Below are 56,888 nucleotides of genomic sequence, written 5' to 3'. Positions count from 1 at the left end.
GATATCGTCAAGGCGTCCAAGGAAAGGTGAAACGTATGCCGCTCCGGCACGTGCTGCAAGCAAAGCCTGGTTCGCGCTGAAGATCAAGGTAACGTTTACTTTTTTGCCTTCTGAAGCCAAAACCGCACAAGCTTTTAAGCCGTCTGGCGTCATCGGCAATTTCACCGTGATGTTTGGAGCAAGATCAGCCAGTTCGCGGCCTTCTTTGATCATGCTTTCTGCATCAAGTGCGATGACTTCTCCGCTGATTGAACCGTCAACAAGTGCTGCGATTTCTTTCAAGCGGTCATGGAATGAAACATTTTTCTCTTTTGCCACCAATGATGGATTGGTTGTAACTCCTGACAGAATTCCCCAGGCGTGTGCTTCTTTGATTTCGTCAAAGTTTGCTGTATCGATGAAAAATTTCATAGTTTTTCTCCTCCGGTATGACGGGAAAAAGAGAAGGTGCCATTTGGACGCTTCTCTCCCATCTTTTTTTATTGCCTTATTATGCTTTTCCTGAACTTCCGAACTCACGCATTTTGCCGATTACAGTCTTTTTGATAGCATCGCGGGCTGGTCCCAAGTATTTGCGTGGATCGTAAACATCCGGATCGCTGTTCAATTTGTCGCGTACTGCTTGAGCAGATGTAATTTGGCTTTCAGTGTTGACATTGATTTTTGATGTACCAAGAGAAACAGAGCGTTGAATATCCTTTAACGGAATTCCTGTTCCACCGTGCAATACAAGCGGCACGTCACATAGCTGTGAAATTTCTTCCATTTCTGCAAAGCCCAGGTTTGGTTCGCCTTTGTAAGGACCGTGTACTGAACCCAGTGCTGGTGCCAGGCAGTCGATTCCTGTTTCATCGACCAGTTTCTTGCATTCCTGCGGATCCGCATAAATAACGCCATCTGCAATGATGTCATCTTCTTGTCCGCCAACAGTTCCTAATTCCGCTTCTACGGAAACATTATGTTTGCGTGCATATTCGACAACTTGTTTTGTAATTTCGATGTTTTCTTCAAATGGATGGTGAGATGCGTCGATCATAACTGATGTGAATCCAGCATCGATCGCTTCTTTACATTTTTCAAAGCTTGAACCGTGATCCAAATGGATTGCCACAGGAACCGTAATTTTATAGTCATGCATCAAACCTTTGACAATATTAACAACTGTCGTAAATCCACCCATGTAACGGGCTGCGCCTTCTGAAACTCCGCAAATCACTGGAGAATTCTCTTCTTGTGCAGCTTGCAGTATGCCCTGAGTGAACTCCAGGTTATTTAAATTGAATTGACCAATTGCGTATCCTTCTTGTTTTCCTTTTATCATCATTTCTTTCATTGAAACTAATGGCATTTAGTATTCCTCCTCGGCAATGTATAAAGCGAATATCTTTTATACTATATCAAAAACCCTGTACTTACGCTACTCTTCGCTGCTTACTGTTCCAATAACTCTCTAACTGCGTCACGAACTTCAAAGACATCAAACGGCTTCGTAAAATAACGTTCCGCTCCCCATTTCATCGATTCTTTAATAAGATCGAGTTCGCCGTAAGCGGTCATCATGATGACATGGACATCGGGATAGCTTTTTTTTAAGCGCTTCAAGATTTCAATACCATCCATTCCCGGAATTTTCATATCCAATAAAACCATGTCCGGATACGTTTGCTGTACTTTTTCCAGGGCTTCATTTCCGCTTCCTGCTGTAATCGCCTGATATCCTTCTTTACTGAATACTTCTTTTAATAACAGCCGAATGCCTGGTTGATCGTCTACAATCAAAATGGTTTTCAAGTAGAGCCACTCCTTTATCTGCTATACTTTTTGCGAGGTGAAGATTATGAATCCACTAACTTTTCAGTTGAACCGTTTATTCGAGCAGCTGTCACAGCAGCAACCGGCAATCGACAGCACAGCCGCCGTCTTGGCGCAGGCTGCGGTTTCGGAAGGCACCATCTTTATCGCCGCCTTCGGTGAAATGAAGGCCGTGACGGCTGCTGCCCTACTCAGTGAAGAACCATTGATGGCTGCAGCAGAATGGTCGCCTTCCAGCATCGTTATGAGCACCGACCGTGTCTGGATCCTGGCAACGAATAAAGAAGGCGATGAGCTGGCCGGAAGGTTGTCTGATGCCGGTATCCCGTTTGCATTAGTTTCATCTCAGTCAGATGAAAGTGAACTAGCTGACGCATTTCTGCCGTTGGACAGCGTCGTTTTGCAGGACGATGGCGATCCTGTTTGGGTTCCGCGTGCCATGGCTGCGCTCTATATTTATTATGCTGTTAAGCTGAGCATCGATAAACTGCTCGCTGAATAGATTCCTTTATACACAAAAGCCTTCCCTTCGAAAAAGGGAAGGCTTTTGCCATGTCTTTATTTGTTGGCAATCGATGCTTTTACAAATTCACGGAATAATGGCTGCGGACGGTTTGGTCGTGAAATAAACTCCGGGTGGAATTGGCAAGCCACGAACCATGGATGATCCACAACTTCGATAATTTCTACCAGGCGGCCATCCGGGCTCGTGCCTGTAAATTTGAATCCGGCGTTTTCGAATGCTTCGCGGTATTGATTGTTGAACTCGTAGCGGTGGCGGTGTCTTTCGTAGACCAATTCCTCGCCATAAGCTTCGTGCGCTTTTGAACCTTTTTCAAGTTTTGCCGGGTATAAACCAAGACGGAGCGTTCCGCCCAAATCTTCGATGTCTTTTTGCTCTGGCAACAAATCGATGACCGGGTAAGGCGTTTTGGCGTTCAATTCAGAAGAATGTGCGCCTTCAAGGTTCATGATGCTGCGGGCAAATTCGACAGAAGCCAATTGCATCCCGAGGCAAATGCCAAAGAACGGCACGTTGTTTTCGCGCGCAAATTGGGTGGCTGCGATTTTCCCTTCAACTCCGCGGTCGCCGAAGCCACCTGGAACAAGAATTCCGTCGCAGTCTTTCAATTTTTCTGCTACGTTATCCGCATTAATGTGTTCGGCGTTGATCCAATCCACTTCGATTTCAGAATCGAATGCGAAACCGGCATGCTTCAACGATTCTACGACAGAAATATACGCATCCTGCAATTCTACATATTTTCCGACCAGGCCAATGCGTACGCTGTTTTTGAGTGATTTCACTTTATCAACAAGCGTACTCAATTCCGTCATGTCCGCTTCTGGCGCTTCAATCCCGAAATGATCAAGGACAATCTGATCCATATGCTGTTCCTGAAGGCGAAGCGGCATTTCGTAAATTACGTCAACATCGCGTGATTCGATTACTTCTTCCGGCTTAATGTCACAGAACAGTGCAATTTTATCCTTCATGTCCTGCGGCACTGGGTGTTCTGTGCGCACAACGATCAGGTTTGGCTGAATGCCAAGGCTGCGAAGCTCTTTTACGCTGTGCTGCGTCGGCTTTGTTTTCATTTCCTTAGCTGCTCCAAGATATGGAATCAAGGTGCAGTGGACGTACATAACTTCGTCGCGCCCAAGATCTGAACGCATTTGGCGGATCGCTTCGAGGAATGGCAATGATTCGATATCGCCGACGGTTCCGCCGATTTCCGTAATGACTACATCCGCATTGGCTGTTTTGGCAGCACGCAACAGACGGTCTTTGATTTCATTGGTGATATGCGGAATGACTTGAACCGTTCCACCCAAGTAATCGCCGCGGCGTTCTTTTTGAATAACAGTCGAGTAAACTTTCCCTGTTGTTACGTTAGAGTATTTGTTTAAGTTGATGTCGATGAAACGTTCGTAATGGCCAAGATCCAAATCCGTCTCTGCCCCGTCATCCGTCACAAAAACTTCACCATGCTGGTATGGGCTCATTGTTCCAGGGTCGATATTGATGTACGGATCAAATTTTTGAATCGTTACATTCAACCCTCTGTTTTTCAATAAACGCCCTAATGATGCTGCTACAATCCCTTTACCGAGTGATGATACAACGCCACCCGTTACAAATATATACTTCGTCATGCCCGCTTCCTCCTCGAATGGTAAAAATAAAAAGCGCTCCACCTGCTGCGTATGCAGGGGGAGCGCGTAAACTGTACGAATCATCTCTCCTATTTTAAGGAGCCCAGTAAAATCTTATCCAGTCTAGCCTCATAAGTCAAGGTGAAAAAATGTTCAGTTTACTTCACGTCATCTTCATCTTCGTCATCATCGTCGTCATCTTCATCGTCAATAATGTTGCCGTCCAAATCTTCGACCAACACATCAACATCTTCTTCGTCATCATCGTCCGCATCAAAATCGAGAACTTCCACTTCAACCGGTGCTTTGATCACTTCATCGTCATCATCGTCATCGTCGTCTTCACCGAAGTCCTCAAACTCCAATTCGTCTTCCAATGCCAATTCGTCCAGATCGTCAAAGCCTTCATCGTCAGCCACTTTGGCTTTCTTCTTGCGCGCTTTAACAGTCGGCGCTGATTCTTCTTCAATTTGTTCAACCGGATACCACTCGCGAAGACCCCAGCGGTTTTCGCCTAAAATCAAAAAGCGGCCGTCAATATTCAAGTCTGTATAGAATTGAACCAAGCGATCCTTCATATCCTCTTTAGACAAGTTCAGCAACTTTTCGATTTCTGCAACCAGTTCAGCATACGTTTTTGTTTCATGCGTTTCTTCCAACATAGCATATGTTAAGTCAACAAATGACTCTTCTATTAGTTCTTCCTTAGATAATTCACGAATTTTCATTCCGTGCACGTCCCTTCTTCTTTCTTAACTTAATTCATTATATACAAACAACCTAGTCTCCGCTACCGTGTTTTCTTTTTTCTCGGATCTATTTGTTTCCATCCGAAATAAAACAAATAGAGCGCCAGAATCATAAACGGAATCGATCCCAAAGCTTTATTGTACAGGAAGAAAATCAGTATGACACAGATAATGATGATTATGTAGTGGACAGCTTTGCGCATGGGATCCATCCTTCTTGGTTTCTGCGGTGCATATTCTTCTAGTATACAGAAAAAGCGGCGGGATATCGACTTGACATGTCTTTGGATGAGCTTTAGGGAGACTGTTTTTCTTACCGTTTGGAAATTTTTTCTTAATAAAATATATTATTGGATGAAATTTAATTAAATTTTAGTTTTTCCTGCTGAACGTGCATACCGCTTTCCAAAACAATGAAAAGCCCCGCCACTTTGGAAATCAGCTATTCCCCTCTTCTCAAAAAAGGCGAAAAGCCGGCTTTGACGGGTTTGCGTCTTTTTTCGTGTTTTGATCCATTCGGCTTTTAGGTCGTAATTCAGCTGAACGACCATAAATCTATTTGAACGACCACAAAACTTTCTGAACGACCACAAAACTTTCTGAACGACCACAAATCTTTCTGAGCGACCATAAATTCTCATGAGCGACCACAAAACTTTCTGAACGACCACAAATTTTATTCAGCTCGCATTTCCACAAAAAGAGTAAGTGGAATCCATTTGAAGATGGATTTCACTTACTCTTTTCTTAATTTATTTAGCTTTTCTTCCCCAAAATTAACTTCTGTGGACAGATCCGCTTTTCCCTTGTCCAGCTTCTTCGCCAAGTCGCCTTAAGCCTGTCGGAGCAAAACGGCTGTTTCCGCTTTTCTTTGTCCAGCTTCTCCGCCCAGCCCCTCGGGGTCTTAAGTCAACTCGGCTGTGCGGCTGAAAAACGCCGCTTCGCCAAGTCGCCTTAAGCCTGTCGGGGCTTTCATGGGCGGATCCGCTTTTCTACCTACATATTCCGTCTATACTGCCCGCCTACTTCATACAAAGCGGTGGTGATTTGGCCGAGGCTTGCGACTTTTACGGTTTCCATCAACTCTTCGAAGATGTTGCCGCCGGTCTTGGCTGCCTGCTTGAGGCGCTCGAGTGCTTCAGCTGAATCGTTACGCTCCTGGAAAGCGCGCAAGTTGTTGATTTGTGTTTCTTTTTCTTCCACTGTAGCGCGGGCGATTTCCATCGCGTTGATGTCGTCGTCCGACTGCGGATTCGGGTTCAAGTATGTGTTGACTCCGATGATCGGCAATTCGCCTGTGTGTTTCTTCATTTCGTAATGCATGGATTCTTCCTGGATTTTGCCGCGCTGATATTGTGTTTCCATTGCGCCCAGGACGCCTCCGCGGTCGTTGATGCGGTCGAATTCCGTCAGAACCGCTTCTTCCACCAATTGCGTCATTTCTTCGATAATAAACGCGCCTTGCAGCGGGTTTTCGTTCTTCGACAAACCGTGCTCTTTGGTGATGATCATCTGGATCGCCATCGCGCGGCGAACCGATTCTTCCGTCGGTGTCGTGATCGCTTCGTCGTAAGCATTGGTGTGCAGCGAGTTGCAGTTGTCCTGCAGTGCCATCAAGGCTTGCAGCGTCGTACGGATATCGTTAAAATCGATTTCCTGCGCGTGCAGACTGCGTCCTGAAGTTTGGACGTGGTACTTCAGCTTTTGGCTGCGTTCGTTGGCGCCGTATTTATCACGCATGACGACTGCCCAAATGCGGCGTGCCACACGGCCGATCACCGTATACTCCGGATCCAGCCCGTTCGAGAAGAAGAACGACAGGTTCGGTGCAAAATCGTCAATGTTCATGCCGCGGCTCAAATAATATTCCACGTACGTGAAGCCGTTGGACAGCGTGAACGCCAATTGGGAAATCGGGTTCGCACCCGCTTCGGCAATATGGTAGCCCGAAATCGAAACAGAGTAGTAATTGCGCACTTTGTGGTCGATAAAGTATTGCTGGATATCGCCCATCATGCGCAGTGCGAACTCGGTCGAGAAGATGCACGTGTTCTGTCCTTGGTCTTCTTTTAGAATATCAGCTTGAACTGTTCCGCGAACGACTTGCAGCGTGCTTTCACGAACTTCCGTGAATTCTTCAACTGTCAGCGTGCGGCCCAGTTTTTCTTCATTTAACTTAACCTGCTGATCAATGGCGGTGTTCATGAACATCGCCAAAATGATCGGCGCCGGTCCGTTGATGGTCATGGAAACGGAAGTTGATGGTGCACACAAGTCAAATCCTGCATAGAGTTTCTTCATATCATCCAACGTACAGATCGACACGCCCGACTCGCCAACTTTCCCGTAAATATCCGGGCGGTGATCTGGGTCTTCGCCGTAAAGCGTCACAGAGTCAAATGCAGTCGACAAACGTTTCGCATCATCGTCCTTCGATAAATAATGGAAGCGGCGGTTTGTCCGTTCAGGCGTTCCTTCGCCGGCAAACTGACGCTTTGGATCTTCCCCTGCACGTTTGAACGGGAATACCCCTGCTGTATAAGGGAATGAACCCGGTGCGTTCTCCAAATAAACCCATGACAAGATTTCACCGTAATCGACGAATTTCGGCAATACGACTCTCGGCACTTTAATGCCTGACAAACTTTCTGTACGCAGGATGGTGCGGATTTCCCTGTCGCGCACCGATGTGACGAATTCGTCTCCAGCATACATTTCTTTCAAGGCATCCCAATTTGCAAGAATGCGCTTGGATTCTACAGTCAATTCATCGCGGACGCCGTCAGCCAGAGATTCGAGTGAAGCGACCAATGCATCGTCCGGAGCTTTTTCTTTGACCGCTTCGATGGCGCCTTCCAATTGGAACAGGCGGCGCGCAAAGGCGGATTGTTCTTTCGTTTTCGCATGGTAACCGCGGATTGTATCCGTCAGCTCACGCAAATAATAGCGGCGATCGTTTGGAATGATCAGGTTCTCTTTTTGGGTTTTGACAAATTTATCGTAATCCGTTTCCCAGTCAGTTCCGCATTTCTCATTGACTGTAGCCACTAATGCTGCGAACAGGGAGTTGGTTCCTTTGTCGTTGAATTGGCTGGCGATTGTACCGTAGACCGGCATATCGTCTAAATCTTTTTCCCACAGCAAATGGCTGCGCTGATACTGCTTCTGCACTTGGCGAAGCGCATCCTGCGAACCGCTGCGCTCGAATTTATTGATGACAATCAAATCTGCGTAATCGATCATGTCGATTTTTTCAAGTTGTGACGGTGCACCAAATTCGCTGGTCATGACGTACATGGAGATGTCCGAGAAGTTAGCGATTTCCGCATCTCCTTGGCCTATCCCGCTCGTTTCGACAACAATCAAATCAAAGTCGGCTGCTTTCACGACATCCAGCACGTCCCCAATAGCACCGGACAGTTCCGAACGCGAACCGCGCGTTGCCAAACTTCTCATAAAGACACGTTTGTTGAAGATGGCGTTCATGCGGATACGGTCACCCAGTAGCGCCCCGCCCGTTTTCTGCTTGGTCGGGTCGATCGACAGAATCGCGATTTTCTTGTCCGGAAGTTCAGACAAGAAGCGGCGAATCAATTCGTCGGTCAATGAGCTTTTTCCGGCTCCGCCTGTTCCGGTGATGCCAAGAATCGGTGTGTTTTTCGTCTGTTCCCGGACTGCTCTCAACAGATCGTCGGTATCGGTATCGCGCGTGTGGGCTTCTTCTGCTGCTGTAATGATGTTCGCCAGCACCACCGGTTCGTCAGTTGACAGATTTTCGATCGGTTGATCCTTTTTCACCGTTGAGAAATCACATTCCTCAACGATTTCTGTGATCATTCCTTGCAGTCCTTTTTTGCGGCCGTCTTCCGGGGAAAAAATGCCGGCAATGCCGTATGCTTCAAGTTCTTTGATTTCACGCGGCAAAATAACGCCTCCGCCTCCGCCGTAAATGCGGATATGCGAAGCACCTTTTTCTTCCAGTAAATCGTGCATATACTTGAAGTATTCCATATGGCCGCCCTGATAGGACGAAATGCAGATGCCTTGGACATCTTCCTGAATTGCAGCATTGACCACTTCTTCAACTGAGCGGTTATGGCCCAAGTGAATGACTTCGGCACCGCTCGCCTGCAGAATGCGGCGCATGATGTTGATGGACGCGTCATGGCCGTCAAAAAGACTCGAAGCTGTGACAAAGCGGATATGGTTTTTCGGCTGATAGGTTTTCGTTTCTTCAATTGTAGCCATTATGATCAAGCCCCCTGTATTGAAATGTTTTCCCCTGCCATCCCCTGCAAGAGAAATTTGGTTTGCATGTCGATAAATTCCTGAATGGTGAAATCGTTCAATGCCCACCGTCTGAATGCCCACATCTGCCCCTGTACAAATATATGATGGGAAGCCATAGCCACTTCTTTCGGCGTCATCTTGATTTCGTTGTTGTCAACGCATTGCGTCAATAGGCGCTCGAAAATTGCCACCATTTCAAGTTCTTTATCCAGCACATAGCTTAATGCGTCTTTTGGCAGTGATTTGGATTCCTGGTACATGACCACGAATTCATCCTGCATGTCATCGATCAAGGTGTAGTAATGTTCTATTGCCGAAGCCAGGACGCTTATCGATCCCTGTTCGATATCAAGCCGGTTCAAACGCGTATGCACTTCGTCATATATAGAGTCACAGACAAGATACAGTACGTCTTCTTTGGTCCGGATATATTCGTATAAAGTTCCGATGCTGAAACCGGCTGCTTTGGCAATTTCCCGCGTCGTCGTCCGGTGAAAACCCTTTTCTTTAAAAAGCGTGACCGCCCCGCGAATCATCTGTTCGCGGCGTTTTTCAATCAGGCTTTCGTCTTTCACGGAAGACTCAATTTCACGCTTTTTGTTCATAAGGCAACCCTCCGCTTATTTCGTGACCATCCGGGAAATAACCAGACGCTGAACTTCCTGTGTGCCTTCGTAGATTTGTGTAATTTTCGCGTCGCGCATAAAGCGTTCGACCGGGTAATCTTTCGTGTAGCCGTAGCCGCCAAATACTTGAACCGCTTCTACTGTCACTTTCATTGCCGTATCGCCAGCCATCAATTTCGCCATCGCAGACTCTTTGCTGTAGGACAGCTTGTTCGACTCAAGCCAAGCCGCCTGGTATGTCAACAAACGGGATGCTTCGATCGAAGTTGCCATGTCCGCCAATTTGAATGAAATCCCTTGGTTGGCCATGATTGGCTTGCCGAATTGCTCACGCTCTTTCGCGTAGTCAATTGATGCATCAAGCGCTCCTTGTGCAATGCCGACCGCTTGTGCTGCAATGCCGTTGCGTCCGCCGTCAAGCGTCTGCATCGCGATTTTGAAACCTTGGCCAAGTTCACCCAGGACGTTTTCTTTTGGCACGCGGCAGTTGTCAAAAATAATTTCAGTTGTCGGGCTTGAGCGAATGCCCAGCTTGCGTTCTTTTTTGCCGACCGAGAAGCCTTCAAAGTCTTTTTCAATGATGAAGGCTGTTGTGCCTTTATGCTTCGATTCCGGATCTGTTACTGCGAATACGATGTAGATGTCCGCAATTCCGCCGTTGGTGATAAAAATCTTTGAACCGTTCAAAATATAATGGTCGCCGTCTTCTTTCGCCGAAGTGCGCATCGAGCCAGCATCAGATCCTGCAGATGGTTCCGTTAAACCGTATGCACCAATTTTTGTACCTTCAGCCATTGGGCGAAGGTATTTTTGCTTTTGCTCTTCTGTACCGAATGTGTAGACCGGCCATCCTGCAAGTGAAGTATGCGCTGACAAAGTAACACCCGTTGATGCGCAGACGCGTGACAATTCTTCCACTGCGATGCAATACGCCAAATAATCCGATCCGATGCCGCCATATTCTTCTGGCCACGGAATGCCGGTAAGGCCGAGTTCCGCCATCTTATCAAAAATCTCACGGTCAAAACGCTCTTCTTCATCACGCTCTTCCGCTGTTGGCGCTACTTCTTTATTTGCGAAATCTCTTACCATTTTGCGGATCATTTCGTGTTCTTCAGACAGTTGAAAGTTCATTTTCTATTCCTCCAATTACTTGATTAGTTGTTTGCTGATAACGATTCGTTGGATTTCACTTGTGCCTTCGTAAATTTCTGTCACTTTTGCGTCGCGGAACAGGCGCTCGACCGGATAGTCTTTGGTATAGCCGTAGCCGCCGAATACTTGGATGGCTTCGATGGTGACATCCATTGCCGCTTTTGAAGCAAAAAGCTTCGCCATAGAAGCTTGTTTGTTGCATTCCTTGCCTTTTGAATAAAGGTCCGCAGCGTTGTAGACCAGCAGTTTTGCCGCTTCCACCTGCGTTGCCATGTCTGCCAGCTTAAAGCCGATGCCTTGCTGCTGCGCGATTGGTTTGCCAAATTGCACGCGCTCTTTAGCGTAAGCCACTGCGTATTCGTACGCCGCTTCAGCGATGCCAAGCGCTTGTGCCGCGATGCCGATCCGCCCCACATTCAAATTCGCCATTGCGATGCTGAAACCTTTATTTTCCGTACCTAAAAGGTTTTCAGCCGGTACCCGCATGTTTTCGAAAGTCAATTGAACCGTTTTCGAACCATACAGCCCCATTTTCTTTTCGTTTTTGCCGATAATCAAGCCCGGCGTATCTTTTTCGACAATAAAAGCCGAAATTCCACGGGAGCCTGCAGATGGTTTTGTGGAAGCGAACACGATGTAAGTATCTGCTTCCCCGCCGTTGGTAATAAAGACTTTTGAGCCATTCAACACATAGTCATCGCCGTCCAGGACGGCTTTTGTCTTCAGGCTTGCTGCATCAGAACCTGCTGCGGGTTCCGTCAAACAAAAAGCTCCGAGATATTCACCGCTTGCCAGTTTTGGCACGTATTTCTCGATTTGCTGCTGGGATCCAAAATTGAGGATTGGGTTGGTGCCGACAGACGTATGGACTGACAAGATCACGCCGATTACGCCGCTCGCTTTCGACAATTCGTGGATGGCTGTGATATAGGAAGTGAAATCCATTTCAGATCCGCCGTATTTTTCCGGAGCCGTAATTCCCATCAATCCGAGTTCGCCCATTTTCTTCAGAATGGCGGTTGGAAACTCGCCGTTTTCCATGTTTTCAATAAATGGTGTAATTTCTTCTTTTGCGAAATCACGCACCATGTTGCGCATCATAAGCTGTTCATCTGTATAGTGCAAATCCATTGCGGTTCCCCCTAATATTATGTGTAATCGTAGAAACCGCGTCCGGTTTTTTTGCCGAGCCAGCCGGCTTTCACGTATTGGCGCAATAACGGGCTTGGGCGGTATTTGCTGTCGCCGAAGCCTTCGTGCAGCACTTCCATGATATAAAGGCAGGTGTCAAGGCCGATAAAGTCAGCCAATTGCAGCGGCCCCATTGGATGGTTCATGCCGAGTTTCATGATGTCGTCAATCGCTTCTTTGGTTGCGACACCTTCCTGAAGAGTGAAAATCGCTTCGTTGATCATTGGCATCAGGATGCGGTTTGCCACAAATCCTGGAAAGTCATTTACTTCCACTGGCGTTTTCGACAGCTGCAACGTCATTTCTTCCACTTTTTTATAAACTTCGTCCGAAGTTGCCAAGCCGCGGATAATCTCCACTAACTTCATCACCGGTACCGGGTTCATAAAATGCATGCCGATTACCTGTTCCGGACGATTCGTGACTGCCGCAATTTCGGTGATTGGCAGGGATGAAGTATTGGTTGCCAGAATGGCATGCTTTGGCGCCACTTCGTCCAGTGTTTTGAAAATGCTGTGCTTGATGGCCATGTTTTCGACTGCCGCTTCGATAACGATATCGACATCATGTGCATCTTTTAAATCAAGTGACGGCGTGATGCGTCCAAGGACCGCTGTTTTTTCCTCTTCCGTCATGCGTCCTTTTTCGACATTGCGGGACAAGTTTTTTGTGATGGTTCCAATGCCGCGCTCATATGCTTCTTGTTTCATATCATTCAATTTCACAGTTAATCCTGCCTGCGCACAAACCTGTGCGATGCCGGAACCCATTTGTCCCGCGCCGATGACCATTACGTTTTGAATCGACATGCTTATTTTGCCTCCTTAGGAACTTCAATCATGATGGCGTCGCCTTGTCCGCCGCCCGAGCAGATGGCTGCGATGCCAATGCCGCCGCCGCGGCGTTTCAACTCGTAAGCCAGTGTCAGGATAATGCGCGCACCACTTGCCCCAATTGGGTGTCCAAGTGCTACAGATCCGCCGTTGACATTTACTTTTTCAGGATCTAGATTGGCGATTTTCGAGCTCGCGAGTGCGACTGCTGCAAATGCTTCGTTAATTTCGAACAAATCGATGTCATCCAAAGATTTGCCGGTTTTTTTCAATAGCTCGTTGATAACAATTCCAGGCGTTTCCGGGAACCGGTGCGGCTCGATGGCCACTTCTGTGTGAGATAAAATATGGGCCAGCACTTTTTTTCCTTCGCTTTGCGCGCGCTCTTCGCTCATCAATACGAGTGCCGCAGCCCCATCATTGATGCCAGGCGCATTTCCAGCGGTAATCGTGCCGTCTTTTCCAAAAGCCGGCTTCAGTTTCGCAAGTGCCTCTATTGTGGAATTTGCACGCGGCGCTTCGTCCACATCAACTGTGATTGGATCTCCTTTGCGCTGCGGAATGTCGATAGCGACGATTTCTTCTGCAAACAAATCTTTCGCTTGGATAGCGCGTTCATGCGAACGGGCCGACCACTCATCTTGCGCTTCGCGCGTCAAGTTAAAATCTTCAGCCGTGGAGTTTCCGTAAGTCCCCATATGGACCTTGTCGGGATGGAACGAGCAGGACAACCCATCATGCACCATGCCGTCAACGACTTGAGCATCTCCCATGCGCAATCCCCAACGTGCTTTTGGCATATAGTAAGGTGCGTTGGACATGGATTCCATGCCGCCTGCTACAATCACTTCTTCATCACCTAGGCGGATGATCTGGTCTGCCAAGGTAACGCTGCGCATGCCGGATGCACAGACTTTATTAATAGTTTCAGATTTGACGCTGTAAGGAATGCCTGCTTTTGACGCTGCCTGACGGGAAGGGATCTGCCCTTGCCCTGCCTGCAAAACGTTGCCCATGATAACTTCCTGAACATCTTCCGGTTGGATCGCTGCGCGGCTCATTGCCGCTTTGATCGCTTCCGCTCCCAGTTCACTTGCGGTCAAGGTGCTCAAACTTCCCCCGAATTTACCGAATGCTGTACGTGCCCCATCGATGATGACTGTTTTTGCCATGATAATTTTTCTCCCCTTTGCGTTTTTTGTAAACGGTTTCAAATACACTAAAAAAATATAAACACTAAGTTTTATACATTTCTATAAAGCTCGAATTGATTGACTGAACGCTCGCTCGGTTTTAATGCAAAAGAAAAGGGAGCACTTTACTCCCTTTCTTTTTTCTTCTTATGCTATTATTCTACTCAATTTTCTGTTATTAAGCAATTATTTATTGTCAGGAGCTTTATTGGACAACTTCTTCGGGCATTGGTGTTTCATTGCCAAGAACCGCCATCTCCAATAGCTCTGCAACGTCGTAAGTTCCAACTTGTTCTTCGACTTCCTTGGCTTTCGTGCCATCTGACAGCATGGTCAGGCAGTACGGGCAGCCGGAAGAAATCATCGTCGGATTAACTTCGAGTGCCTGTTCGGTACGGGCAACGTTGACGCGATGGCCTGCATCTTCTTCCATCCACATCATTCCGCCGCCGGCTCCACAGCACATTCCGTCCTGCCGGTTACGAACCATTTCAACCAATTCCACACCTTCGATTGCTTTCAATATCTCGCGCGGTGCGTCATAAACATCGTTATAGCGGCCGAGGTAGCAGGAATCGTGGAACGTGATCCGTTCGTTAACCGGGAATTGCGGTTTTAACTTGCCCTCCTGGACCAAATCGAACAGCATTTCCGTATGATGGTAAACTTCGGCTTCAAAACCGAAATCCGGATATTCGTTTTTAAAGATATTGTAGGCATGCGGATCAATCGTGACGATTTTCTTGATTTCCGCTTTTTCGAACTCTTTGATGTTGCCCGTCGCCAGTTCCTGGAATAGGAATTCGTTGCCGAGACGGCGCGGCGTGTCTCCTGAGTTCTTTTCTTTATTGCCGAGAATTGCGAATTTCACACCGGCTTCATTCATCAGGCGAGCAAACGACAAAGCGATTTTTTGTGATCGGCTGTCAAATGAACCCATTGAACCAACCCAGAAAAGGAACTCGAATTCTTCTCCTGCTTTGTTCATTTCTTTCACTGTTGGAATGGAGATATCCGGACGTGCATCTCTCCAGTTTTCTTTTTCTTTGCGGTTAAGGCCCCAAGGATTGCCCTGCTTTTCGATGTTGGTCATCGCTCGCTGAGCATCTTTGTCCATTTTCCCTTCCGTCATTACCAAGTAACGGCGAAGGTCGATAATTTTGTCCACGTGCTCGTTCATAACCGGACATTGGTCTTCACAGTTACGGCATGTCGTACATGCCCAGATCTCTTCTTCGGTGATAACGTCTCCGATCAGGCTCGGGCTGTAAAGTTCGTCGATGCTGACCCCTTCAGCACCGGCAGCCATTGCCAATTGGTTTCCTTGCGTATTGTTGAATGCCATTGCCGGCACCCAAGGTTTTTTCTGTGTCATGACTGCACCGGTATTGGTCAAGTTGTCACGAAGTTTCGTAATCAGATCCATCGGCGACAGCATTTTTCCTGTTCCCGTTGCCGGACACATATTGGTGCAGCGGCCACATTCTACGCAAGCATAGAAATCGATCATCTGTCCTTGATTGAAATCGGTGATTTTCCCGACGCCAAATGATGGCATGGCGTCCGGATCTTCTTCGTCTTCCATTTCTTCAAAGTTGATCGGCTTCAAGCGGCCGACATGGTCGACTCTGTGGAACCACGTATTGACGGGTCCAAAGATCAAGTGGGCGTGCTTGGATTGCGGTACGTAAACCAGGAATGTCAGAAGGAACAACAGATGCGCCCACCACATGACGTAGAAAATCGTCACAACTGCAGCTTCAGGCATCCAGGCAAATGCACCAGCGACAAGCGAAGCAACCGGTTCGGTCCAAGTAGCTTCGTGTCCATGCCAAATCATGTTCATTCCGTTTCCGACAAGCACCGTCACCATCAACCCGCCGATGAAAATAAGCACAAGCCCTGCTTTCCAACCGCGCTTCAAGCGGACAAGCTTTTCGATGTAACGTCTATAGAACGCCCAAATCACGGCTACCAAAATCGTCAGCGTGACGATTTCCTGGAAGAACGTAAAGGCCGGGTAGAGCGGGCCTAGCGGCAAATGTGAATCCGGTGATAAGCCTTTGATAATAAAATCGATGGCGCTTGCCTGAACAAGCAAGAAGCCGTAGAAGAACATAACGTGAATGGTTCCGCTCTTCTTATCTTTCATTAATTTCTTTTGTCCAAAAACATTGACCATGACTTTACGCAGACGCTCGTTGAAATTTTCTTCAAACTCGACTTTTTTGCCGAGCTGGATAAAATCATATCTCGACTTCAATAAATAGAGGAAGAGATAAATGGCGTAAGCGGTTACAGCTATGAATAAAACCCAGTTTGCAATCAGCAATGGCTCCATCGCGATATCCCCCTTATGTGTGTAGATTCTAGAAATTACTTACCCAAAGTTTACGTGAACAGCAACAGCTTGTCGATACTATGTTCTATATTAAAATATGAATGAGCATTCAGTCAACCTATATTTAGAAAGGATTTTAAAATAAAAGCCCTTTACTTGTTGCGTTAGAGGCACATTGGTAAGCGTTTACTGAAAGAAACTCACTGAACAGCGGCTTTGCTCCTTCTTTCCGCAAACGAAAAAAACATCACCCAAAGAATGGATGATGCTCTTCCTCTATTTAAATTCCATCAGAAAAAGATTTTTCCCGAAATAACGCTGCGCTCGTTCTTTGTTTGCCGGATTCACGCCAAGGAGAACACAAGTTGCCGGGCCTCCCGAACAGTTCAGGTCAAGATCCGCTGAAACTTCCACGTGCCTGTCCATCAATAAGGCGGCTTCCTGCGCGATTCCTTTCGAACCAACCGGCCATATGCGCTCAATAACAGCTGAGTCGAAGGCTTTCCTGATGAGTCCCAGATCGGCTATTTGGTCTGTCTTGGTCAGAACTTCTTCTCCGACAAGCGGGACTCCGTAGACAAACCAGCGCAGAGATTCAGCTGGCGCCAGATCCCTATTCTGCTTGCCGATCATCGTCACGGCAATGCCGGATTGCAGCGTCGGCATATTGGTTTCCGTACTACCGGAAATCGGGGGAAGCACTGTCTCCGCTTCAGCGAAAAGTTCAGTAAGTCCTGCCAAATAGGCATTCCATTGCTCGACACCGCTGAAATTATGGAGCAGCACTGCCTGCGGTTCGCTGCCTGCTGCCCATTGTTCGAGCAGCGCGACCCGCGCCGCAAATTTAGCTGTGATCGAATCGGGAGCGTACACAACATCCTGCAGTTTTTCACCGATTGCCGCTGAATTATCTGAAGTAATGACGAAGCCGTCTATTAACAGTTCATGACGCATGCAGTGAACCTCCATGGACTTTCAACACGTAGGGCATCAAAAGAGCCGCAACTCCAGCATTAATGGAAGCAGCAATCACAAGAGCCGGAACCGAGGCATAGAAAAATGCCGGCGACAACAGAAAATAAAACGGTACTGCCGCAAGCACTCCGTTGCCGATAATGAACGCCGGCCATTTCAGCCAGCGTTTGTCGGCTTGGTGCAGTTTTGCAAACAGCCACACTACTGCCCACATCTCAGCTGCAATAATCAAGTGAAATGGCCCAAGGGGCATGCCGCCGAATAATGCCGAAATCAAATGGCCAAATGCCGCAATGGTTCCAGCAAGCGGCGCTGAAAAGAACAGCACGGCAACTAGTGCCGGCATCGAGTCGAGCGCGATGGACGCGATGCCAAGTGGAATCTTAATCATGCCCCCGATTGCGGATAAGCTGACGAATAATGCGGCAAGCGCCAGTTTTCTGGTCGTCATCCTATTCCACCGACTTTTTGCTGCGGCCGCCGTTCTTGAACACCTTGGCACTGCGCACATATTCGTTGTCCGGCACCCCGGCACGTGAATTGACGACACGCGATGCGGCGAACAAATAATCAGACAGACGGTTCAAATAGCGTTGGACAACGAGCGGGAAATCTTCTCCAGATCTCATCAAAGTCACCGTTTGGCGTTCAGCACGGCGTGTAATGGTACGCGCAATGTGCAGCGTCGCAGCTGCCGGAGAACCTCCCGGCAAAATAAACCGTTCGAGCAATGGCGGTTCCTCCATCAATTGATCGATGCGCTGTTCCAGTACCTCGACTGGCCCCTCTGTCATTTTGTAATTGGGTTCTTTCCGGACATCAGCCAAATCGCCGCCGCAGTCGAATAATTCGTTCTGGATGGCTTCTAAATCTTCCAGCAAATCAGCGTACTTGTCTGGTGCCAGTTCGGTCATTGCCTTGCCGATAAATGAATTCACTTCGTCGATGGTGCCGTAAGCTTCTACGCGCGGCGCATCTTTATCCGTGCGCGCTCCGATCAAACTCGTCTGCCCTTTGTCTCCGGTTTTTGTGTAAATCTTCATCTTGATCCGCCCCTTTTCCTGTACTTTGACAGACAGTAAATGCGCTGTCTTTAAAAGTCTGTATGATTCATTTCTGTCACTTTATCTTTTGTGGAATGCCATACCAAATTCGCGTAATGCGTTTAGCTTCGGCGAATAGGAATTGATACAACCTGCCGAGAACGTCGCGCATTTCGCGCTCGATCCGTTCGGTCGGCACGATGCCGCGATTCAAATCTGTTAAAATCCAAGTTTGCTGAGTTTGTTTTCCACGCACGATGCTTTTCACTTGCTCCATCAATTGTTGTTCTGAAAAACCTTGTTCGAGCTGCTGTCTCACCCAATGCTCCAAACCGGCAATGACGATAACTCTTTGCGCTTCTTTCTGATCAGGCAGCCGCCCTTCATTCCAGTCGGCTTCCCGATCTTTCAATTGCTCTCTCACATATTGCCGTTTGCCGTTAAAGGCTCCACCGAAAACGATGTGCATAATGCCCGCTCCTCGAACGCTTGCCGGCTTTGCCACGTCAGCGTGTGGCAGCCGCCGTGCAGCGCAGTTTGATCTTGAAACCTTTCACCCAAGGCTTTGGCAATCAGGTAGCGGATTGGCCCTCCGTGCAGAACCAGTGTAACTTCCTGATTTTCCGGAAGTTTCCGGATGCCGCGTTCGACACGCTCCGCCATTTCCGTGAGGCTTTCACCGCCAGGCGGTTTGATGTGCCAAGGGTCATCAATCCAGCTTCGATACAGTTCGATGCCTTTCAGCTCCTCATAGGTTTTCATTTCCCATTGGCCAAAATGGCATTCCCGCAAATCACGGTTAGCCCGGTAGACCGCATTCGGAAACAGCACAGCTGCCGTTTGCCGGCAACGCTTCGAATCACTGCCCATGACCATTTCCAACTGCAGGTTCGGCACTGCGTCAAAAGGCAGAATTGCTTCGTCGGTCCAGCCAACGTAACGTTTTTGCTGATTGCCTCTAGTCGGAGCATGCCGTATTAAACGAAGAACAAAAGACTCGTCCATAGTAAAATTTCCACTCCTTCCACATAAGCACCAAACAAATCGCCCGTCACTCCGCCAAAGTTCTTAAGGCACCATGTGCGGTAGAGCCAAAGCGAAACGAGCAGCAGCACCAGCAACATGCATGCCAGCCAAATGCCGGCAGCCCAAACCACTCCAGCCAAAAGGATGCCCATAAAGACCGTTGCAGTCAGCCGCAGCGTCCGCTGGTCTGACCGTTGCTGAAAAAATGCGGCCAGTCCACTTGGCTTTGCAGGAGAGGTTGAACTGAACAGGGCCAATAAGCCGATTCTCGATAGTATTGGAATCATTAATACCAAAATCAATGAAATAGTATCAATAGATTCAGCAATGATTATAATTTTACCGACAATCGCCACCAGCAAAACCATGGTCCCAAAAGCACCAATCCGCGGATCGCCCATGATTTCTAAACGCTTTTCCCTGTCCTGATAAGAAAAGTAAGCATCCGCCGTATCTGCGAGTCCGTCTAGATGCAAGCCGCCACTCAGCATCACACCGATACCGACAACGGCAAAGCCAATCAGCAGTGAACTGCTGTCGGTCGTTTCGCGCAACAGCCATGCCGATGCTGCCAGCACACTGCCAAAAAGCAAACCGAGTATCGGCAACATCGCATACATTGCGGTAATATGAGATTTTTCCATCGGCAATTGCTTTTTCACCGGAATCACCGAGAAAAATTGAAGCGCCAGTAAAAATCCTGTTCCCAGGTGCCGGTTCATTGGTCCGCCTCCATAATTTGTTCGACTTTTTGCCAGTCCAGATGCTCTTTCACATGTTTGGCCCAGCGGTCAAAAGGATCGGTTACGGTTTCTGGCAATGATTCCGGCAAGTTCTTTTGTTTCCGGATTGGTGCTAGGAATGCGTTGCGGCAACGGGGATCACGGAAAAACCCGTGCAGATGCGTCCCCAAAAGCCGATCATGAAAATAGCCTTCTGTAAAATCTTCGCTTTCAATGAGTGGATAGGCGGTTCCCGTGACGACGCCGTGATGGATTTCGTAACCTGCCACCTTTACCTCCGTATTTGGAAACTTAACTATGCCACTCGTTCGTTGGACAACTTTCTGTTTTTCAAAATGAACGTGCATGTTTTGCACCAAACCAAAGCCAGCTTCTTTTTCGGCTTTAGTGCCGTCATAGCCTTCCGGATCGGATAAAGTGTCAGCAAACATTTGAAACCCTCCGCATAAACCGACGATCCAGGTGCTTCCCTTCAATGCTAGAAGTTTTATTTCTAGCCCCTGCTCCTTCCAGTAACGCAGATCCGCAATGGTGCTTTTAGTGCCTGGCACCAAAAGAATATCCGGTTGTCCGATGTCTTCGACCGTTTCTGCCCAGCGTATGGTGACATCCCGCTCGTTCAGGAACGGTTCGACATCCGTGAAGTTTGAAATATAAGGATGCCGGCAAATAACCAGTTCAATCGCATTTTCAACACCGGATACCCGCTGCACCGCCTGAACACCAAGTGAATCTTCCTGCTCGATTTCGTGGCTGGGCAGATGGGGAATGACGCCCAGCACCGGAATGCCCGTATAGGATTCCAGAAAACGGATGCCATCTTCAAAAAGCCGGATATCACCGCGGAATTTATTGATAATCAAACCTTTCACCCGTTCGGGCTCCGGCATCAAAGCGAGTGTTCCCACAATCGACGCGAACACGCCGCCCCGTTCGATGTCGGCGACTAGAATGACCGGCACATCCGCACGACTTGCGACCGCCATATTGACCAGCTCCCGGTCGTTCAAATTGACTTCGGCAGGGCTGCCAGCCCCTTCGATGACGACATGAGTAAAGTCTTGAGCCAAATTTGCCAGCGCCTGATCAATTGCGGCCAGCCCTTTTTCGTAAAACTGTACACGGTAATCCATGCCATCCATCGTCTCCAGCTTTTTGCCGAACAACACCACCTGAGACTTCATGTCACTTTCAGGTTTCAGCAAGATTGGATTCATGTTTACCGTTGCCACCGTCCGCGCCGCTTCTGCCTGAACACCTTGCGAACGGCCTATTTCTTCTCCCCATATGGTTACATACGAATTGTTCGACATGTTCTGGGATTTAAAAGGCGCCACTTGGAGTCCCTGATCAGAAAAAATGCGGCAAAAAGCTGTGCAAATCATGCTTTTTCCAACATCTGAAGCAGTTCCTTGAATCATTATTCCGCGCATTTTTTCACTTCCTTCTGAATGCCAGACCGTTTTCCATCTCGATGGCCTGGCCAGCTTGCTGCACGAGCCAAATATGGATGCGCCCGAGCCAGCTCTGATAAAGTTCGTCGCGCACGAAGTCGTCCAGCACTTCGTTCGAGACGACCGCCAATACATCGACCGTATCCAGCATTTCAAGAATGGTTTTTTGCAGGCTGCTCCATTTCATTTCCATGCAGCCTGGTATTTCAGCGCACATGCTGCCCTTTTCCCAACCCTCGTAAAGTTCATTGGCGAGCCAGGTTGTCACGCAATCCCAAAGCACTAAATCATTTGGCTGGAGGTTCTCTAAAACTCTGTCCATCCGATAAGCTTGCTCTACTGTATGCCAGCCATCTTCCTGCCGATCTTGCCGGTGGCGTTCGATCCGCTCTTTCATTTCTTCATCATGTGCTTGTCCACTCGCCAAATAAACTTTCCGTCCACTGCCGGCAGTACGCACAAGTGATTCGGCATAAGCACTTTTGCCGCTGCGGACGCCGCCGCTGATAAAAATTAGTTCGCCTCGAGCCATTTCGCAATCGCCTCCCGAAGTTTTGCCATGTTTCCCCTTGATTTCATGCCAATTCGGAACCACTTTCCGTCCATTCCCTGAAATGATTCGGTATGCCGCAGGACGATTCCTGCCTTCAGCAGATCTGTGAAGAATTCAGCGGATTGGTCCGGATCCGGCAGTTGAAACGTTAGGAAATTAACGGCAGAATTGCTTGCACGGCAATTGTTTTCTGAAAAAAACCGCTCCATTTTCAGCCGTTCTTCCGAGGCGGCTTTAATGATTTTGCTGCGGTATTCCGACTCCTTTAAAAGATCCGCACCGATTGCAGCCGATAAGGCATTGACGTTCCAATGCGCTCCTCCGTGTTTCAGTTGTTCAACCGTTTGGCTTTCGCTGATCACATAGCCAAGGCGCAGTCCAGGAATGGCGTACATTTTAGTCATCGAACGGACAATGATCACGTTCGGAAACTCTTCCAAAAACGGCATAAAGGATGCCGATTCCCCAACAAAATCGATAAACGCTTCGTCGATGACGAGTTCGCACTCGTGCTCCAGGCAAATCTGCGCCATTTCTCGCAGTTTATCTAAATCCAGCAAAACACCGGTAGGATTATGAGGGTTGCAAATATACAGCGCAGCACATCCTGGAACAGCCATCCGAACATCTTGAACCGACAACTGCCAACAGTTTTCAGGCTGCAGCTGAATCGCTTGGATTTCGACATGTTCCGCTTCCAAGGTTTGGCGGTATTCTGAAAACGCCGGTTCCACCAGCACGACCCGTTTATTGCGGTATCTTCTGGCCAGCCAAGTAAATACTTCAGCGGCACCATTAGCGGCAGCGACTTGGTTGGCTCCAACCCGGTGAAACTCGGCAGCTGCAGTGCGAAAAGGCTCACCGTCCGGATCTGGATAGGAAGCAACTAATTCCAGCAGCTGCGGCCACCGCTCCGCAAGAAAACCAGGAGCTCCGAAAGGATGGACATTTTCGCTAAAATCCAAAATTTGTTCAGGAGGGTTGATACCGGCCTGTTCGTATAGGCGCAGTGGATTGGCTCCATGATTAGGCAATTCCAAACAAAATTCCTCCTATCGCGAATAAAATAAAAAAGCCGGTTGTGACCGTCTGCATATGGGTGATGGTTTCCGTAATATGCCGGGCTTCCAGCGGATAAACCGGCGTTCCCATCTGCGCGCGGTGCGACTCGACTCCACGGTAGCTGTTCCATCCGCCAAGCTCGATTCCCAATTGCACGGCTGTTGCTGCTTCCAACCAGCCGCTGTTTGGGCTCGGATGCTTTGGTGCATCCCGCAGCCACTCCGCCAAACGCTGACGCAAGGTGAGTGACCGGCTGTTTTGGGTCATCACCAAAATCAAAAAGCCCGTCAGGCGGCTCGGAATGAAATTCAGGACATCATCCGCTTTTGCTGATGCATAGCCGAATTGTTCAAATTCATCGTTCTTGTAGCCGACCATTGAATCAAGCGTGTTGATGGATTTATACAGCCATAATCCTGGTGCGCCCAGCAAAAAAGCCCAGAACAGCGGCGCAGTCACGCCATCGCTGGTGTTTTCCGAAACTGTCTCCACGACGCCCCGAGTGACTTCGCTTTCATCCAACCTCTCAGTATCCCTGCCAACAATCCAAGACAACTTTTCACGTGCCAGTGCCATGTTTTTATCCACAAGCGGATTGTAAACATCCAACGCTGCATCTTTCAGGCTCTTCTGTGCAAGCCCTGAGGCAATCAGCAAGGCTTCAACGGCAATTCCTAAGAAGATATTCACTGAATAGGCAAGCGAAACAATCGAGTATACTATCAAAAACACACCAAGTGCAATCGTACCAAGCAATAGAAAACCATTGCGAAAAGCATTCGGCCTATGATTCCATCGTTCGGTCAGCCTGCGGATTGCGCTGCCAATCCAGCGAACCGGATGCGGCCAATTTGGCGGATCTCCAACAATTCGATCAATGACTAAACCTAGAGCAATTGCCATAAGATGCGAAATCATACGCTTTTTGCTTTCGCCATTTGATAGAGTTTGAGCGCTTCAATGGTACATTCGAAAACACCGACACCGATCAATTTCCCAAGCTCAGTAATTGGACCCGCGTAAGGCAGGTGTTCGCCTTGCTGCGTTGCTGCTACTAGGCAACTGTCGGTAGATGTTCCGGTCGCAATCGTTCCCGTCAGCGGATCTTTGATTTGCTCCTGCTGAAGTGCTTTCGTTTTGGCTTCGGTCGCGGTAATCATTGCCTGAATAAAGGCTTCATCTGACAAAATACCATTGACTAGGATCCATGTATTGATGGTGCCGACGCGAAGCGTACGCTCAACTGCTTTCGAAACATCCACACCATTTCCGGCGCCTGCGGTTACAGCAATTACCACGGACCCGAAAGGACCCTCATATTCTTTGACGATGGCGTCCTGGGTTTGGACTGCGGTCATCATTCCTACCGTATCCGTTGTCTTCAGACCACTTTGTTCAATAAACTCGGACATTTCTTTAACGCTGTCGTTGATGTTGTAAAAAGCATCCACATGCCGGTTCATGAAATTGCGGAACCAGCCCGAACCCGCATTGACGACTGCCGACGATACAGTTTTTAACGGAATGGGACTTTGATAAAGCACCATCCCATCATTAATATCAAATTCTTCGGCACGAATGCGGACGCTTGCGGATTCACGTTCCACTCCCGGCAATAATGTGATCTGCGGCTTCGGCAATTCCGGGTGCGGATGATTGCTGACACGGGTGTTGTATACCATCTCGATATCGCGTTCCCGCACCACTTCGTGCGGTTCACCAATGCGGACGACGCTCCCCGCATCCAGCAGCAGCAACTGGTCACAATACATAGACGCCAGGTTGATGTCGTGAAAAATAGAAACAATCGTCAAGTCTTTTTCAATGGCCTGCTTTTTGATGGTGTCGAGCAATTCTTTCTGGTGGTTGATATCCAAATGGTTGGTCGGTTCATCCAATAGCAGAATGCCTGCATCCTGTGCCAACGCCTGCGCCACAAAGACGCGCTGCTGTTCGCCGCCCGACATCCGATCAATTTGAGTCTTCTCGTAATGGCTGATGTCCATTAGGCACATCGCTTCCACAACAGCCTGCTCATCTTCTTCTGACCAGGAAGAAAACCAGCCGCCTTGATGTGGATACCTGCCAAGCGACACCGTTTCCCGGACCGTATGAGCAAAAGCATGGGCATGCAATTGGGGCAATACCGCCATTTTTCTCGCCAATTCTTTTGCAGGAAAATCTGCGATCGATTTGCCGTCGATCTGAACTTCTCCACTTGCTGCTGGCAGCACCCCGCTAATCAGTTTCATCAAGGTTGATTTGCCGCTGCCGTTCGGTCCCAAAATACCAAGAATAGAGCCTTTATTGACAGTAAAGGATACGTCTTTCACAATGTTTTTATCGCCATAGCCGCCTGTTAATCCAGTTATTTCAAGCATGGTCAAGCCCCTCCTTTGCGTTGTCGGAAAAAGATGAAGGCAAATACCGGCGCCCCGATAAATGCAGTAATGACTCCGATCGGCAATTCAGTTGGTGAAATGATGGTTCGCGACACCAAGTCACAAATGATCAACAAAGCCGCTCCATTAATAAATGACAGCGGCAAAACATGCCGATGGTCCGAACCCCAAAGCAGGCGGGTCATATGCGGAACAACCAAACCGACAAAGCCGATGGTGCCGGAAACCGAAACAGCTGCTCCCGTCAAAACGGATCCGCCAATCAATATGGCCATTTTGCTCTTTCTGACATCCACACCCAAATGCTGTGCACGTTCTTCACCGAACAACATGGCGTTCAACTCACGTCGCTTCAGCCACAACACGAACGAACCGATCAATACGAATGGCAGCGCCATCCGCACATATGGCCACCCACGCATCGACACACTCCCCAAAAGCCAGCCGATGATTTGGCGCAGCTCTTCCCCGGTTAACGCAATCATCAGAGAAATAATGGAGCCGAGAAACGAACTGAAGATAATCCCAGTCAATATGACGGTTTCCATTTTCATGGAGCGATCCACCAGCTTGGCAAAGCTCATGACAGCGAGCATCGTCAGCAGCGCTCCGATCATGCTCATGACCGGCAGCGTGAATGGTCCCAAAAATGGAATGGTAATGCCAAAAAAGAGCGTCATCACAGCGCCGACGGAGGCACCGGAAGACACTCCCAGGGTGTAAGGATCGGCCAATGGATTTTTCAGAAGCCCTTGGAACGCAGCACCGGCAATTGCCAATGCTGCACCGACAAGTCCGGCTAAGATGACACGGGGCATGCGGATATTCCATAAAATATTGGCAGCTGCCTCATCCGATGAAGGATTCCACAGCACGACCGGTGATATCGATACCGTTCCGACCGTCACCCCAAGCAAAACAGCTCCTGCCAAAATCAGCAGAGAGACGCTGTATGCTAAAACATTTTTACTCATTGAAAACCTCAGGATAAACAGCCTGCGCCATTTCCATCAGCCCTTCCGATAAACGTGGGCCTGAACGGGTGAGCATATCCGAATCCAGGTTGTAAACGGCGTCTTCTTGGACAGCAGTCACTTCCGCAAAGCCGCTTCTTGATTTGATCAAATCAACTGCGCCTTCAACATAGCCGCCTTCTGTCGTAATAATGACGTCCGGATTAGCTGCAACAATGGCTTCCGGGTCCATACTGACCCAGCCTTCCAAATCGCCGGCAACATTTTCAGCATTGATGAGCGTCAGCATTTCGTCCATGAATGTACCGCTTCCTGTCGTAAAGATATCTGGCTGGCTGCCGACTTCCAAAAAGACGGTTTTCGGCTCTTCAATTGTACTTGCCAATTCCTCGATTTCTGACACTTGAACTTCCATTTCTGAAACGAGGCTTTCCGCCTCTTCCATCGTGCCTGTCGCTTGCGCGATTACCGTGATGGAATCATAAACTTCTTCAAAGCTGACTGCATTATTGACGACAAATACTTCGACGCCAGCATCACGCAATTGCTGCAGCCCTGCGTCCCCAACACCGAGTCCAGATTCATGTGCAAGCACGAGGTCCGGCTGAAGGCTGATGATTTTTTCCACATTGAATTCCTGGCCGCCGATTTTCTCGACTTCTGCAGCTTCTTCAGGATAATTATCAAAATCCGAAACGCCGACCATTTTGTCGCCAAGTCCTAATTCGTAGGCAATTTCTGTGTTTGACGGCACCATGGAGACGATTGCTTCCGGTTCTTCTTCAATCACTACTTCATCCCCGACCGCATCTGTTAAGGTCACCGGATATTCAACTTCTGCCACTTCTGTTGGCGGCTCTGCTGGTGTTTCAACGTCCTGTTCTTCTTCAGGCGCTGCCGTTTCTCCGCATCCTGCCATTAAAACCGCGGCCAATCCCGCGGTTGCTCCAAACTTCCAAATCTTCTTCATGAATAAATCCCCCTTGATGGTTGTATCGTTTAAGTTGGCAGTAAGGTATGGTACTTCTTTAAATCGCATACCAGGCGAACGATCTAAAAATCACTTCATTCAACATAAAATCCCCCGCAGCAAACTGCGGGGGATGGAAAGGACGACATAAAAAAGCATGTGCATCCAGCCTTTCCTCGCAGGCGTTTGGGTGTGTTGTCATAAAGGCAGGTCTCCTGGCTTGTGGTCGTCGGTTTCTGCACCTTCCCAAAGCATTGCTTCAGTGGCATTTTGCAGATTCCTCTCACATACAGTGGCGGGACCGCGCCGGAATTGAACCGGCTTCCCTTTTAACTCATGTTCTTAGACATAAGCACCTTTATGAATCGTTATCATATTCTATTTGTTGTCTTCATTATACACATAAATGATTGTCTGTCTCTTACATTTTTTCTGGAGCTGCGACGCCTACTGTTTTCAATGAGTTGGCCAACGTCGTTTTCACAGCTGTGATCAATGCCAGGCGCGCACTTGTCAGTTCAACATTGGACGCGTCCAATACTTTATTGGCGTTGTAAAAGCTATGGAAATGAGATGCCAGTTCATGGATGTATGTTGTGATGCGATGAGGTGCACGCTGTTTGGCTGCATCTGCGATCACCTGCGGGAAATCCCCGATTTTCTTCAATACATCGATTTCCTTTTCAGAAGTCAATAAAGCTAAATGGTCCTGTGAAGCGGTTAAGCCCTGTTCTTCCGCCTGGCGCAAAATTGACGAGATGCGCGCGTGAGCATATTGCGAATAGTAGACCGGGTTTTCGTTGGACTGTGAAACAGCCAAATCCAAATCGAAATCCATATGCGAATCGCCAGAACGCATCGCGAAGAAGTAACGTACAGCATCCAAGCCGACCAGTTCAACCAGCTCGCGCATCGTTACCGCTTTGCCGGTACGTTTGCTCATCTTCATTTTTTCGCCGTCTTTATACAATTGCACCATTTGGATGATGCTGACTTCAAGCGTATCGCGGTCGTAGCCAAGTGCTTGAATCGCCGCTTTCATGCGCGGGATGTAGCCATGGTGATCAGCTCCCCAGACATTGATGAGCTTGTCGAATCCGCGCTGCAATTTGTCTTCATGGTAAGCGACATCGGGCATTAAGTACGTGTATGTGCCGTCATTTTTGATCAGTACGCGGTCCTTATCGTCTCCGAAAGTTGTCGAACGGAACCAAGTCGCGCCATCTTCTTCATAGACATGGCCATTTGCACGCAGTTTAGCCAAAGCATCGTCAATTTTGCCGTTTTTATAAAGAGACGATTCTGGGTACCAGACGTCAAATTCCACACGAAAATCCGCAAGGTCCTGCTGCAGTTTGGCCAATTCAACTTTCAAGCCGTGCTGGCGGAATGCTTCAAAGCGCTCTTCGTGGGTCAAGCTGACGAATTTGTCACCATGTTCTTTGACCAGGTCGTCTGCGATATCTTTAATGTCTTGTCCGCGGTAGCCATCTTCCGGCATACTGTCGCCTTTGCCAAGTGCTTCAAAATAACGCGCTTCGATCGACAATGCCAAGTTGTTGATTTGGTTGCCGGCATCGTTAATGTAATATTCGCGGGACACTTCGTACCCGGCAAGGTCCAGCACATTGCACAACGAATCACCTACGGAAGATCCACGGGCATGGCCCAAATGCAGGTCGCCTGTCGGGTTGGCTGAGACAAATTCCACTTGGACGCGTTCGCCGCCGCCCGCTGTTGAACGGCCATATTCACCGTTCTGCTCCAGGACGGTTTTGATGACATCCAGTAAATAATCCTTTTTGATGGTGATGTTGATAAATCCAGGTCCAGCGATTTCAACTGTCTGAATGTTCGCCGCCTCTTTATCAAGGTTTTCGACAATCGCTTCGGCAATTGCGCGGGGCGGTTTTTTCGCCAGACGCGTCAGCTGCATCGCAATATTTGTGGCATAATCGCCATTGGCTTTGTCTTTTGGTGATTCCAGGCGGACTTCAACCGGTTCGTTCGTCAATTCCGCTTTTTCGATCGCTTCTGCAAATGCTGTTTTTATTGCCTGTTGAACTTTTTCTACTGCATTCATCCTTTAGCCTCCATAAACTGTATTTCCATTTCGTATTCGCCGACATGATCCAAACCCAATGTCAGATCGTAGCGGACCATGAACCTCGTATCGCTGACTGACAGCTCGTGCGCTTTTGTCGTGAGCATGAACGACCCCTGTTCATTTGTCAGATTGCCGGTTTGTTCTTTATGTAATAAAAAAGGGAGCCGCATCTGCAGGCCGCCGCTTCTCATAATCACCGCTTCATCTTCTTGAATTTTGACCGTCGTCCGGATTTCAAGATCGTCCTGCTGTTCTGCGTATTGCAGGTAGCGCAGCTTGTTTTTTTCCGTCAACGTTCCATGAGATTCCAGTACCATCACTTGCTCTTCCATATGCGGCTGACGGATCGTCGTCGTCAGTTTGATCGTCACTGTCTTTTGCATGGCTCTCCGCCTCCCCGTCCTTTGATAACCTTTATATTATAGCTTGACTGGCCTGTTTTTTTCAATGAAGGATTGGCAGGAACTGCAGATTAAACAAAAGACCACACAGTTCGGCATTGGCCGAATCCATGCGATCTTTAAGTATTGCTGTTTATATAGCGAGTTTTTCATCTTGTATAGGTCGTCACAAACGAAGGGCGCGGGAAAATATTCGGACGCTTGTCGATGCCTTCTGCAGTGCCGCGCTTGGCATGTGCCTGGCCATAAGCCTGTGATTCCTGCCAATCTTTAAACGATTGCTCGTCTTTCCAAATCGTCAGGATCGCATATGTATCCGAAGACACCGGACGCAATACGCGGATTGCTGCAAAGCCCGGTTCTTTCTCGACCATTCCGGCGCGGTTCTGGAAGCGTGACTCAAAAAGTTCACGTCCTTCTTCTGTCACCGGAATATTATTGAATACCGCATAGTAGCCGTCGTTGATATCTCCCACAGCATTCAACACTTCATAGGCTTCCGCACCTTGAATCCCCGGGCCGCCTTCAGCTTCATAGAGCAGCACCGCTTCATCGTCATTCACCAAATAGATTAACCGTGCATTTGCCAAGTTCGCCATCAACATTACAGCCTGATCGCGGTGGCCGGTCCATTTATACAATTCCATTGTCAGCACCTCTTCCACTAGTTCGTCCATTCCATCTTACTGCTTTTAATCTTTAGAATCTATTCTGACCATTCTTTATGAAACGCAAAGGAGCTGTCCCATAAGTCCCTAAACTAAAACCGCTGGAGAAAAATCAATGATTTTTCTCCAGCGGTTTTGCTTTGTACACGTTTTTTCTAGATGCCAGCGATCTTTAGGAGATTATTAGGAGGCTTTTTTGTGTTTTATTTGAAAAAATGAATTGATTTATTCCATTAATAGAGCTTACTGTCCAAATTGGCTGAAATACAGTCCAAATACGGAAAATACAGTCCAAACGAATGAAATACAGTCCAAACCCGGCACAATACTGTCCGCGAGCTAAAATACTTTCGGAACAGGGCGCTCATGGACTATCTATTGCATCGGCTACATGGTGTGGAAACACAATCGAACAGCATAAGAAAAAGGGGCTGCCCCTAAAAAGATAAACTGTATGATTTGAATACAAGCTTCTAGCCCTTGTCGGAGCAAACCGCAGCTTCCACTTTTCTTACTGTCTAGCTCCAGCGCCCAGCTCTTTGGGTCATAAGCCAACCCGGCTGTGCGGCAAAGAACGCCGCTTCGCCAGTCTGTCTTATGCCCGTCGAGGGGCCGCAGGATGCGGGTCAGCTAACCGTTGCGACAGGAAGTCGCGATCTTAGGTTAGCTTCTGCTATTGGCTGCCTCCGCTTCTCTTACTGTCCAGACTCCAACGGCCAACTCCTCGGGTCATAAGCCACTCTGACTATGCGGCAAAGGACGCCGCTTCGTCAGATCGTCTTATGCCTTTCGGAGCTGAACGGCCGTTTCCGCTTTTCTTTGTTGTCTAGCTCCAGCGCCCAGATTCTAGGGTCATAAGCCATCCCAACTGCGTGGCAAAGTACGCCACACTGCTGGTCTGTCTTATGCCCGTCGAATCTACATGGGCGCTTGCGCTTTTCTTTATTTAACCCAACCCAAAATCATTTCGCGCATCAGCTTGCTGGCTGTGTTGGCAGTTTGGTCGGAATGATCGTAGACAGGTGCAAGCTCGACGAGGTCAAAGCCGACAACGTTGACGCCTGATGCTGCAATCGCATGGATCGAAGCCAGCAGTTCGCGGGATGTGATGCCGCCTGCGTCGACCGTGCCAGTACCCGGTGCGTGCGCAGGGTCCAAAACATCCATATCAATCGTTACGTAAACATTACGGCCTTCAAGAGTCGGCAATACTTTTTTCAACGGCTCAAGCACTTCAAATTTCGAAATGTGCATGCCTTGCTCTTTTGCCCACTCAAATTCTTCTTTCATGCCTGAGCGGATGCCGAATGAATACACATTTTTTGGTCCGATATGGTCCGCAATTTTACGGATCGGTGTGGAATGGGAATATTCCTCGCCTTCATAGTTTTCACGAAGGTCCGTATGTGCATCAAAATGGATGATGGCTAAGTCGTCGTATTTGCTGGCGACTGCTTTCATAACCGGCAATGACACCAAATGTTCGCCGCCCATGCCCATTGGGATTTTATTGTCAGCCAACAGTGTATGAACGTAAGTTTCGATTTCAATCAGGCTTTTTTCCGGATTGCCGAATGGCAATGGAATGTCGCCTGCATCAAAAAACTTTACATCCCCCAGCTCGCGGTCCAGATACGGGCTGTATTCTTCCAGTCCGATCGACACTTCACGGATTTTGTTTGGGCCAAAACGGGATCCTGGGCGATAGCTGACCGTCCAATCCATTGGCATGCCGTAAAGAACGGCTTTCGATTCTTCGTAATTCGGATGGCTTTTGATGAATACTTTTCCTGAGTAGGTCTCGTCAAATCTCATAGCTTATTCGCCTGTTAAATCTTTCACGAATTTCGGCAATACGAAAGCAGCATTGTGCAGCTCAGGTGTGTAGTATTTCGTGTCGATTTCATGGAAACGCTCGGCTGGAACTTCAAGCGGGTTGTATTTTTTTGAACCTATTGTGAATGCCCACAGTCCGCTTGGATACGTCGGGATGTTCGCCAAGTAAAGCTTAGTAATCGGGAATATTTCCTTGACATCGCTTTGGACTTGTTTGATCAAATCGGCTTTAAACCAAGGGTTGTCGGATTGCGCCACAAAAATGCCGTCTTCTTTCAAGGCTTTTGAAATGCCTGCGTAGAAGCCTTTTGAAAACAAGTTTACTGCCGGTCCGACCGGTTCAGTTGAATCTACCATGATGACGTCAAATTCATTGTCCGATTCTGCAATGTGCATAAAGCCGTCTCCGACAATCACTTCCACACGTGAATCTTCCAAGCCTGATGCGATGCTTGGCAGGAATTTTTTCGAGTACTCGATCACTTTGCCGTCAATGTCGACAAGCGTCGCTTTTTTAACTGATGGGTGTTTCAGAATTTCACGGATGACGCCGCCGTCTCCTCCGCCAACTACCAATACGTTCTCCGGATTCGGGTGCGTGAACAATGGAATGTGCGCAACCATTTCGTGATAGACGAATTCATCTTTTTCAGAAGTCATGACCATGCCGTCCAAGAACAGCATGTTGCCCCATTCCGCTGTTTCTGCCATTTCCAAGTATTGAAAATCCGTTTGTTCCGTGTGAAGCGTCTTGTTGATCTTCATCGTAATCCCGAAATTCTCTGTTTGCTTTTCTGTATACCAAAATCCTGCCATCTATAATCAAACTCCTTTTCAATCTGAATAAAATCCACTTAAAAAAGTATAAGTGTTTTCAATAAAAGTGCAATATTTTTTTGCCTCTTCTTCTTTACCCGCTGGAAGTGCCGCTACACAAAAAATAAAAAGGTTTCCTGTACAGGGAATCTTTTTTCCCTTCACAGAAAACCTTTTTAAAGCCTGATGGTGCGGAGAAAGAGACATGAGGCATTGGGCTTGGGTTTTAATCGCAATGGCTCACGGCACTTGCTCGCTATCAGGTGTCCTAGCTTTCTATTGAAAAGCTGTATTTCTAGTGTACTGCCTTTTATAAACAACTTCAACCATCCAATGGAAGCAAATTGAAATGTCACATTCTGTTCAAAAACCTGCAATTTTAATAGATTTTCCGCTTTGGCATTTCCATCATTTATTGGCCAAGCAGAACTCCTTTACTTGCGGCCAAGGTCCAGGTGGAGCTGTTCTACGCTGCGCTGCCACATTTCCGGATTGTGGGTTTCCAAGTATTCAGCCAGCACCCCTTTCGATGGTTCATCCATATGGTCAACAAGAATTTTGCGCTTCATCGATTTGTCCATGCGGTTGACGTGATCCGCTAAAATTTTATAGCCGCGCCGTTTCTCACGATTGACGACCATTTCACATGCTGCAACTCCGGCGTAGTATGGGCCTTCCGGATTGAAATCGATGGTGATCCATACAAGCCAGTAATCTTTGCCGCCTGCAGAATCTTCCCGGTTGGTAGTGAACTTAATGCCGCGCTCCACTTCGCTGCGGGCGTGCATCGCGCCGATATCAATAAACGCTTCCTGCTCTTGCACGTCAATGAACAGTGGAGAGACATTTTCCAAGGATAAAGACCCGATGCCATAGCCTTTATGGCCAGCTGTCGGATCGTTTTTTATAATGGTAAAGCCTACTTTTTGTTTTGGTTTTTCTTCGTTCGCCATTGTCTGAATCCTCCGTTCTGCTATGATGAAAGTATTCTCAAGAAAAGGAGCTGTACCCATTATGCCATACGTAACTGTAAAAATGCTCGAAGGCCGCACAGAAGACCAAAAACGCGCGCTTGTCGAGAAGGTGTCCGAAGCTGTTTCTGAAACAACGGGCGCACCTATCGAAAATGTCACTGTCTTTATCGAAGACATGAAGAAAACCGATTACGGCACAAAAGGCAAACTGTTTTCAGATCAGTAAAGAAAAGTGAAAGCAGCCGTGTAGATTCGACTGGCATAAGACACTCTGGCGAAGCGGCATTTTTTCAGCCGCACAGCTAGAGTGGCTTATGACCCTAGAATCTGGCTGCTGTAACTAGACATTAAGAAAAGTGGGAATGCCCGTTCAGCTCTGAAAGGCATAAGGCAGACCGGCGAAGTGGCGCTCTTTGCCATACAGCTGGGTTGACTTATGACCCGAAGAGTTGGCCATTGCAGCTAGATACCAAAAGAAAATCAACTTCTATCACGCGAAAGCTCCTGTTGCAGGAGCTTTTTCATTTCCACTTTCTCTACGCGCTCAATTCTTCAATAAAAGCAAGAGCCTCATCGATTTCCTCTGCGGTAAAGTTCAGCTTGCCTTTGACCACATGCAGCTTGTCGATTCTCTCCTGGCGGTTCAAGTTATCAAAATACAAGAGAGTTGCGGTCAATTCCAGGAATCGGCCGCTTTTGGCATTCAGTTTTTCCGCGGTCACTGGGTTATCCAAAACAGATTTCCCTAAAACTTTGCGGAACTCCATGCCTTCTTCCGTTACGGTGTATTTATATTGAACGTAAGAGCCTTTGTCTTCCAACGCTTCGGACAAAAAGCCCATATCGCATAATTCCTCTACACGGGCAGTCAGTTCTTCTGAATACGGACCATAAATATGGAACTCGTATTTTTCCTGGAACGGCATGTCCATCTTCTTCATTATGTAAATCATTTTCTGCAATTTCTTGCGGCCGGTTACACCTTCCGCTGTGGCAATAAAGTCCACAATTTTTGCGTGTTCCTGGAGCAACTAGAGCCCTCCTTCTCGAAGCATTTCCAAAATCTGCTGCTTGATGGCTTTTTTCTTACCATCGATCAACAGCTCTGCTGGAAAATATAATTTATAATCGGTTCTGCGTTTGCCTGAAATGGCGTCCACAATCTGAGACAAACGTGATAATTCCTTGATGTCGCCGTTTGGCATAAGCAAATGGATCGGCAGACGCTCTTCTTCCTCACCCGGTCGGTAAAAATCGTAAGGCAGATCGGACGTAGAGTCATCAATCAAATAATACTCCGGATCGATGCCGGCAGAATGAAACAATTGTGCCAGTTCGCCCAGCTTTTTGTAGTCCTTGCCCGGGTCGAAATCCACATATTGAAACAGGCGCCGGTTAACAAACCGGTCACAAAGGTCCGCCAAAATGGGATCACGCTCCGTCATCCACAATTGGAAATACGTCATCAGAACGCCTTCGTCGAGAGCCAAATATTCTTTCAACGTAAAACTGCGGTCAAAAAACGCCAGAAAATGAGTCGGCGGCTGCGCAAATTTATAGCCGCTTTTGCTCAATTCTTTTGCACGCTGCAGAATTTTCCGCAAAATCACTTCTGCGCTGCGGGCAACCGGGTGGAAATACACTTGCCAGTACATCTGGTAGCGGCTCATGATGTAATCCTCCACGGCATGCATGCCGCTCGATTTGATGACAACCTGGTCATCCAGTGGGCGCATGACCCGCAGAATCCGTTCCATATCAAAATGGCCGTAGGAAACCCCTGTATAATAAGCATCGCGCTGGAGATAATCCATACGGTCTGCATCGATCTGGCTGGAAATCAATGAGACGACTTGTTTATTCGAATACGTTTTGGCAATAACTTCTGCCACTTTTTTCGGAAATTCCGCAGACACCTTCAACAGGATTTCATTGACCTCTGTGTCGCCCAGCAGGATTTCCCGTGTGAACTCCTCGTGGTCGACAGAAAAGACTTTTTCAAATGAATGCGAAAACGGACCGTGCCCCAGGTCGTGGAGTAGCGCTGCGCACAAAACAACGAGACGTTCGCTTTCATCCCATTCCGGACGGCCATGGAAAATGTCATCTGAAATTCTTCGGACGATTTCGTAAACACCAAGTGAGTGGTTAAAACGGCTGTGTTCCGCGCCGTGAAAGACTAAATACGAGGTGCCCAATTGCTTGATCCTGCGCAAACGCTGAACTTCACGCGAATTGATGAGATCCCAAATCACTTGGTCGCGCACGTGGATATACCGGTGAACCGGATCTTTGAAAACTTTTTCCTCAGCTAACTTTTGCGTTGCGTAGCTCACTCGCGCACCTCCAGATTTTTCATGTACCAGCTATTCTACACCAGCGCCGCTCCTCTATTCAAGGGGGCGTTCCAGCATCTTGCGGTTGCGTTCGACTACCCGCTCCAAATAAAATCCGTACAATGCCGTTTCATCCGGCTGCAGCGGCATTGGTGACGGTGCGCCCATCAAGGCATGGAGGTCCAGCACCACTTCCTGGACCGTCATTTTTCTGCCGAGCAGCTCACTGAGCGACGCCATCGTTTCGGGTTTTATTTCCGGATAAGTGAATTTTGTTTCTTCGCCTTGCAGCCCGGCCTCATAAAAGTCATGGATGACTCTTGCGCGTTCTGAACCGCTTCCTTCGATACATAAATAAACTTGCACCGCGATGCCGCGGCGGATCCGGCGCTGTGAGATGCCGGCAAATTTACGGCCCCCAATGCTCAGGTCATAAGATCCCGGACAATAGGAACCGACAATTTCATAGGCTTCAATAGCCGCTTCCGGAAACAGTTCACGGACCAAATCGAGCATCAGTTCATAGCCCGCTGAAATATCGATTGCGTTCTCCTTTTCTGATAAAACGAGGGAAATGTTCAAGACGCCTGCGTCCAGCACGACCGCCAGTCCGCCTGAGTTCCGAACAATCGGTGTAAAACCATGTGCTTTCAGTGTATCCATGCCTTCATCGATATGCGGCAGACGGTGATCTTGAATTCCCAGGACCACAGTATCGTCGTGCACCCACGTACGGACCGTCGGAGCACTTTTCCCCGATCCCACCAGTTCACAAAGTGTATCGTCCGCTGCAAATGACTCCAGCGCGGAACGGCTTTTGGCGCTTAGGGACTGGTCCCAAAAACGCCAGGATGTTTCTTCAAAAAATAACGGCATGCCCATTTCTCCTCTTCCTGCAATTCCTTGTCTTCAGTTTACCCTTTTCGCCATCCGCTGAAAACCCGTGCGCGTCATGTCAAATTGGTGACAGCCATTAGTTTTAAAGGCAGTTGGAGGGGCAATGTGATAAACTGTTTGGTGAGAGAGTTACATTAAAAGGAGTGTTTGAGCAATGAATGAAGCAGCGATTACATTAGACGGCTGGTACGTCCTGCACGATTTCCGGTCGATGGACTGGGTATCATGGAAAATGCTTGAGGACGAAGAGCGCCAATTCGCGATCGACGAATTCCAGGCATTTATGGAAAAAGTGAACCAAGCCGATGAAAATAAAACCGGAGCACATGCTTTATATTCAATTGTTGGCCAAAAAGCTGACTTGATGCTGATGATGCTGCGTGAAACAATGGACGAATTAAACGAACTTGAAACAGAATACAATAAGCTGACATTGATCGCTTATACCGTTCCTACGTATTCATACGTTTCAGTTGTCGAGCTTTCCAACTACCTTGCTGGAAAATCCGACGAAGATCCTTACCAAAACCCACATATCCGTGCACGCCTATACCCTGAACTTCAGCGTTCACAGTACATCTGCTTCTACCCGATGGACAAACGCCGCGATGGCGATGACAACTGGTACATGCTTCCGATGGACACGCGCAAAGAGTTGATGCTGTCCCACGGCAAAATCGGCCGCAGCTATGCCGGCAAAGTAAAACAGATCATCTCTGGATCTGTCGGCTTTGACGACTATGAATGGGGCGTCACTCTTTTCGCAGACGACGTTCTTCAATTCAAGAAATTGATCTACGAAATGCGCTTTGATGAAGTCAGCGCGCGTTATGCCGAATTCGGTTCATTCTACGTAGGCACACGACTGGATGCCGAAAGAACCGTTAAGTTTCTGGAAGTTTAATACATTTTATGTGGGAAGCCGCCTTTTGGGCGGCTTTTTTGTTTGATTTTATGTAGACCGCACCTCGCGGAGTGATTTCCGCACCTCAAACGGATGAAAGCGCACCTCGATGACCCATTTCCGCACCTCAAACGTCCGGAACCGCACCTCGCCAAGACTTAACGAAGGCTTCCCCCCTCTAAAATTTCCAGTTATTTGGATATACAGTCCAAATTAAGTAAGATACTGTCCATTCCACCTCAAATACTGTCCAAACTTCGAAAATACTGTCCAAACAACCACTTTTACTGTCCGCACCGCAAAAAAGAGGGCCATCCGCATAAAACGGATTGCCCTCTTGCGCACTATTACAATGCTTTTACTGCAGCAATGATGACCATTACCCAGGCTGCGATAAATGCAACGCCGCCGATTGGCGTAATGGCACCGAGAATGCTGATGCCCGTTAAACTCAAAATATATAGGCTTCCTGAAAAAATGACAATTCCAGCGAGCATTAAATAACCTGCCCAGTTCAGCGATCCGAGATTCCCAAGAAGAGACGAGCTCATCAAAATCGCGATGACCATCAAGCCGACTGCGTGGAACATCTGATACTGTACAGCAGTCTGCCATGTATCCAAATACTTGTCCGCAACGCGCCCTTCCAGCAGATGTGCGCCGAACGCGCCAAATGCGACAGACAGGAGGGCGTTAACCGCTCCGGCAATCAAGAAAAATTTCATATTCAGCTTCCTCTTTCCATTTAAAATTCAAACAGCGAATCGCCGTTTGCGTCTTCTTCTTTCAGCTTGTTGACAGCAGTTACCGTCTGCGGCTGAGGGGATGCAAGCGGCACAGCACGCGGTGCTTGCTTGTCGATTGCCGGTTGATCATCCTCCAGCAGCAAATCGCATAATGCGCGGATTGCCGCGACAGAGTCACGCACCTTTGCCGGATCGCCGCTTCTCGCACGCGCCGTATGCTTGTCAATTTCATTTAAAATACGCATAGTATCGATGGCCATGTAACAGCCCCCTCTCCGTTTCGAATTAACTTCAGTTTACCACGGCATTCTATCACTGGTCAGTCTAAACAGAAATCGATGGGCTGCTGTCCGCGGTTTTGTAACAGACTGTTCACTTTTGAATATGGCCGACTGCCAAAAAATCCCCTACTGGCGCTTAGAGGGCTCGGATGCGGTGCTTCTAACACATCATGCTTATCAAGGTCGATAAGCCTTTTTTTCGTTTGGGCAGGTTTGCCCCACAACACAAAAATAATCGGCTCCTCGCGCTCGGACAATTTACTGATCACTTTATCCGTGAACGTTTCCCACCCTTTATTGCGATGCGAATTGGCTTCACCGGATCTTACCGTCAGCACGGTGTTCATCATCAGCACGCCTTGATCAGTCCATTTCGTCAATGTGCCGTCCTGTGGTTTCTCGCAGCCAACGTCTTCTTTCAATTCTTTGAACATATTGCGCAAACTCGGCGGATGCGGCACTCCCGGCTGAACCGAGAAGCTCAGGCCATGCGCCTGGTTCGGCCCGTGATATGGATCCTGTCCCAAAATCACCACTTTTACATCCTTGTACGCGGTATGTTCGAATGCCGACCAGATGCTTTCCATAGCCGGGAAGATGGTTTTCGAAGCATACTCTTCTTTTAAAAACTCTCGCAGCTCCAAATAATATGGTTTTTCGAACTCTTCACCCACGACTTCCTGCCAGTCGTTGTGGAAAATCTGTTTCTTCATATTCCTCACTCCTCAAACTCTACTGTTACATCATAGTCGACCAGGCCAAACATATCTTGGACCGAGCGCGCGGCATTGTCTTCTGCAGTTTGCAGCACGCCTTGGCCCTCCGTTTCCTCGAGCATCAAGGTTTTCGCCTCTTCTGCCAGTTCATAGGCTTCCGAAATGTCAGCGCCGTCGCGGAACAGCCCTTCATACGAATAAACTTCTACCTGATCCATGAACAATTCCGGTCCTCCGAGAAATTCTGCCGGCGGCAAGGTCAGTGTGGCTGTCTTGGCTTCTTCATCAAGAACGATGTCGTCCTCGCTCACTTTGGAGAAATCGATGCCGGCGCGGACCGATCCCGGAATCACAACAAGCAATTGCCGTCTCGTGCCGGGCAGGTCCAGACCGATTTCCCGGCCAAATACCGCATTGTCTTCGCGTTCGATGATAACTTTCGAGAAAGCTTCCGCTGTGGACAATTCATTCAAATCCTGTACCTGCTCCAAAAAAGCGCCTTTGCTTTCCGTAAAGGTGCTGCCCTGGATCATCCAAAATGCACCTAATGGCAAAGCCACCAGCAATAGCAATAAAACCGCAAGCAGCACAAGAAAAGAATTGCGCCATACGCTCATCATCACTTTCGTACTTTTCCAAAAGCCCGATTCTTTTGTATTTCCCTGTTCTTTCATTTCCGCCAATAAACGTTCAATTTCTGTCATCTTCGGATCTTTTGCCAATAAAACCCCTACTTTCCTATGTTCTATTCATCCTGGCTTCATGGTACGATTGCTTAAAGGAGCGATCAGGATGGCCGATTGGCGCGAAAAAATCACCAGTGTTTCAAAAACTAAAGGCACGAGTGCTCCAGAAGGCGCAAAGCGCGCCGGATTGGGCTGTCTCGGCCTAATTGTAGCAGCTATTTCCATTCTAACATTACTTATTACGATCGGTCTTTTCAAAAGCGGCTATGGATTGATGGGGGTTTTAACAACCGCATTTTTGGTTGTCTGCATTGCCACAACCGTCCTGCTGCTTGCACCGAGTAAGCGCAATCCATTGTAAATGTTCGAATTTTTGTTAAAATGAGGGCAATGACATAATCCATTTAAAGGAGATATTCGAATGACACTCAAAAAAACTTTAACAATCGCTGGGTCCGATACTTCCGGCGGAGCAGGTATACAGGCAGACCTTAAAACGTTCCAGGAGCACGGCACGTACGGCATGAACGCATTGACCGTCATCGTAACCATGGACCCGGAAAATGGCTGGAGCCACGGCATCCACCCAATTGCGCTGGATACGCTCGATGCCCAATTAAAAACAGCGTTCTCTACCGGCGTCGATGCTTTGAAAACGGGCATGCTGCCCACCGTTGATATCATCGAAATGGCCGGCAAAGCAATTGCCGAGTCCGGAATCAAAAATGTCGTCATTGATCCGGTTATGGCCTGCAAAGGCGAAGATGAAGTCTTATTCCCTGAAAATGTCGATGCCATGATCAAGTATTTATTGCCAAACGCCAAAGTGGTGACACCAAACCTGGTGGAAGCAGGGCAATTATCTGGACAAGGCACCTTGCAAACTGTTGAAGACATGCAGGCAGCTGCAGAAAAAATTCACGCGCATGGCGCTGAGTTTGTTGTCATTAAAGGCGGCAAGCAGTTAAAGCATGAAAAAGCGGCAGATTTGCTGTTTGATGGCAAAACTCATTATTTGCTGACATCTGAAAAAACCGATACTACTTACAACCACGGCGCTGGCTGCACATTTGCGGCAGCAATCACGGCCAACCTGGCAAATGGCCAATCGGTCAAAGACGCTGTCCTCAACGCCAAAGTTTTTGTGGCAACAGCAATCCAGCACGGCTGGAAGCTGAATGAATACGTCGGCCCGGTTATGCACGGCGCTGCCTCGAAATTTACGAAACCCGAAGTTGAAGTAACTGAGTTATAAGAAATAATAAAAGCGTGCCGGATTTTTTCTTCGGCACGCTTTTTTGCGACCGGATTTTATTGTTGTCGGAATGAAGTGCGGTTTTCATGTCGTGAGGTGCGGTTATTGTCGAATAAGGTGCGGTTTTCGACCGGTGAGGTGCGGTTATTGCAACATGAGGTGCGCTTAACAACATTTGAGGTGGGGTCGGGAGAAATCTCAGCATGATCCTGGCCCCGTAAAGCATCCTAATCGCATTCTCTGCCATAATTCCCTATACTGTTAGAATACCGATTCTATAGGAGGAACATCATGGAACTAGTTGAAGTAAAAAAACTGCAGGTTGAGCTGGACGCATTCGCAGGCAGAGATGTCTACCTTCATTTGGAAACGACAAACGGCTCGTATGCGACACATTTTAACGAAGGCTTTTTCAACGCCGGTGCTTTTATCCGCAACGTTGTCATTAATTATGAACTTGGAAAAGTAGTCGGTGACAGCCCGCATCGCGTTGGATTGAAATTGCCGCACGGCTGGGTCTATGCGCAAGGCATCACTCATTACGAATTGGACGATCAGGGCCGCTTGCTTCTTGCAGGACACGACGGCACTGGGAAATTGGCGGTGGCGCTGCAGATCAGCGAAACACCGTTCAGTTATTAAGGGAGGCACTCACTATGACAATTTCACAAGAACGCCATGTGCTGGTCGTCTTCCCTCACCCGGACGATGAAGCGTTCGGAGTTTCCGGAACGATCACCACACATATCAAACAAGGCACCCCCGTTACATATGCGTGTCTGACACTTGGCGAAATGGGCCGCAACTTGGGCAACCCACCATTTGCTACAAGAGAATCACTTCCCGTAATCCGCAAAAAGGAACTTCAGGCCTCTGCAGATGCAATGGGACTGACCGACCTACGGATGATGGGGCTGCGAGATAAAACCCTTGAATTCGAAGACGACGAGAAGATGGTCGGACTGATGACGGATCTGATCGAAGAGCTGAATCCTTCGAAGATCATCACCTTTTATCCTGACTTCGCTGTCCATCCGGATCACGAAGCGACTGCCCGTGCAGTTGTCCGTGCTGTCCGCCGGATGACAGATCGCCCGACACTGCATTGCGTCGCTTTTGCAAATAATACCCTTGAGGTGCTCGGCCAGCCGGATATCGTTTATGACATCCGGGAAGTCCGCGACCAAAAGATGAATTCCATGAAAGCCCATATCTCCCAAACCGCCTGGATGCTTGAAGAAATGGAACACAAGCTTCAGCAGGGCGATACGGAGACGGAAAACTGGCTGACAAAAGAGCGATTCTACAATTATCGTTGGCATGAAGATTTCGAAAAGTCCTTTTAAGGAACCTCCCTCAACTTTTTCTCAGTTGGGGGTATTTTTTATGGACGTTTTCAGATAATATAAACATTGGCTGTAAAGCGTTTTCATAGGGGAAAACCGCTGTATAATCAGTTATAATCTTGTGTATTCATACACGAAGAAAAGGGGAATTAATTGTGAAAAAGTTTTCAGCATCAACATGGATCCTGTTTTTAGTACCATCCTTGTTGGGGGTTCTGCTATTTATCGTTCCGGTAAAGTATGATGGCGAATGGATTGTTTCAATCGCTTTACTGGCAAATCTTATGGCTGATGCCATTGCACCTATCGCACCTTGGATTATGCTTGTCATCTTGTTAATTGCCGCCATAGGCTCAGTACTGGCAATTTTTAGGAAAGTCAACGAAAAACATGATGCACCTTTCTTTGAAAAATTATTCAATGTGAACTTATTCTGGACCATTGTCCGGGTTGTAGGTGCTCTGTTTGCCATTATGGTGCTCTTCCAGATAGGCCCTGAAGCCGTATGGAGTGAAAATACAGGTGGCCTGCTCTTATCAAGTACGGGGCTTTTGTCTTTCCTCTTCACCATTTTCCTGTTTGCCGGATTGTTCCTGCCGTTGCTGATGAACTTCGGATTGCTGGAATTCTTCGGAACGATGATGGTAAAAATCATGCGTCCTTTGTTCCGCCTTCCCGGCCGCTCTTCTATTGATGCTTTGGCTTCCTGGGTAGGAGATGGAACTATCGGAGTTTTATTGACAAATACTCAATACGTCCAAAACAAATACACACAGCGCGAAGCCGCTATCATTGGTACTACTTTCTCTGTCGTTTCAATTACCTTTGCTATTGTCGTTATCCAAGAAATCGGGCTCGGCCAATACTTTCTTCCTTACTATGCGACAGTAATTCTTGCTGGTATCATTCTGGCATTGATTATGCCGCGCATTTACCCTTTGGCCCAAAAACCAACCACTTTCATGAATGGCGATGCTCAGGATACCCAATCGGAAAAAGTGCCTGAAGGCTACAGCGTAGCTTCACACGGAGTTGAAAATGCTTTAACAAAAGCTTCCGAAAATAAATCTGTCAGCAAATTCTTCAAAGACGGCTTTAAAAACGTTCTGGATATGTGGATCGGAGTTGCGCCGGTTGTAATGGCTTTCGGCACAGTTGCCTTGATTCTGGCTGAATATACCCCTGTATTCTCTATCCTGGGAACTCCTTTTGTTCCTTATTTAAACTTGCTGGGTGTTCCGGAAGCAGCTGAAGCAGGACAATTGATGGTTGTCGGTTTTGCCGATATGTTCCTGCCAGCTATTCTCGGCGCAGACATCGAGTCTGAAATGACACGTTTTGTTGTCGCCACTATGTCTGTAACACAACTAATTTACATGTCTGAAGTCGGCGGATTGTTGTTGGGTTCCAAAATACCCGTCAACATCTTTGACCTAATCGTCATTTTCCTGCTTCGTACAATCATTGCTTTGCCGATTGTTGTCGGTGTCGCACATTTGTTATTTTAATCAAATCAAAAACGCCATCCGCGGCATGCGGATGGCGTTTTTAGCATTTCGGCTCTTTTAGTGGGATTCACTTAAACGAGCTGAAGCTTTTTTTTTAATTTTTCCAGCATATCGAAAGTCATCGCATCCAAATCGTAAGAAGCCTTAAAGCCCCACTCCGATTTAGCGGCAGAAGCGTCAATGCTGTCCGGCCAGCTGTCTGCAATTTCCTGTCTAGCGGGATCGACCGCATAAGACATTTTGAAATCAGGAATGTGCTTGCGGATCGATGCTGCAATTTGTTCAGGCTCAAAACTCATGGCCGTTACATTAAATGCATTGCGGTGAATCAGTTTGGCAGGATCTGCTTCCATCAAATCAACGATGGCTTGCAATGCATCCGGCATATACATCATGTCCATATACGTACCTTCTGCAATGTATGATGTATAGCTGCCCTGTTCAATCGCTTTGTAATAGATATCGACGGCATAATCTGTCGTGCCGCCGCCGGGCTGTGCCACGTTTGAAATCAGTCCCGGGAAACGGACGCCGCGCGTATCGACGCCAAACTTCGTATGGTAATAGTCACACAGCAATTCGCCGGCTACCTTATTGACACCGTACATAGTGGTTGGCCGCTGCAGCGTGTCCTGTGGTGTGTTGTTTTTTGGTGTTGATGGACCGAATGCGCCAATGGAACTGGGTGTGAAAAATTGCATGCCAAGCTCACGAGATGCTTCGAGCGCATTTACAAGGCCGCCCATATTCAGGTTCCAGGCAAGAAGTGGTTTTTCTTCAGCAGTCGCCGACAGCAAAGCCGCCATGTGGACCATTGTATCCGCTCCAAAATCCTTTGCCAAATCGTGCATTCTCTGTGCATCTGTCACATCCAAAATTTCAAATGGGCCTGATTGATCGGCAGTCTGTCGAATATCTGTTGCCAGTACATTGTCATTGCCATAAATGCTGCGCATTTTCCCGACAAGCTCCGACCCTATCTGTCCCAAAGCACCTGTAATCATAATTCGTTCCATTTTCAACACTCCTTTTCGATAAAACATTTGTCCTGTCTAAAAAAACAAAAAATCTCTTATAAACCTTGTTAATTTAAGCTTTATTATTAAGTTATTATAAGATGTTCTCTTTAAAAACACAAATACTTTCTTAAAAAAAGAATAGCAAACCGGCTATATTCGTTTCTTAAAGCGCTCTTGGTGATTAGGCTCGTGCGTTTTGACAAAACGGCGTAAGAATAGGATTTTTTTGCGTTCGCTTCATTTGAGACTGGCTTAAAGGCGTGCTATAATAAATCAGCTTCAGGATTCCGATGGATTGAAAAATAAATATTCCTTTTTTTAATTTTTAAACCAACTATTCCAGTTGGTGAAACTGGCTTTATTATTTGTAAGCATTATTTATGGGATGAACTAAAGGATTATCTACAGTCGCAGCGGGATCATGAAACACAAAACTACAAAAGAATAGAGGAGAATTTTTATGAAGAAATTTAGTTTGGCATTTTTATTATTAGTGGCAATGCTGGTATTGGCGGCTTGCGGCGGTGGATCGACTGAAGAAGATCCAACTACGGACGATGCAGCGGAAAACAGCGGAGCAGAAGACGATCTATTGGCTAAGGTTCAGGAAGAGGGAACATTGGTTATCGGTACCGAGGGAACTTACCCTCCTTTCACATTTCACGATGAGTCAGGCGAACTGACTGGCTTTGATGTTGAAATTGCACGTGAAGTGGCAGAACGCCTTGGCGTCGAAGCAGAATTCCTTGAAACGCAGTGGGACGCAATGTTTGCAGGATTGGATGCTTCCCGTTTTGACATGGTTGCCAACCAAGTCGGCATTAACCCGGATCGTCAGGAAAGCTATGAGTTTTCAGATCCATACATCACTTCTACTGCAGTATTGGTAGTTGCAGAAGACGACACTGAAATTCAAAGCTTTGAAGATTTGGAAGGCAAGTTATCTGCGCAGTCTTTGACAAGCAATTATGCTGAAACAGCAACTTCATTTGGTGCTGAACTTGAAGGCGTTGAAGGATTCAACCAAGCAATCGAATTATTGAACTCTGGACGCGTTGATGCGACAGTCAATGATAATTTGACCGTTTTGGATTTCCTGAACCAGCGTCCGGATGCACAAGTAAAAGTTGTCGACGAGTCTGAAGATGCTGCACAAAGCGGGTTGTTGTTCAGACAGGACAGCGGCGCAATCGTGGATGAAGTCAACCAGGCTTTGGCTGACATGATCGAAGACGGCACATACGACGAAATTTCAGAAAAATGGTTTGGTGAAAATGTACTTGAATAGTATTTTCTCGGATCCGGTCAGAATGGAACGGCTTGTGGATATTGCGCAATCCTCATTTCTTCCATTAATCGAGGCAACGATTCAATTCACTTTGCCTCTATCGATCATTTCCTTTATTTTCGGATTGGTGTTGGCGATTTTAACAGCCTTGGCGCGAATTTCAACGGTGAAAATCTTTCAGATCATCGCCCGGGTTTACGTTTCCATTATCCGAGGTACGCCGCTATTGGTTCAATTGTTCATCCTGTTTTACGGATTGCCGACACTCGGAATTACGATTGATCCATTCCCAGCGGCAGTCATCGGCTTTTCGTTGAACGTCGGAGCTTATGCTTCCGAAGTGATCCGGGCAGCCATCCTGTCGATTCCAAAAGGCCAATGGGAAGCAGCAGACACGATCGGCATGTCTTACACACAATCTCTGCGGCGCGTCATTTTGCCGCAGGCATCACGTGTATCTTTGCCTCCCCTTTCGAATACGTTCATCAGCTTAATTAAAGATACGTCGCTTGCATCTCTTATCCTGGTTACTGAGATGTTCAGAGTCGCCCAGCAAATCGCCGCGACCAATTACGAGTTCCTGCTGTTATATGGACAAGCGGCCTTGCTTTACTGGGTCATCTGCTTTGCCTTGTCACTCGTGCAAGGAAGGCTCGAAAATCGCTTTGACCGCTACGTTTCCAGATAATAAAAGCAGTTTACTGATTGCAGTAAGGAGTCCAATATGATTTCAATCAAAAATTTGCATAAAAAGTTCGGCGATCTTGAAGTGCTGAAAGGCATCGACGCAGATGTCCAAAAAGGGCAAGCTATCGTGGTCATCGGGCCTTCCGGTTCCGGTAAAACGACGTTCTTGCGCTGTCTCAATACATTAGAGACACCGACTTCCGGTTCCGTAACAATTGACGAGCAAACCGTCGACTTTTCCAAATCGTTGTCGAAAAAGCAGATCATGGCTTTTCGCAAGCAGTCGGCAATGGTCTTTCAGCATTACAACCTGTTTCCTCACATGACAGCTCTTGAAAACGTCATGGAAGGTCCCATCACGGTCCAAAAACAGGATAAAAAACTGGCCAGAAAAAAAGCCGAGCAGCTGCTGACGAAAGTCGGGCTCGGCGAAAAAATCAATGAATATCCGTTCCAGTTGAGCGGTGGCCAACAGCAGCGTGTCGGCATCGCCCGTGCGCTGGCACTCGAACCAAAAGTCATGCTGTTCGATGAACCGACGTCTGCCCTCGATCCCGAGCTGGTCGGCGAAGTGCTGCAGGTCATGAAAGATCTTGCAGCTGAAGGCATGACGATGGTCGTGGTGACCCACGAAATGCGCTTTGCCAAAGGCGTCGCAGACGAAGTGCTGTTCATGGACGAAGGACGCATCATCGAACGCGGCAAACCGGAGGACATTTTCAATCACCCGAAAGAAGAACGAACCCAACGTTTTTTGAATTTGATCCAGAAAACAGATATCATTTAAAAAACTCGCGCCCCTTGGGGTTCGCGAGTTTTTTTGTTATAGTTGGCTGCTCCACTGTTGAACGGTCAGTTTCTCCAATTGCGCTTGGTCGACTTCTACACCAAGGCCGGGTTTGCCCGATAACAATACGTAAGGATGCTGGTAGTCTAAATCGCCGATTTCTTCACTGAACAGCAAGGGACCTGTAAGTTCTGTGCTTTCAATATTGATGCGCGACATCGCCACATGATAACCAGCAGCTGATCCGACGGATGATTCCACCATAGAGCCGATTTGGCATAGCATGCCTGCTGCTTCGGCGGTTTTTGCCATTTGCGTGGCGTGGAAAATGCCTGCGCATTTCATCAGCTTGATGTTGATGACATCGGCCGCTTGCAGCCGGATAATTTCCAGTAGGTCTTCCATTGATTGAATGCTTTCGTCAGCCATGATCGGAACGGCTGTTTTCGAACGAACCTCAGCCAGTCCACGGATATCGCCCATCCGAATCGGCTGCTCGATCCAGGCAATGTTTGCCCCTTCGAGCTGTTTGATCGCTGCTACGGCAATGCCCGGTGTTTTCCATCCTTGATTGACATCCACACGTATCGGCATATCTCTGCCAACTGCTTCGCGAACCGCTAAAATCCGGTCCACATCTTCCTGCGCCTGTCCTTTGCCCACTTTTAGTTTTAAAGAAGCATAGCCCATTTCAACTGCGCTTTTTGCTTTCGCTGCCATGACGTCAGGCGCTTCGATGCTGAGAACTCTCGGGTAATCCAAGTGAGTAGTCGCTTGTCCTCCAATCAAGTTGTAGACTGGCTGGCCCACCGCTTTGCCCATCAAGTCGTAGCAAGCGATATCCACAGCGGCTTTAGCTGCTGAGTTTCCTGCCATCATGTTCTGCATTTTTGAATGGATGGCTTCAATGTCGAACGGACTCATTCCGATTACGGCCGGCAGGAACAACTCCTTCAGTATTTCAAATGCTGATGAAAAATATTCTCCTGTAACGTGCTCATCCGGTACCGCTTCCCCGTAGCCGATCAAACCCGTATCAGTTTCCAATATGACGATCAATGCCGGCATATCCGGATAAGTTGCATAGGAAACGATGAACGGCTCGTTGAGGGGAAACCTCACCGCATGCAATGTTGCTTTTGTGATTTTCATTTGACAGCCTCCAATAGATTTAACTTCCTGTATACTTCTACTATAGTGAAATTTAGGACTGATTGATATTATATTTTTATAGCCAAAGGAGTTTTAAGAAATGACAATAACCCAGCACATTGAATCGCTGTACAAAGAAATGGTGGACACAAGAAGGCATTTGCATATGCATCCCGAGCTGTCGCATCAAGAAGCGGCCACCCCGGCTTTTATTGCAGATCGACTGGAAGAGATGGGCGTAGATGTTCGCCGTGGTGTTGGCGGACGCGGAGTTGTTGGGACAATCCGTGGCGGCAAGCCTGGCAAGACAATTGCGTTCCGTGCAGATTTCGATGCACTGCCGATCGACGACCAAAAAGATGTATCTTATAAATCCACTGTGCCCGGCGTCATGCATGCATGCGGACACGACGGACACACTGCCGCTTTGCTGGGCTTTGCGAAAGCGATGATGGCCATTCAGAACGAATTGGCGGGCAGCATTGTGCTGATCCATCAATTCGGTGAAGAATTGTCGCCCGGCGGTGCACGTGCCATGATTGAGGACGGCTGTTTGGATGGTGTAGATGCTGTTTACGGCGCTCACTTGCAAAGCAAACTGGACAGCGGAAGCATTTATTTGCGTGACGGCTTTTTACAAGCTTCCGAAGATACCGTTAAAATCGTCGTCCACGGTTCTGGAGCTCATGGAGCAGAGCCGCATAACGGCGTCGATCCGATTTTGGCCGCCAGCCATATCATGATCGCGTTGCAATCGATCGTCAGCCGCAATGCTGACCCGCTGAAAGAATTGGTCGTCTCGATTGGCAAGTTTCATGCAGGCGATGCGGACAACGTTATTCCGGGAAAAGCTGTATTAGAAGGCACGATCCGCGTGTTTGATCCCGAGCTGCGCAAACTTGCCAGCCAGCGTCTGCGGATCATTGTGGAGAACGTCGCCACCGCGATGGGTGCCACGGCTGAAGTGTTTATTGAAAACGGCTATGATGCGCTCTGGAACCATCCGGCCGAAGCTGATCTGATCCGCAGCGCTGGTCGCAAGTTGATAGGTGAAGAAAACGTCGTGGAAATCGATCCGGTCATGCCGGTCGAAGATTTCACTTATTTTACACAGGCAAAGCCCGGAGCTTATTTTTTTGTCGGAGCCAAAATGGAAGACGGTGATGCCGTTTACCCGCATCATCACGAAAACTTCGATTTTAATGAAACCGCGATGCTGGTGACAGCGAAAATGTTCGCCGCGATCTACTTTGAGGCGCATGGATTGGCTTTGGACAGTATTCCGGCCGTTTCGGACAGTATTTGACGGAGTTTGGACAGTATTTTCTCCGGTTGGACAGTATATCACCACATCCGGACTGTATAGGTTATATTTGGAAATAAAAACACGCCGGGCAGCATGTGCCCAGCGTGTTTTCGTCTATTACTTGATAACGCCCAATTCTTTGCCGACTTTTTCGTACGTCGCAATGGCTTCATCTAACATTTCTTTTGTGTGGGCAGCTGTCGGCATATTGCGGACGCGTCCAGTGCCTTTTGGAACGGTTGGGAAGACGATCGATTTGGCATAAACGCCTTCGTCGAACAAACGCTTGGAAAATTCCTGCGTCAGCTTCTCGTCGCCGATGATGCAAGGCGTGATTGGCGTTTCTGAATGGCCGATATCGAAACCTAATGCATCGAGGCCTTTCTTCAAGTAATCGCCATTGTCCCATAACTTATCATGTAATTCTGTTGAGTCGATGATCATCTGTACCGCTGCTGTGATGGCTGCAACGTCGCCAGGAGTTACCGCTGTCGAGAATAGGAATGGACGTGAACGGACTTTCAGCCAATCAATGAGATTTTTCTTGCCGGCTACATAACCGCCGACAACGCCGACCGCTTTAGACAAGGTCCCCATTTGCATGTCGATCTCTTTTTCAAGACCGAAATGCTTCACGGTTCCCTTCCCTTTTCCAGTAACACCTGAACCGTGTGCATCATCCACATACGTAATCAAGTCGAATTCTTTCGCGATTTCCACGATTTCCGGAAGCTTGGCAATATCGCCATCCATTGAGAAAACGCCGTCTGTGATGACCATAACTTTATTGTAGAGACCTGACTCTGTTGCTTCTTTTGCTTTTAGGCGCAGGTCTTCCATATCAGAATGTTTGAACGCGATGATTTTCGCTTTTGACAAGCGGCAGCCATCAATGATTGATGCATGGTTCAACTGATCGGACAGAATGGCATCATTTTTATCCATAACAGCTGAAATAGCTGCCATGTTGCAGTTAAATCCAGACTGATAGGAAATAGCAGCTTCTGTGCCTTTAAACTCGGCCAGCTTTTCTTCCAATTTCACATGCAGATCAAGCGTTCCGTTGATTGTCCGGACCGCACCTGCGCCGACTCCGTATTTATCGATGGCATCTTTTGCCACTCTTTTCAAGTCTTCGTTGGTCGCAAGCCCCAAGTAGTTGTTCGAAGATAAATTGATCAATTCTTTGCCGCGAACTTTTATGATCGCGCCATTCGGTCCTTCAACCGGATCAATCTCATTGTAAAGGCCTTGTTCTTTTAGTTCTGTTAAGTTTTCATCTAAAAATGCATCTAATTTTTTTGACAATGTCCTCTTCCTTTCACAAACGATTTCAGTTTCCATCTTACCATAACGGCAATTTTCTCCAAAAGAAAAAGCGGACCGGGGTCCGCTTTTCGCCTTATTTTTTGCCTTTGTTATTGCCTTTTCCTTTGTTTGGGTTGTCCGTCTTGTAAATCACTTCGTACGTGAATTCTTTCGCTTCTTTCTGTCCTTCTTCCGCAGCATAGGAAGTGATCATTTTGACATTGCCTTCGCGAAGCACCTGTTGCAAATCAAGCGCCTGTTTTTCCGTTACGTTGTAAGGATCAACATGGAAGACACGTTCCTTGCCGTTTTTCTTCGTTTGGATAAATGTTGTGGTGAAATTTACATAGTCACCTTTCAATTGGCCTAATGACTGGAAAGCCTCTGTTGAAGATCCGTCAGCCGAGAAATCACCCAATTGAACGTTCTTGATGAACCATCCTGTATCGTTATAGCCCCAGTCGGTCAAGTTCCGGAATGACACCAATACGTCTTGTCCAGCATACGCTGAAAGATCAAATGTTTCTGTAGACCAATCCAATTTGTGGCCAGTGAAACCTGGTACATTTTCCTTGATTGTCGGGTAACCCTCTTCTACGACATCACTGCGCGTGTTGTCATTTTCAAGAGACGTCCATGTTTCACCATTATCAGTCGAAACCTGAACTACAGCATAATCCCAGCCTTCTTCAATATCGTAATAATGGTCAAACGTCAGCTCCGGGTTATCTGCTGGAACAGTTGCCCCGAAAATCAATGCCTGGTCCGCTTCGTCGCCGTTGTTGGCGTGCAATACTTGTTCAGAAGCATCTAATGGATTTGCAGCAGTCTCCCATTGCAAAGGAAGGAAATCAACGCCGTCAAATTCCAAACCGCGAACATCTTTGCCAAAGTTGAATTCTTTAAAGTCACCGCCCCATGCTGGAACGCCTTCTTTTTCAAAAGTTTTCGCTTTTTCAAAGTCTACTGTTTTGCCGCGTACTTCGCCGGCAGTGCCAACTGGCAGACTGCGCAGGTCGATGCTGTCGATATTGTAATCGCTGCTGACGTCTGAATTGTCCAAAGTCAACGCCGTCATGAAGTTTTGATAAACTTCTGTGAATGTCTTATTGGTTCCATAGTCTTGCAGCACTTTGTTGACGCTCGCCATTCCTTGAGTGTCGCCATCTGTCGCTAGCTCACGGATAAATTCCTGTCCAAATTTGTCGTACATGTAAAGAGTGAACAAGTAGACCTGGCCATAATCTGCAATTGTTTCAGGTCCAGTTGCTGCCGTACCATGTTCATCCCAGTTTACTAGAGAGTTTTCTGGATGATCCAAATAGAAGTTGATCGATCCTTCACCGTGGCCATAGCCGCCAAGAAACTCAGAGAATGTTGACATGCCCTCATTCAACCAGGTTTCTTCAGATCCATCGTTATCTGCTTGGATCAAATGCTGCAATTCATGGATTGTCGTTGCAAAAAACGTATTTTCAAGGCGAGTTTCCCAAGAATTCGTATCAATTGTGATGATGTTGCGGTCTGTGTAGTTTTCAAGTGTCTGCCAGAAGAAGCCGGCCACAAAGAATGGATAGCTTGGGTTGTTCCAGCCTTCATCCTGAACGTTATCAACCAGCATGATGACTTTATCGGATCCTTCGTAATAGCCTTCAGGTAGACCCACCATGCCAGGAAGCGGCGAGTTGGAGCCATCCAGCTCATCTGGTGTTCCGAAGAAATCAGTCGCAACTGGATAGATGTTGCCTTCGAATTCGTCACGCAATTTATCTACCTGACCTTGCGTCACCACATCAGCGGGTCTCGGATTATCCGGCCCATAAGCCAAATCTTTGGCTACCCAAATCTCTACATTATCTCCGACACTACGCAGTGTAAATTCTTTAAAAGCTAAATTGCGGTCCAAGAATAGTTTAGTACCGCCATCGTATGTAAATGTCCCCTCGGCTGCCGCTTCAGACGTTTCGCCTGTCACATCATCAGCCTGCGCTTTTATCTTTTTATCCGCTTCTTTTTTGAAGTTTGCATCTTGCGTCAACTCATTCAGGCTTTGATCGATATCGATCCGGTCCCCGTATCGTTCACTGTTCCAGTCATTCGCTGTTGGTACTGCCTCGGTTGGTGCCGCTGCAGCTGCTGGCGCGAATAAAGATAAGGTTAACGCACTAGCCGACAAAATCGATATCCATTTGCTGTTCTTCATGTTGCATCCCCTTTCGAACTGTCAGAATATTATTTCTTTGGAAATCTTACCATGACAGAATAGTCTGAAGAATAGGGAAGAAGATATATTTCGAGTCACGAAATTACAGGCGATTAGAGTTATATTCCTGGCTCGCCGTTAGTTAAATAGAGTCGGAAAAAGAAAAGAGAAAAAGAAAAAACCGCCTGGCATAGGCGGTTAGTCACTTATTTTAATGCATTTTCCAGATCTTCTATTAAATCTTCAACATCTTCTATACCGACTGAAATCCGGACAAGCCCTTCGACAATGCCCAGCTCTCCGCGGCGTTCGATTGGAATCGAAGCATGCGTCATTTGTGCCGGCACGGAAATCAAGCTTTCAACAGCACCCAGGCTTTCAGCTAACGTGAAGTATTTCAGCTTGGCCAAAAGTTCACCGGCTTTTTCCTTGCTGCCTACATCAAACGAAATCATACCGCCAAAACCAGTTGCCTGTTTCTGCATTAATTCGCGTCCTGGATGGCTTTCAAGCCCTGGGTAAATGACCTTGCCAACCGCGTCATGCCCTTCCAGGAACTCAGCAATTTTCTGTGCATTGGAATTAGCTTCTTCCATGCGCAAGCCCAATGTTTTCAACCCGCGGATCAGCAGCCATGAATCCTGCGGCCCTAAAATGGCGCCGATTGAATTTTGGACAAAATGGACCTCTTCGGCCAATTCTGCTGAATTGACAACTACCAGTCCCGCGACAACATCACTGTGTCCACCGATATATTTGGTCGCACTATGGACGACAATATCAGCACCCAAAGCAATCGGGTTCTGCAGATATGGCGTCATGAATGTGTTGTCGACAATCGTCAGCAAGCCTTTCGATTTCGCGAAGGCTGCGACTGCTTCGATATCCGTTACTTTCAATAGTGGGTTGGTCGGCGTTTCAATGAAAATCGCTTTCGTGTTTTCTTTGACTGCCGCTTCCACTTCCGCTAAATTTCCTGTATCGACAAATGTGAATTCCAAGCCAAAACGGTTTAGCACTTTGTTGATAACACGGTAAGTTCCACCGTAGACATCATCTGTCAGAACAACATGGTCTCCTGCTGAAAACATCATCATCACTGACGAAATGGCGGCCATTCCTGAGCCGAACGCAAAGCCGGCGTGGCCGAATTCCACATCTGCAATCAATTCCTCGAGTGCATGGCGGGTTGGATTTCCCGTCCGTGAATATTCATAGCCTTTAAACTTGCCAACCGCTTCCTGCTTGTACGTACTGACCTGATAAATTGGTGTGGATACGGCGCCCGTTGCTTCATCTCCAACGATGCCGCCGTGGATTAATCTTGTTTTTGGTTTCATTGCTGATCCTCCTCAAAACTTCTGCCATAAATATTTTGGCTCATATACCGTTCGCTCGAGTCTGCAAACACAGTCACAATATGGCTTCCCGGTTTCGCAACTTCCGCTTCCCGCAGCGCTGCCACAAAGGCGGCGCCTGAAGAGCTTCCCACTAATAAACCTTCGTTTTTCGCCAGCTCGCGGACGGCCATGAACGCTTCTTTATCCAGGATGGTGTGGATGGCTTCAAAATAGCGGTCATCCATATAATCCGGCAAAAACTCCATGCCGATGCCTTCCGTCAAATGTGGCCCTGATGGACCGCCGTTTAAGATCGATCCTTCCGGTTCCACAATGACTGTTTTGATGGCTTCGTTTTTGGATTTCAAATAACGTGCGGTGCCCATAAAAGTGCCGCCGGATCCAGCTCCCGCAACAAAAACGTCAATATTGCCCTCCAACGCTTCCCATACCTCGGGTCCAAGTGTCCGGACATAAGTTTCCGGATTTGCGGGATTGGAAAATTGAGAAGGAGAAAATGCCCCTTCCGCTTCCACCAGTTCTTTGGCTTTGGCAATTGCGCCTTTGATGCCTTTTTCGGTCGGCGTATTGATGACTTCTGCTCCCAATGCACGCATCAGTCCCTGCTTTTCCTGGCTGAACTTTTCCGGCACGACAAATTTCACGTGGTAGCCTTTGCCGATTGCGGCGATGGCAAGTCCGATGCCGGTATTGCCGGCCGTCGGCTCAATCATCGTCCCGCCCGGTTGGAGCAACCCGCGCTCTTCGGCAT

Annotated in this window: 57 protein-coding genes and 1 riboswitch (2 of these 58 cut by a window edge); of the genes, 12 read left to right on the top strand and 45 right to left on the bottom strand. The window is 47.8% G+C overall.

All coding sequences use genetic code 11. The features are described from left to right. From fsa to QOZ98_RS05525, 3 genes are all read right to left on the bottom strand, one after another. On the bottom strand, nucleotides 1-411 hold the 5' portion of the coding sequence (gene fsa / locus QOZ98_RS05535; RefSeq protein ID WP_142827121.1) for a fructose-6-phosphate aldolase. The gene continues 252 nt to the left of window position 1, outside the view; only the first 411 of its 663 coding nucleotides appear in the window; the start codon lies at nucleotides 409-411; its stop codon lies off the left edge, out of view. A 79-nt stretch (nucleotides 412-490) separates the two neighbouring features. After that, nucleotides 491-1,348 (bottom strand): class II fructose-bisphosphate aldolase, encoded by an 858-nt coding sequence (locus QOZ98_RS05530; protein ID WP_308786493.1) that lies wholly within the window; start codon nucleotides 1,346-1,348, stop codon nucleotides 491-493. A gap of 83 nt (nucleotides 1,349-1,431) precedes the next feature. Next, nucleotides 1,432-1,791, bottom strand: a complete 360-nt coding sequence (locus QOZ98_RS05525; protein ID WP_308786492.1) for a response regulator — start codon at nucleotides 1,789-1,791, stop codon at nucleotides 1,432-1,434. A gap of 46 nt (nucleotides 1,792-1,837) precedes the next feature. On the opposite strand from QOZ98_RS05525, the gene QOZ98_RS05520 reads away from it, so the two are divergent. Continuing rightward, on the top strand, nucleotides 1,838-2,314 hold the full coding sequence (locus tag QOZ98_RS05520; protein ID WP_308786491.1) for a DUF2529 family protein: 477 nt from the start codon (nucleotides 1,838-1,840) through the stop codon (nucleotides 2,312-2,314). 56 nt (nucleotides 2,315-2,370) lie between these two features. On the opposite strand, the gene QOZ98_RS05515 is transcribed toward QOZ98_RS05520, so the two are convergent. The 29 genes from QOZ98_RS05515 to QOZ98_RS05375 form a co-directional block, all read right to left on the bottom strand. Further along, nucleotides 2,371-3,969: a CTP synthase gene (locus QOZ98_RS05515; RefSeq protein WP_308786490.1), complete on the bottom strand. Its 1,599-nt coding sequence runs from the start codon at nucleotides 3,967-3,969 to the stop codon at nucleotides 2,371-2,373. A 158-nt stretch (nucleotides 3,970-4,127) separates the two neighbouring features. Continuing rightward, nucleotides 4,128-4,697: a DNA-directed RNA polymerase subunit delta gene (rpoE, locus tag QOZ98_RS05510; RefSeq protein WP_308786489.1), complete on the bottom strand. Its 570-nt coding sequence runs from the start codon at nucleotides 4,695-4,697 to the stop codon at nucleotides 4,128-4,130. 62 nt (nucleotides 4,698-4,759) lie between these two features. Further along, nucleotides 4,760-4,921: a hypothetical protein gene (locus QOZ98_RS05505; RefSeq protein ID WP_185960002.1), complete on the bottom strand. Its 162-nt coding sequence runs from the start codon at nucleotides 4,919-4,921 to the stop codon at nucleotides 4,760-4,762. A 793-nt stretch (nucleotides 4,922-5,714) separates the two neighbouring features. Beyond that, entirely contained in the window at nucleotides 5,715-8,966 is a 3,252-nt protein-coding gene (icmF, locus tag QOZ98_RS05500) for a fused isobutyryl-CoA mutase/GTPase IcmF (protein ID WP_308786488.1), read from the bottom strand. A 5-nt stretch (nucleotides 8,967-8,971) separates the two neighbouring features. Further along, nucleotides 8,972-9,613: a TetR/AcrR family transcriptional regulator gene (locus QOZ98_RS05495; RefSeq protein ID WP_308786487.1), complete on the bottom strand. Its 642-nt coding sequence runs from the start codon at nucleotides 9,611-9,613 to the stop codon at nucleotides 8,972-8,974. A 15-nt stretch (nucleotides 9,614-9,628) separates the two neighbouring features. Next, on the bottom strand, nucleotides 9,629-10,768 hold the full coding sequence (locus QOZ98_RS05490; protein WP_308786486.1) for an acyl-CoA dehydrogenase: 1,140 nt from the start codon (nucleotides 10,766-10,768) through the stop codon (nucleotides 9,629-9,631). Nucleotides 10,769-10,783: 15 nt separating this feature from the next. Next, nucleotides 10,784-11,920, bottom strand: coding sequence for an acyl-CoA dehydrogenase (locus QOZ98_RS05485; RefSeq protein WP_308786485.1), 1,137 nt, complete (start codon nucleotides 11,918-11,920; stop codon nucleotides 10,784-10,786). Between the two features lie 17 nt (nucleotides 11,921-11,937). Further along, the gene (locus QOZ98_RS05480; protein ID WP_308786484.1) at nucleotides 11,938-12,789 is read right to left on the bottom strand and encodes a 3-hydroxybutyryl-CoA dehydrogenase; all 852 of its coding nucleotides are present in this window, start codon (nucleotides 12,787-12,789) and stop codon (nucleotides 11,938-11,940) included. Nucleotides 12,790-12,791: 2 nt separating this feature from the next. Further along, a complete protein-coding gene (locus QOZ98_RS05475) occupies nucleotides 12,792-13,985 on the bottom strand; it encodes an acetyl-CoA C-acetyltransferase (protein ID WP_308786483.1) in 1,194 nt (397 codons plus the stop codon). 226 nt (nucleotides 13,986-14,211) lie between these two features. Then, complete coding sequence (locus tag QOZ98_RS05470) at nucleotides 14,212-16,347, bottom strand: (Fe-S)-binding protein (RefSeq protein WP_308786482.1); 2,136 nt, start codon at nucleotides 16,345-16,347, stop codon at nucleotides 14,212-14,214. A 276-nt stretch (nucleotides 16,348-16,623) separates the two neighbouring features. Then, a complete protein-coding gene (locus QOZ98_RS05465; RefSeq protein WP_308786481.1) occupies nucleotides 16,624-17,301 on the bottom strand; it encodes an alpha-ribazole-5-phosphate synthase in 678 nt (225 codons plus the stop codon). Beyond that, on the bottom strand, nucleotides 17,291-17,773 hold the full coding sequence (locus QOZ98_RS05460) for an ECF transporter S component (protein ID WP_308786480.1): 483 nt from the start codon (nucleotides 17,771-17,773) through the stop codon (nucleotides 17,291-17,293). The genes QOZ98_RS05465 and QOZ98_RS05460 overlap by 11 nt, the downstream gene beginning before the upstream one ends. Before the next feature lies 1 nt (nucleotide 17,774). Next, nucleotides 17,775-18,365 (bottom strand): cob(I)yrinic acid a,c-diamide adenosyltransferase, encoded by a 591-nt coding sequence (locus QOZ98_RS05455; protein WP_308786479.1) that lies wholly within the window; start codon nucleotides 18,363-18,365, stop codon nucleotides 17,775-17,777. Between the two features lie 76 nt (nucleotides 18,366-18,441). Then, complete coding sequence (locus QOZ98_RS05450; protein ID WP_308786478.1) at nucleotides 18,442-18,834, bottom strand: bifunctional adenosylcobinamide kinase/adenosylcobinamide-phosphate guanylyltransferase; 393 nt, start codon at nucleotides 18,832-18,834, stop codon at nucleotides 18,442-18,444. Then, nucleotides 18,786-19,370: a histidine phosphatase family protein gene (locus tag QOZ98_RS05445; RefSeq protein ID WP_308786477.1), complete on the bottom strand. Its 585-nt coding sequence runs from the start codon at nucleotides 19,368-19,370 to the stop codon at nucleotides 18,786-18,788. The genes QOZ98_RS05450 and QOZ98_RS05445 overlap by 49 nt, the downstream gene beginning before the upstream one ends. Next, nucleotides 19,343-20,113 (bottom strand): adenosylcobinamide-GDP ribazoletransferase, encoded by a 771-nt coding sequence (gene cobS, locus QOZ98_RS05440; RefSeq protein ID WP_308786476.1) that lies wholly within the window; start codon nucleotides 20,111-20,113, stop codon nucleotides 19,343-19,345. The genes QOZ98_RS05445 and cobS overlap by 28 nt, the downstream gene beginning before the upstream one ends. Next, entirely contained in the window at nucleotides 20,110-21,567 is a 1,458-nt protein-coding gene (locus QOZ98_RS05435; RefSeq protein ID WP_308786475.1) for a cobyric acid synthase, read from the bottom strand. The genes cobS and QOZ98_RS05435 overlap by 4 nt, the downstream gene beginning before the upstream one ends. 4 nt (nucleotides 21,568-21,571) lie before the next feature. Beyond that, nucleotides 21,572-22,120, bottom strand: a complete 549-nt coding sequence (locus QOZ98_RS05430) for a bifunctional adenosylcobinamide kinase/adenosylcobinamide-phosphate guanylyltransferase (protein WP_308786474.1) — start codon at nucleotides 22,118-22,120, stop codon at nucleotides 21,572-21,574. Then, nucleotides 22,102-23,181 (bottom strand): pyridoxal phosphate-dependent aminotransferase, encoded by a 1,080-nt coding sequence (locus QOZ98_RS05425; protein WP_308786473.1) that lies wholly within the window; start codon nucleotides 23,179-23,181, stop codon nucleotides 22,102-22,104. The genes QOZ98_RS05430 and QOZ98_RS05425 overlap by 19 nt, the downstream gene beginning before the upstream one ends. Next, on the bottom strand, nucleotides 23,168-24,121 hold the full coding sequence (gene cbiB, locus QOZ98_RS05420; RefSeq protein WP_308786472.1) for an adenosylcobinamide-phosphate synthase CbiB: 954 nt from the start codon (nucleotides 24,119-24,121) through the stop codon (nucleotides 23,168-23,170). Before cbiB ends, QOZ98_RS05425 begins: the two co-directional genes overlap by 14 nt. Beyond that, complete coding sequence (locus QOZ98_RS05415) at nucleotides 24,118-25,584, bottom strand: adenosylcobinamide amidohydrolase (RefSeq protein WP_308786471.1); 1,467 nt, start codon at nucleotides 25,582-25,584, stop codon at nucleotides 24,118-24,120. Before QOZ98_RS05415 ends, cbiB begins: the two co-directional genes overlap by 4 nt. Before the next feature lie 2 nt (nucleotides 25,585-25,586). Beyond that, nucleotides 25,587-26,579: a FecCD family ABC transporter permease gene (locus QOZ98_RS05410; RefSeq protein ID WP_308786470.1), complete on the bottom strand. Its 993-nt coding sequence runs from the start codon at nucleotides 26,577-26,579 to the stop codon at nucleotides 25,587-25,589. Continuing rightward, nucleotides 26,572-27,549, bottom strand: a complete 978-nt coding sequence (locus tag QOZ98_RS05405; RefSeq protein ID WP_308786469.1) for an ABC transporter substrate-binding protein — start codon at nucleotides 27,547-27,549, stop codon at nucleotides 26,572-26,574. Before QOZ98_RS05405 ends, QOZ98_RS05410 begins: the two co-directional genes overlap by 8 nt. Nucleotides 27,550-27,737: 188 nt before the next feature. Further along, nucleotides 27,738-27,924, bottom strand: a riboswitch (cobalamin riboswitch). A gap of 46 nt (nucleotides 27,925-27,970) precedes the next feature. Then, nucleotides 27,971-29,632, bottom strand: a complete 1,662-nt coding sequence (gene argS / locus QOZ98_RS05400; RefSeq protein WP_308786468.1) for an arginine--tRNA ligase — start codon at nucleotides 29,630-29,632, stop codon at nucleotides 27,971-27,973. Continuing rightward, nucleotides 29,629-30,039 carry a DUF1934 domain-containing protein gene (locus QOZ98_RS05395; protein WP_308786467.1) on the bottom strand — a complete coding sequence of 137 codons (411 nt, stop codon included), beginning with the start codon at nucleotides 30,037-30,039 and terminating at the stop codon, nucleotides 29,629-29,631. Before QOZ98_RS05395 ends, argS begins: the two co-directional genes overlap by 4 nt. A 167-nt stretch (nucleotides 30,040-30,206) precedes the next feature. Beyond that, a complete protein-coding gene (locus tag QOZ98_RS05390; protein ID WP_308786593.1) occupies nucleotides 30,207-30,704 on the bottom strand; it encodes an antibiotic biosynthesis monooxygenase family protein in 498 nt (165 codons plus the stop codon). 963 nt (nucleotides 30,705-31,667) lie between these two features. Beyond that, nucleotides 31,668-32,540 carry an agmatinase gene (gene speB / locus QOZ98_RS05385; RefSeq protein WP_308786466.1) on the bottom strand — a complete coding sequence of 291 codons (873 nt, stop codon included), beginning with the start codon at nucleotides 32,538-32,540 and terminating at the stop codon, nucleotides 31,668-31,670. Nucleotides 32,541-32,543: 3 nt separating this feature from the next. Further along, nucleotides 32,544-33,377 carry a spermidine synthase gene (gene speE / locus QOZ98_RS05380; protein WP_308786465.1) on the bottom strand — a complete coding sequence of 278 codons (834 nt, stop codon included), beginning with the start codon at nucleotides 33,375-33,377 and terminating at the stop codon, nucleotides 32,544-32,546. A 434-nt stretch (nucleotides 33,378-33,811) separates the two neighbouring features. Then, nucleotides 33,812-34,330, bottom strand: a complete 519-nt coding sequence (locus QOZ98_RS05375) for a YwhD family protein (RefSeq protein WP_308786464.1) — start codon at nucleotides 34,328-34,330, stop codon at nucleotides 33,812-33,814. Between the two features lie 61 nt (nucleotides 34,331-34,391). On the opposite strand from QOZ98_RS05375, the gene QOZ98_RS05370 reads away from it, so the two are divergent. Then, nucleotides 34,392-34,577: a 2-hydroxymuconate tautomerase gene (locus tag QOZ98_RS05370; RefSeq protein ID WP_038704761.1), complete on the top strand. Its 186-nt coding sequence runs from the start codon at nucleotides 34,392-34,394 to the stop codon at nucleotides 34,575-34,577. A gap of 310 nt (nucleotides 34,578-34,887) precedes the next feature. On the opposite strand, the gene QOZ98_RS05365 is transcribed toward QOZ98_RS05370, so the two are convergent. From QOZ98_RS05365 to QOZ98_RS05355, 3 genes are read right to left on the bottom strand one after another with little or no spacing between them, the layout of a single operon-like run. After that, entirely contained in the window at nucleotides 34,888-35,382 is a 495-nt protein-coding gene (locus QOZ98_RS05365; RefSeq protein ID WP_308786463.1) for a YwgA family protein, read from the bottom strand. Continuing rightward, nucleotides 35,383-36,687 carry an HD domain-containing protein gene (locus QOZ98_RS05360; protein ID WP_308786462.1) on the bottom strand — a complete coding sequence of 435 codons (1,305 nt, stop codon included), beginning with the start codon at nucleotides 36,685-36,687 and terminating at the stop codon, nucleotides 35,383-35,385. Nucleotides 36,688-36,741: 54 nt separating this feature from the next. Then, entirely contained in the window at nucleotides 36,742-37,563 is an 822-nt protein-coding gene (locus tag QOZ98_RS05355) for a lipoate--protein ligase family protein (RefSeq protein WP_308786461.1), read from the bottom strand. A gap of 175 nt (nucleotides 37,564-37,738) precedes the next feature. Here QOZ98_RS05355 and hemQ point away from each other — a divergent pair, with 175 nt between their 5' ends. After that, nucleotides 37,739-38,488: a hydrogen peroxide-dependent heme synthase gene (hemQ, locus tag QOZ98_RS05350; protein ID WP_142827088.1), complete on the top strand. Its 750-nt coding sequence runs from the start codon at nucleotides 37,739-37,741 to the stop codon at nucleotides 38,486-38,488. A 347-nt stretch (nucleotides 38,489-38,835) separates the two neighbouring features. Here hemQ and QOZ98_RS05345 read toward each other — a convergent pair whose 3' ends face one another. The 4 genes from QOZ98_RS05345 to QOZ98_RS05330 are packed head-to-tail and all read right to left on the bottom strand — an operon-like array spanning nucleotide 38,836 to nucleotide 40,953. Beyond that, on the bottom strand, nucleotides 38,836-39,213 hold the full coding sequence (locus QOZ98_RS05345; RefSeq protein ID WP_308786460.1) for a DUF423 domain-containing protein: 378 nt from the start codon (nucleotides 39,211-39,213) through the stop codon (nucleotides 38,836-38,838). A 20-nt stretch (nucleotides 39,214-39,233) separates the two neighbouring features. Next, complete coding sequence (locus QOZ98_RS05340) at nucleotides 39,234-39,494, bottom strand: YwdI family protein (RefSeq protein ID WP_308786459.1); 261 nt, start codon at nucleotides 39,492-39,494, stop codon at nucleotides 39,234-39,236. A 59-nt stretch (nucleotides 39,495-39,553) separates the two neighbouring features. Then, entirely contained in the window at nucleotides 39,554-40,228 is a 675-nt protein-coding gene (locus QOZ98_RS05335; protein WP_308786458.1) for a uracil-DNA glycosylase, read from the bottom strand. A gap of 5 nt (nucleotides 40,229-40,233) precedes the next feature. Further along, nucleotides 40,234-40,953 carry a DUF4230 domain-containing protein gene (locus tag QOZ98_RS05330; RefSeq protein WP_308786457.1) on the bottom strand — a complete coding sequence of 240 codons (720 nt, stop codon included), beginning with the start codon at nucleotides 40,951-40,953 and terminating at the stop codon, nucleotides 40,234-40,236. 70 nt (nucleotides 40,954-41,023) lie between these two features. Between QOZ98_RS05330 and QOZ98_RS05325 the strand changes: the two genes are divergently transcribed. The 5 genes from QOZ98_RS05325 to QOZ98_RS05305 all read left to right on the top strand — a co-directional run bounded on the left by QOZ98_RS05325 (nucleotide 41,024) and on the right by QOZ98_RS05305 (nucleotide 45,026). Next, a complete protein-coding gene (locus QOZ98_RS05325; RefSeq protein WP_308786456.1) occupies nucleotides 41,024-41,278 on the top strand; it encodes a hypothetical protein in 255 nt (84 codons plus the stop codon). Nucleotides 41,279-41,338: 60 nt separating this feature from the next. After that, on the top strand, nucleotides 41,339-42,172 hold the full coding sequence (pdxK, locus tag QOZ98_RS05320; RefSeq protein WP_308786455.1) for a pyridoxine/pyridoxal/pyridoxamine kinase: 834 nt from the start codon (nucleotides 41,339-41,341) through the stop codon (nucleotides 42,170-42,172). Nucleotides 42,173-42,463: 291 nt separating this feature from the next. Further along, nucleotides 42,464-42,814: a YojF family protein gene (locus QOZ98_RS05315; protein ID WP_142827081.1), complete on the top strand. Its 351-nt coding sequence runs from the start codon at nucleotides 42,464-42,466 to the stop codon at nucleotides 42,812-42,814. Nucleotides 42,815-42,828: 14 nt separating this feature from the next. Then, nucleotides 42,829-43,518: a bacillithiol biosynthesis deacetylase BshB2 gene (bshB2, locus tag QOZ98_RS05310; RefSeq protein ID WP_308786454.1), complete on the top strand. Its 690-nt coding sequence runs from the start codon at nucleotides 42,829-42,831 to the stop codon at nucleotides 43,516-43,518. A 155-nt stretch (nucleotides 43,519-43,673) separates the two neighbouring features. Then, nucleotides 43,674-45,026 (top strand): YjiH family protein, encoded by a 1,353-nt coding sequence (locus tag QOZ98_RS05305; protein WP_308786453.1) that lies wholly within the window; start codon nucleotides 43,674-43,676, stop codon nucleotides 45,024-45,026. A 71-nt stretch (nucleotides 45,027-45,097) separates the two neighbouring features. Here QOZ98_RS05305 and QOZ98_RS05300 read toward each other — a convergent pair whose 3' ends face one another. Next, a complete protein-coding gene (locus tag QOZ98_RS05300; RefSeq protein WP_308786452.1) occupies nucleotides 45,098-46,042 on the bottom strand; it encodes an L-threonine 3-dehydrogenase in 945 nt (314 codons plus the stop codon). Between the two features lie 463 nt (nucleotides 46,043-46,505). On the opposite strand from QOZ98_RS05300, the gene QOZ98_RS05295 reads away from it, so the two are divergent. From QOZ98_RS05295 to QOZ98_RS05285, 3 genes are read left to right on the top strand one after another with little or no spacing between them, the layout of a single operon-like run. After that, nucleotides 46,506-47,333, top strand: coding sequence for an amino acid ABC transporter substrate-binding protein (locus QOZ98_RS05295; protein ID WP_308786451.1), 828 nt, complete (start codon nucleotides 46,506-46,508; stop codon nucleotides 47,331-47,333). Continuing rightward, nucleotides 47,320-48,021, top strand: coding sequence for an amino acid ABC transporter permease (locus QOZ98_RS05290; RefSeq protein ID WP_308786450.1), 702 nt, complete (start codon nucleotides 47,320-47,322; stop codon nucleotides 48,019-48,021). The genes QOZ98_RS05295 and QOZ98_RS05290 overlap by 14 nt, the downstream gene beginning before the upstream one ends. Nucleotides 48,022-48,057: 36 nt before the next feature. Beyond that, nucleotides 48,058-48,807, top strand: coding sequence for an amino acid ABC transporter ATP-binding protein (locus QOZ98_RS05285; protein WP_142827075.1), 750 nt, complete (start codon nucleotides 48,058-48,060; stop codon nucleotides 48,805-48,807). A 36-nt stretch (nucleotides 48,808-48,843) separates the two neighbouring features. On the opposite strand, the gene QOZ98_RS05280 is transcribed toward QOZ98_RS05285, so the two are convergent. Then, nucleotides 48,844-49,959, bottom strand: coding sequence for a mandelate racemase/muconate lactonizing enzyme family protein (locus tag QOZ98_RS05280; protein ID WP_308786449.1), 1,116 nt, complete (start codon nucleotides 49,957-49,959; stop codon nucleotides 48,844-48,846). Nucleotides 49,960-50,059: 100 nt separating this feature from the next. Here QOZ98_RS05280 and QOZ98_RS05275 point away from each other — a divergent pair, with 100 nt between their 5' ends. Then, the gene (locus QOZ98_RS05275; protein ID WP_308786448.1) at nucleotides 50,060-51,265 is read left to right on the top strand and encodes a M20 metallopeptidase family protein; all 1,206 of its coding nucleotides are present in this window, start codon (nucleotides 50,060-50,062) and stop codon (nucleotides 51,263-51,265) included. A 117-nt stretch (nucleotides 51,266-51,382) separates the two neighbouring features. Here QOZ98_RS05275 and QOZ98_RS05270 read toward each other — a convergent pair whose 3' ends face one another. The 4 genes from QOZ98_RS05270 to QOZ98_RS05255 form a co-directional block, all read right to left on the bottom strand. Then, a complete protein-coding gene (locus tag QOZ98_RS05270) occupies nucleotides 51,383-52,573 on the bottom strand; it encodes a glycine C-acetyltransferase (RefSeq protein WP_308786447.1) in 1,191 nt (396 codons plus the stop codon). A gap of 94 nt (nucleotides 52,574-52,667) precedes the next feature. After that, the gene (locus tag QOZ98_RS05265; protein WP_308786446.1) at nucleotides 52,668-54,776 is read right to left on the bottom strand and encodes an immune inhibitor A domain-containing protein; all 2,109 of its coding nucleotides are present in this window, start codon (nucleotides 54,774-54,776) and stop codon (nucleotides 52,668-52,670) included. Between the two features lie 206 nt (nucleotides 54,777-54,982). Continuing rightward, complete coding sequence (locus tag QOZ98_RS05260) at nucleotides 54,983-56,116, bottom strand: bifunctional cystathionine gamma-lyase/homocysteine desulfhydrase (RefSeq protein ID WP_308786445.1); 1,134 nt, start codon at nucleotides 56,114-56,116, stop codon at nucleotides 54,983-54,985. Continuing rightward, on the bottom strand, nucleotides 56,113-56,888 hold the 3' portion of the coding sequence (locus tag QOZ98_RS05255) for a PLP-dependent cysteine synthase family protein (RefSeq protein WP_308786444.1). 160 nt of this gene lie beyond the right edge of the window; only the last 776 of its 936 coding nucleotides appear in the window; its start codon lies off the right edge, out of view; the stop codon is at nucleotides 56,113-56,115. The genes QOZ98_RS05260 and QOZ98_RS05255 overlap by 4 nt, the downstream gene beginning before the upstream one ends.

The sequence above is a fragment of the Planomicrobium stackebrandtii genome, from assembly GCF_030814955.1.
GTDB lineage: Bacteria > Bacillota > Bacilli > Bacillales_A > Planococcaceae > Planococcus > Planococcus stackebrandtii.
The sequence above is the reverse complement of the archived record's forward strand: the minus strand, read 5'-3'. Positions and strand labels throughout refer to the sequence as shown.

Coding starts and splice junctions, on each gene's coding strand:
- QOZ98_RS05445 (WP_308786477.1), bottom strand. CDS start 19,370: ATGGACGAGTCTTTTGTTCTTCGTTTAATACGGCATGCTCCGACTAGA.
- speB (WP_308786466.1), bottom strand. CDS start 32,540: ATGAGATTTGACGAGACCTACTCAGGAAAAGTATTCATCAAAAGCCAT.
- QOZ98_RS05390 (WP_308786593.1), bottom strand. CDS start 30,704: ATGGAATTGTATAAATGGACCGGCCACCGCGATCAGGCTGTAATGTTG.
- QOZ98_RS05415 (WP_308786471.1), bottom strand. CDS start 25,584: ATGCTTGAAATAACTGGATTAACAGGCGGCTATGGCGATAAAAACATT.
- QOZ98_RS05375 (WP_308786464.1), bottom strand. CDS start 34,330: ATGGCGAACGAAGAAAAACCAAAACAAAAAGTAGGCTTTACCATTATA.
- hemQ (WP_142827088.1), top strand. CDS start 37,739: ATGAATGAAGCAGCGATTACATTAGACGGCTGGTACGTCCTGCACGAT.
- QOZ98_RS05470 (WP_308786482.1), bottom strand. CDS start 16,347: ATGGAGCCATTGCTGATTGCAAACTGGGTTTTATTCATAGCTGTAACC.
- QOZ98_RS05435 (WP_308786475.1), bottom strand. CDS start 21,567: ATGCGCGGAATAATGATTCAAGGAACTGCTTCAGATGTTGGAAAAAGC.
- QOZ98_RS05335 (WP_308786458.1), bottom strand. CDS start 40,228: ATGAAGAAACAGATTTTCCACAACGACTGGCAGGAAGTCGTGGGTGAA.
- QOZ98_RS05430 (WP_308786474.1), bottom strand. CDS start 22,120: ATGGCTCGAGGCGAACTAATTTTTATCAGCGGCGGCGTCCGCAGCGGC.
- icmF (WP_308786488.1), bottom strand. CDS start 8,966: ATGGCTACAATTGAAGAAACGAAAACCTATCAGCCGAAAAACCATATC.
- QOZ98_RS05505 (WP_185960002.1), bottom strand. CDS start 4,921: ATGCGCAAAGCTGTCCACTACATAATCATCATTATCTGTGTCATACTG.
- QOZ98_RS05340 (WP_308786459.1), bottom strand. CDS start 39,494: ATGGCCATCGATACTATGCGTATTTTAAATGAAATTGACAAGCATACG.
- QOZ98_RS05465 (WP_308786481.1), bottom strand. CDS start 17,301: ATGCGTCATGAACTGTTAATAGACGGCTTCGTCATTACTTCAGATAAT.
- QOZ98_RS05315 (WP_142827081.1), top strand. CDS start 42,464: ATGGAACTAGTTGAAGTAAAAAAACTGCAGGTTGAGCTGGACGCATTC.
- QOZ98_RS05490 (WP_308786486.1), bottom strand. CDS start 10,768: ATGAACTTTCAACTGTCTGAAGAACACGAAATGATCCGCAAAATGGTA.
- pdxK (WP_308786455.1), top strand. CDS start 41,339: ATGACACTCAAAAAAACTTTAACAATCGCTGGGTCCGATACTTCCGGC.
- QOZ98_RS05355 (WP_308786461.1), bottom strand. CDS start 37,563: ATGCCGTTATTTTTTGAAGAAACATCCTGGCGTTTTTGGGACCAGTCC.
- QOZ98_RS05325 (WP_308786456.1), top strand. CDS start 41,024: ATGGCCGATTGGCGCGAAAAAATCACCAGTGTTTCAAAAACTAAAGGC.
- bshB2 (WP_308786454.1), top strand. CDS start 42,829: ATGACAATTTCACAAGAACGCCATGTGCTGGTCGTCTTCCCTCACCCG.
- QOZ98_RS05395 (WP_308786467.1), bottom strand. CDS start 30,039: ATGCAAAAGACAGTGACGATCAAACTGACGACGACGATCCGTCAGCCG.
- QOZ98_RS05265 (WP_308786446.1), bottom strand. CDS start 54,776: ATGAAGAACAGCAAATGGATATCGATTTTGTCGGCTAGTGCGTTAACC.
- QOZ98_RS05460 (WP_308786480.1), bottom strand. CDS start 17,773: ATGACGACCAGAAAACTGGCGCTTGCCGCATTATTCGTCAGCTTATCC.
- QOZ98_RS05290 (WP_308786450.1), top strand. CDS start 47,320: ATGTACTTGAATAGTATTTTCTCGGATCCGGTCAGAATGGAACGGCTT.
- QOZ98_RS05345 (WP_308786460.1), bottom strand. CDS start 39,213: ATGAAATTTTTCTTGATTGCCGGAGCGGTTAACGCCCTCCTGTCTGTC.
- QOZ98_RS05280 (WP_308786449.1), bottom strand. CDS start 49,959: ATGAAAATCACAAAAGCAACATTGCATGCGGTGAGGTTTCCCCTCAAC.
- QOZ98_RS05300 (WP_308786452.1), bottom strand. CDS start 46,042: ATGGAACGAATTATGATTACAGGTGCTTTGGGACAGATAGGGTCGGAG.
- QOZ98_RS05450 (WP_308786478.1), bottom strand. CDS start 18,834: ATGCACATCGTTTTCGGTGGAGCCTTTAACGGCAAACGGCAATATGTG.
- cbiB (WP_308786472.1), bottom strand. CDS start 24,121: ATGATTTCGCATCTTATGGCAATTGCTCTAGGTTTAGTCATTGATCGA.
- QOZ98_RS05485 (WP_308786485.1), bottom strand. CDS start 11,920: ATGGATTTGCACTATACAGATGAACAGCTTATGATGCGCAACATGGTG.
- QOZ98_RS05295 (WP_308786451.1), top strand. CDS start 46,506: ATGAAGAAATTTAGTTTGGCATTTTTATTATTAGTGGCAATGCTGGTA.
- QOZ98_RS05410 (WP_308786470.1), bottom strand. CDS start 26,579: ATGAGTAAAAATGTTTTAGCATACAGCGTCTCTCTGCTGATTTTGGCA.
- QOZ98_RS05495 (WP_308786487.1), bottom strand. CDS start 9,613: ATGAACAAAAAGCGTGAAATTGAGTCTTCCGTGAAAGACGAAAGCCTG.
- QOZ98_RS05285 (WP_142827075.1), top strand. CDS start 48,058: ATGATTTCAATCAAAAATTTGCATAAAAAGTTCGGCGATCTTGAAGTG.
- QOZ98_RS05475 (WP_308786483.1), bottom strand. CDS start 13,985: ATGGCAAAAACAGTCATCATCGATGGGGCACGTACAGCATTCGGTAAA.
- QOZ98_RS05405 (WP_308786469.1), bottom strand. CDS start 27,549: ATGAAGAAGATTTGGAAGTTTGGAGCAACCGCGGGATTGGCCGCGGTT.
- QOZ98_RS05520 (WP_308786491.1), top strand. CDS start 1,838: ATGAATCCACTAACTTTTCAGTTGAACCGTTTATTCGAGCAGCTGTCA.
- QOZ98_RS05370 (WP_038704761.1), top strand. CDS start 34,392: ATGCCATACGTAACTGTAAAAATGCTCGAAGGCCGCACAGAAGACCAA.
- cobS (WP_308786476.1), bottom strand. CDS start 20,113: ATGAACCGGCACCTGGGAACAGGATTTTTACTGGCGCTTCAATTTTTC.
- rpoE (WP_308786489.1), bottom strand. CDS start 4,697: ATGAAAATTCGTGAATTATCTAAGGAAGAACTAATAGAAGAGTCATTT.
- QOZ98_RS05515 (WP_308786490.1), bottom strand. CDS start 3,969: ATGACGAAGTATATATTTGTAACGGGTGGCGTTGTATCATCACTCGGT.
- QOZ98_RS05275 (WP_308786448.1), top strand. CDS start 50,060: ATGACAATAACCCAGCACATTGAATCGCTGTACAAAGAAATGGTGGAC.
- QOZ98_RS05480 (WP_308786484.1), bottom strand. CDS start 12,789: ATGTCGATTCAAAACGTAATGGTCATCGGCGCGGGACAAATGGGTTCC.
- QOZ98_RS05260 (WP_308786445.1), bottom strand. CDS start 56,116: ATGAAACCAAAAACAAGATTAATCCACGGCGGCATCGTTGGAGATGAA.
- QOZ98_RS05530 (WP_308786493.1), bottom strand. CDS start 1,348: ATGCCATTAGTTTCAATGAAAGAAATGATGATAAAAGGAAAACAAGAA.
- argS (WP_308786468.1), bottom strand. CDS start 29,632: ATGAATGCAGTAGAAAAAGTTCAACAGGCAATAAAAACAGCATTTGCA.
- speE (WP_308786465.1), bottom strand. CDS start 33,377: ATGGCAGGATTTTGGTATACAGAAAAGCAAACAGAGAATTTCGGGATT.
- QOZ98_RS05455 (WP_308786479.1), bottom strand. CDS start 18,365: ATGAAGATTTACACAAAAACCGGAGACAAAGGGCAGACGAGTTTGATC.